Genomic DNA, 57,221 nt, shown 5'->3' on the forward strand with positions numbered 1-57,221 from the left:
GTACGACATCGACATCGCGCGGGCGGCGGGTGAACGGATCACGCATCTGACGTTCGACGGTGCTCCGCTGGACGATGCGCAGCAGTTCGTGTTCGCGGTGAACAACTACCGGGCCAACGGCGGGGGTGCCTTCCCGTTCGTGGCGTCGGCGAAGGAGCTGTGGTCGGAGTCGACGGAGATCCGGACGCGGATCGCGGAGTGGGTGACGGCGAAGGGTGTGCTGGATCCGCGGGACTTCGCGTCGGTGGACTGGAGGCTGACGCGGGACGGTACACCGGTGTTCTAGGCGTCGGGGGGTCGGTGCGGCGCAGCGTGTCGTGGGGCGGGTCGGCTGGTGCCGGCCCGCCCTCGGCGTGTCAGCGGCCGTCGGCGAGGGGGGTGAGGGTGGCGGCGGCAGGGGCCCGCCGGGCCGGAGGGATGTGGGGGTGCCCGTCCAGGCCGAAGGTGGTGAAGGCGGTGCGGCCGGGGAGGGGGTAGATCTCCTTGCCGGTGAGGGTGTTGAGGATGGTTGCGCTGCGCCAGGCGGCGAGGCCGAGGTCGGGGGTGCCGACGCCGTGGGTGTGGCGTTCGGCGTTCTGGACGTAGACCGTTCCGGTGACGGAGGGGGCGAGGGCGAGGCGGAAGTGTTCGTCGATGCGGGGGCGTTGGCCCGCGTCGCGGCGCAGGTACGGGTCGAGCCCGGCGAGGAGGGTGGTGAGGGGGCGTTCGCGGTAGCCGGTGGCGAGGACGACGGCATCGGTGGCGAGGCGGGAGCGGGTGCCCTGTTCGATGTGTTCGAGGTGGAGTTCCACCTTGGTGGTGGCGAGGCGGCCGGCGGTGCGGACGCGGACGCCGGGGGTGAGGACGGTGTCGGGCCAGCCTCCGTGCAGGGTACGGCGGTAGAGCTCGTCGTGGATGGCGGTGAGCGTGTCGGCGTCGATGCCTTTGTGGAGCTGCCATTGGGCGGTGACGAGTTGGTCGCGGACGGGTTCGGTGAGGCCGTGGAAGTAGCGGGTGTAGTCGGGGGTGAAGTGTTCGAGGCCGAGTTTGGAGTACTCCATGGGGGCGAAGGCGGGGGTGCGGCCGATCCAGTGGAGGCCTTCGTGTCCGGTCGGGCGGTGGCGGAGGAGGTCCAGGAAGATCTCGGCTCCGGTCTGTCCGGAGCCGACGACGGTGACGTGGTCGGCGGTGCGCAGCGCGTCGCGGTGGTCGAGGTAGTCGGCGGCGTGGAGGACGGGGACGCCGGGTGCGTCGACGAGGGGCCGTAGTGGTTCGGGGACGTGGGGTTCGGTGCCGATGCCGAGGACGACGTTCCTGGCGTAGGTGCGGCCCAGTGCCTCGGCTTCGCCTTCGGTGTCGAGTTGGGTGAAGTCGACTTCGAAGAGGTCGCGTTCGGGGTTCCAGCGGACGGCGTCGACCTGGTGGCGGAAGTGCAGGGCGGGCAGGTGTTCGGCGACCCAGCGGCAGTAGGCGTCGTACTCGGCGCGGTGGATGTGGAAGCGTTCGGCGAAGTAGAAGGGGAAGAGGCGGTCGCGGGCCTTGAGGTAGTTGAGGAAACTCCATCGGCTGGCGGGGTCGGTGAGGGTGACGAGGTCGGCGAGGAAGGGCACCTGGATGCGGGCGCCGTCGATGAGCAGGCCGGGGTGCCAGTGGAAGCCGGGGTGCTGTTCGTAGAAGACGGTGTCGAGTTCGGTGAGGGGGTGGGCGAGGGCGGCCAGGGAGAGATTGAACGGGCCGATACCGATGCCGACGAGGTCGCGGGGGGCGTCGGGTTCGGGGCGTGGGGGCGTGCTCATGCGGGGGTGGGTCCTTCGGTGCGTTCGAGGATGTGGTCGAGGAGGAGGGCGAGGTCGGCGGGCCGGGTGTGGGGGTTGAGGAGGGTGGCCTTGAGCCAGAGCCGGCCGTCGAGGTGGGCCCGTCCGAGGACGGCGCGGCCGTCGGTGATCAGGCGGCGGCGCAGCTCGGCGACGGTGGTGTCGGGGGCGTGGGCGGGGCGGAAGAGGACGGTGCCGAGGGTGGGCCGGTCGTAGAGGTCGAGGCGGGGTTCGGCGGTGATGAGGTCGGCGAGGGTCTGGGCGTGGGTGAGGACCTGCTCGACGAGGGCGGCGAGGCCGCGGCGGCCGAGGGTCTTGAGGGTGGCGGCGATCTTGAGGACGTCGGGGCGGCGGCTGGTGCGCAGGGAGCGGCCGAGGAGGTCGGGGATGCCTGCCGCGGTGTCGTCGGGGGCGTTGAGGTAGTCGGCGTCGAGGTGGAGGGGGGTGAGGTCGGTGGGGTCGCGGACGGCGAGGAACCCGGCGGCGATGGGCTGCCAGCCGAGTTTGTGCAGGTCGAGGGTGACGGTGTGGGCTGCGTCGAGGCCGTCGAGCCGGGGGCGGTGGGCGGGGCTGAACAGGAGGGGGCCGGCGTAGGCGGCGTCGATGTGCAGGCGGGCGGCGTGGGCGGTGCACACGGCGGCGATGTCGGGGAGGGGGTCGATGAGGCCGGCGTCGGTGGTTCCCGCGGTGGCGGCGACGAGATGGGGGCCGGGCAGGTGGGTGAGGGCGGCGTCGAGGGCGGCGGGGTCGAGGGTGCCTGCGGGGGCGGGGACGGCGACGGGGTCGGGCAGGCCGAGGAGCCAGGCGGCGCGGGGGAGGGAGTGGTGGGCGTTCGCGCCGTGGACGAGGCGGAGGCCTGCGCCGTGCTTCTCACGGGCGAGGAGGAGGGCGAGTTGGTTGGACTCGGTGCCGCCGGTGGTGACGAGGGCGTCGGTCAGGCCTGCGTGCCGGGCGAGGGTGCGGGTGAGGAGGGTCTCCAGCGCAGAGGCCGCGGGGGCCTGGTCCCAGGAGTCGAGGGAGGGGTTGAGGGCGGAGGCGGCGAGGTCGGCGGCGGTGGCGACGGCGAGCGGCGGGCAGTGCAGGTGGGCGGCGCACAGCGGGTCGGCGGGGTCGGCGGAGCCTTCGGCGACCGCGGAGACGAGGGTACGGAGGGCGTCGGGGTCGCCGTTCTCGGGGAGGAGGTCGCCGACGGCGTCGCGCAGGCGCGCGGCGGTCTTGTCGGGGCCGCCGGCGGGCAGGGGGCCTCCACGGGCCCGGGTGCCGTCCTGGAGGGCGTCGAGGACGGTGTGGAGCAGGGGCCGCAGGGCGCCGGGGCCGTGGGGTCCTGAGGCGAGGGGCGGCGTGCTCATGGGTCCTCCGGGCGGGCGCGGGGCGGGAGTCCAGCTTGTCCGCGGTGGGGGCGGCGCGCCCGGAAAGCGCCTCGAAGCGACCCGAAAGTGGGTACTGCCCTGCGGGGCTGGCGGGTTGGGGTGGCGGAGTGAGGTGCCCCGGGGGTGGCCGGGAAGCCGGCGGGTGTCGGTGCGTGGCCCGGTAGCCCTGGCTCGGACACCGGGGGCGAGTAACCCATCGGCAGGCCCTGAGGGCCGTTTCTCCTGGTACGCGGGATCGGTCGAACATCGACCCCTACGGAACCTTCCGGCTCGCGGTGGACGCGCGGCGCGATCCCGGGGTGCCGGTTGCCGTGCCCGTCCTCGCACAGGGGCGGCGTCCGGGAAGCGCTCCGTGCCGGAGAGCGAAGGAAGTCGGTAGAGGGCGTGTGGCCTGCTCTGTTACGGTCCTGAGGCCGGCCGCGGGACTCCGGTGCGACTTCCGGAACCTGCCTGTGAAGCAACGATTCGCAGTTCGTGCCCCCATTCCCCGGCCGGCATCCACAACAACGGGGAACCAATCTGATGGATTCGTACGGGGACCTCATCGCAGCCGACGATGTGCTGCTCTTCGTCAACGCGGCGATCACCTCCACCGGCCAGCGCGAATTCCACGGCGATGCGGGCGAACAGCGGCTGTCCCTGGACTTCCTCCATGCATACATGCTGGGTAACTACCGCGACCTGTACGCCAGGGTCCTTGCGCTCGACATCAACGACCACAACGCAGTCCTGATCATCCGGCGCTTGCTGGAGACCACCGGTGAGGCCACTGCGGACCAGCGTCGCAGCGAGGGCCGGCTGATCGCGTGCCGTCTGGCGACGCTGCCGACACAGCGCGTGTACGGTCTGTTCGATGCCCTGCGCCGGGCCAGGGTGAACAACCGTCGCAGCCGCGCGATCATGCGCGACTGGCTGTCCGCCCGTCCTGACCTGGCGTTCGATGCCGTGAAGTACCGCGTCGGCCTCAAGCGGGCTCTTCGCCACGCGCACCTGGCCCCCGCCACCGAGGAGTTGGGGGCGTTCGTGTTCGCGCCGCTGACCCGCAAGCGCTACGCGGCACCTCTCCTGGAGACGTGGCGTCGGCGATCTCCGTCTGAGCTCGCAGCTCTACGGTGACGGGGCCGGTCTGGTCGAGGTCGGCCCGCGCCATGCCTACCTCTCCTGCATCCCGCACGGATTCGTCGCCACGTGGACGGGTGACGGCACGCCGGCAGCCGCCTACGGCACCCAGCTTTCCACCGACGGCAACGCGCCTCCCACCGCCACGATGGGCATGCACCTCCACCGCGGGATGGCCCGCCGTCAGGCCAAGGACCGGCTGCGGTTCCTCCCCATGCACCTGGCGCTGGAGGGCTACTGGCACTGCACTTCGGCGGCCCCTCGCTCGCCTGGGAGGAGTGGTCGCAGCGTGCGATCCGCCAAGGGCTCTCCCCGCGCGTCGAGGAAGCCCACGCGGGTGCCGACATACGCGGACTCTCCGACGCGCTGCGCATCTTCGAGATCCACCCCGACCAGTGCGGCGTGCTGGTCTACGTCGCCGACGCACTCGCGGCCGCGTTCGCGGTCCCGCATCCCGACGACTTGCCGCCAACGACTGGCACCTGGCCGACACCGCAGCCGACCTCGGCGTCGATGAGGCCCAGCTGGGGCTGCGGCTGGAGTCTGCCGGCTTCGGTTTCCTGCTCCGCCAGGACGTCCTGGACGGATACCGCAAGCAAGAACGAACCCGGACCGGATGAGAGTGGCGCGATCAGCTGTTCTGCCGCGGTGGATGCCGGATTCACCGCGGCGGGGCCGGAAGGGGCGGGGCGGGCACGGCGACCGGACCGGTGACCCCGCCCGCCGGGGCGGAAGGCCTCCCGTCGTCCCGTCGCCTCGGCCGGCGACCCGGTGTCCGAGGAAAGCACGGGGCCCGCGTGGGGCGGGGAGCCGGAGGGAGGCCCCGCAGCCTCCCGTCGGCGCCGGGTGCCCCCGGGACGGGGCCCGGTCGTCACGGGTTCGCAGGTGACGGCCGGGCCCCCTCCCGCAGGTGCGGGAGGCGGTGGCGTGGCCCGGCACCCGGGTGGTCCTAGGCCTGCCTGACGCGCAGCGCCCGGGCCAGGTCGTCGAGCTGGTCGGTGAGCTTGCGGCGCAGGGCGGGGATGGGGTCGGCGTCGCGCAGGCACTCCTCACCGAGGCGGAGGGTGTCGGCGTCGACGGCGTGGGCGGGGAAGGCCCAGCGGCCCGCGGCCTCGGCGATGGCGGCGCCACGGCGGGCGGCGACGGCGACGGCGTCCTGGAAGTAGCGGGGGACGTAGCCGCTGAGGAGGTCGGCCTGCTCGGGCTGCCAGAACCCCTGGGCGGTGGCGGTGAAGAGGTAGTTGGACAGGTCGTCGCGCTCGAACATCGCGGCCCAGGCACGGGCCTTGGCGTCCGGGTCGGGCAGTGCTGCCCGGCAGCGGGCGGCGCCTTCCTGGCCGGTGGCGCTGGGGTCTCGGTCGAGTTCGGCGGCGATGAGGGCGTCGTCGGTGGCCCCGAGGACGGCAAGCCGGGCCAGGATGCGCCAGCGCAGTTCGGGGTCGAGTTCGGGGCCGCCGGGGACGATGCCCTCGGCGAGCCAGGCGGCGAGGGCCCCGGGCTGGGCTGCGGTGTCGATGTAGTGGCGTACCGCGATCAGCCGCAGGCCGGGGTGGTCGCCGTCCTCGGTGCGGCGGATGAGGTCGCGGCACAGGGAACTGAGGGTGGCGAGGGCGGCGGGGCGCTGGTCGGGGCCGACGTAGCGGTCGGCGATGTGCGCGCGGGCGAAGGACAGGACGCCCTCGACGAGGGCGAGGTCGGTCTCCCGGGGCAGGTGGGCGCCGGCGGTGGCCAGGTAGTCGGCGGCGGCGAGGTCGCCGTCGCGGACCATGTCGCGCAGGGTGTTCCAGACGACGGCGCGGGTGAGCGCGTCGGGGATGCCGGAGATGCCGTGCAGGACGGTTTCCAGGGAGGTGTCGTCCAGGCGGACCTTGGCGTAGGTGAGGTCGAGGTCGTTGGGGACGACCAGGGCCGGCCGGGTGCCGGGGCGGGTGCCGGGCCGGGGCTCGGCGCCGTCCTGCGGCAGATCGGTCTCGTATCGCTCGCGCAGGACGAGTGTCCGGCCGTCGTTGAGGTCGCGGTCGTAGACGCCGACGGTGACGCGGTGGGGGCGGCTGCCGTCGTGGGTGAGGGCGAGGCTCCACCGGCCGGCGGCGGCGTCGACGGATGCGGTGACGGTGTCGACGCCGGTGGTGCGCAGCCAGGCGTCGGCCCATGCGTGGACGTCGCGTTCGGTCTGGGCGGCGAGGGAGTCGATGAAGTCGGCGAGGGTGGCGTTGGCGAACCGGTGGCGGGTGAAGTGGGTGTTGATGCCGGCGAGGAAGTCCTTCTCGCCTAGCCAGGCCACGAGTTGGCGCAGTGCGGAGGCGCCCTTGGCGTAGGAGATGCCGTCGAAGTTGAGCATGGCGGCGGCCGTGTCGCCGACGTGCTCGGGGGCGACGGGATGGGTGGAGGGGCGCTGGTCGGCGTCGTAGCCCCAGGCCTTGCGGACGACGCCGAAGTCGGTCCAGGTGTCGGTGAAGCGGGTGGCTTCGGTGAGGGTCTGGTAGCCCATGTACTCGGCGAAGGACTCGTTGAGCCAGATGTCGTCCCACCAGGTGAGGGTGACGAGGTCGCCGAACCACATGTGGGCCATCTCGTGGGCGATGACCATGGCACGGGTCTGGCGCTCGGTGTCGGTGACGGCCGAGCGGTAGACGAACTCGTCGCGGAAGGTGACCAGTCCGGGGTTCTCCATGGCGCCCGCGTTGAACTCGGGGACGAAGGCCTGGTCGTAGGAGTCGAAGGGGTAGGGCTCCTCGAACTTCTCGTGGTAGCGGTCGAAGCACGCGCGCGTGATGTCGAGGATCTCCTCGGCGTCGGCGTCGAGGTGGGCGGCGAGGGAGCGGCGGCAGTGGATGCCGAAGGGCAGGCCGCGGTGCTCGGTGCGCACGGAATGCCAGGGTCCGGCGGCGACGGCGACGAGGTAGGTGGAGATCAGAGGGGTGGGCGCGGCTTTCCAGCGGCCGTCGCCGAGGTGTTCGGTGAGGCCGTTGGCGAGGACGGTCCAGCCTTCGGGGGCGGTGACGGTGAGGTCGAAGACGGCCTTGAGGTCGGGCTGGTCGAAGGCGCCGAAGACGCGCTGGACGTCTTCCATGAACAGCTGGGTGTAGGTGTAGCTCTCGCCGTCGGTGGGGTCGGTGAAGCGGTGCATGCCCTCGCCGGTGCGGGAGTAGCGCATGGTGGCGTGCAGGTGCAGTTCGTGGGGGCCGGCGGTGAGGTTCTTCAGCGGGAGCCGGTTGCCGTCGAGGGCCTCGGGATCCAGGGGCTGTCCGTCGAGTGTGGCGGAGCGCAGCTCGGTGGGCTTGATTTCGACGAACGTGTCAGCGTCGGCCCGTGCGGTGAACCGGATGGCGGTGCGGGAGTCGAAGGTGTCGTCCCCGGTGGTCAGGTCGAGTTCGACCGTGTAGCGGTGGACGTCGAGGAGTCGGGCACGGGAGTGCGCTTCGTCGCGCGTCAGTACGGACATGCAGGACATGCTGCCTGATCACGTCGGCGACGCACAGGGGCGGATCGGTACGCGCGCTATGTCGCCTCGTGCGCGGGCGCCGGCGTCTGGGCGTCCCGCTGGACCGGAACACGGGCGTCCGGGTGGGGCGGGGCGACACGGGTCACGGGCGGCGGGCAGGAACCGGCGCCTTTGACGAGAGCGCGCAGCTCGCGGATCTCCGCTTCGAGGGTGAGGCGGCGCTGGTGGGTGTCGTAGAGGTAGCGGATCTTGGTGCGCAGGGCCCAGGGGTCGATGGGCTTGGAGACCAGGTCGGCGACGCCGAGGGCGAAGGCGGCGGCGGTCAGGTCCGGGTCGCGGCCGAAGCCGGTGAGCAGGACGACGGGGATGTGCCGGCTCTGGTCCAGGCGCCGCAGGTAGCGGACGACCTCCAGGCCGCTCATGCCGGGCATCTGCACGTCCAGCACGAGGAGACCGACCCGGCCGCGCAGCACCTGCTTGAGCGCCTCGTCGCCGCTGGTGGCGCGGCTGAGTGGGCGGCCGAGCGGGATGAGGGCGCTCTCCAGTGCGAACAGCGCGCCCGGGTGGTCGTCGACGATCAGGATCTCGGCATCCGACGGCATGGCCCGACGTCCCTTTCGCGGTGGGACCACCAGCTTACGTCCGCGACGCTGACGCCGCGTGCCCGTGGACTCACCTGCTGTGCGGATGCCGGGCGGCGGGGGGCGTGTCCCGCGGGATCTGCTCCGGGTCTGCCGAAGGGGCGGGCGGGTGGCCGCCGCGGTGGGGCGGGGGCGGACCGGCGCCGGAGGCGGTGAGGACCTGCGGGCGCCGGACGCCGTGGGGCGGACGGGCGGCGGATTCAGCCTGCGGCGCGGGTCGGGGCGGCGGCGGTGTTCCCGGCGGCGTCGGCGCTGCTCCCGGCGGTCTCGGCGATTCCCTCATGGTGTCTGATGACTTCAGCGATGATGAAGTTCAGGAACTTCTCGGCGAACGCCGGGTCCAGCTTGGCGCTCTCGGCCAGGGAGCGCAGCCGGGCGATCTGGCGGGCCTCGCGGTCGGGGTCGGCGGGCGGCAGCTGGTGGGCGGCCTTGAGGTGACCGACCTGCTGGGTGCACTTGAAGCGCTCGGCGAGCATGTGGACGACGGCCGCGTCGATGTTGTCGATGCTGTCGCGGAGCCGGGCGAGTTCGGCGCGCACGGCGGGCTCGACCTCACCGGTACCGGTGTTGCTGGTGGTCATGGCGGTCCACCCTAGTGCGTCGACGTGCGGCATGGTGATCTGCGGGTGCCGGGTGGAACCTGCGTAGAGTGGAATCGGGTTCAGGGCGTCTTGGGGGTTCGGGCGTGGCGAACGGCGGACCGGTCGAGCATGGCTACCCGCATCTGGAGACGGTGCGGGCCGCGATCACGGCGTTGTACCGGCGCCTGTCCAACGACACGGTCCGGACGTTCGCGACGAGCGTGGCGCCGGCGGACGTGGCGTTCTGCGACACCGACGATCTGCATCTGGGCGCCCAGCGGGTGGCGCGGGAGCTGGTGCGGCACTTCCGGCTGCCGGATGCGCGGGTGATCGTGTCCTTCCGCGAGATGACGCACGCCGCGAACGTCGAACTCACGGCGGGCCCGGAGTACTTCGTGGAGCTGAACGACCGGTTCCGTACGCATCGGCGGGACATCGGCGCGGCGTTGGCGCACGAGATCATGCACGTGTACCTGCACCGGCTGGATCTGGCGTTCCCGGGGACGCGGGACAACGAGATCCTCACGGACACCGCGACGACGTATCTGGGCGCGGGCTGGCTGCTGCTGGACGCCTTCCGGGAGGACGCGGTGTCGTCGCAGAAGCTGGGCTACCTCACGCCGGAGGAGTTCGGGTACGTGCTGGCGAAGCGGTCGCTGGTGTTCGGCGAGGACCCCTCGACGTGGTTCACCAGTCCGCAGGCGTACACGGCGTACGTGCGGGGCATGGAGCGGGCCCGGCGGGACGGGCAGCAGCCGCCGCTGACCGCGGCGGGGTGGGCGGGGCGCCGCCGCTACGCGCGCGACCGGCGGCAGGCCCAGGGCCACGCGCCCGGGCCGGCGGTGGACGGCGCCGGGTACTCCTTCGCGGAGGAGGGCCCCGGCCCGCTGCGGGTGACGTTCCCGTGCCCGACCTGCCACCAGCGGATCAGGGTGCCGGTGCAGGGCCGGGTGCGGGCCCGGTGCGGGCTGTGCCGGACGGTTCTGGAGTGCGACACCTGACGTCCCGGAGGTCGGCCACCAGGCGGCCGGGCCCCGCCCCTGCGCCCTGGGCGGGGTCAGGCGGGCCGCACGACGCCCCGCGCGCGGGCGGCCGCCAGCCACCTCGGGAACTCGCCGACCAGCCGGTCGTACAGGACGGCGTCGGAGACGCTCCGCGGGTTTGTGCCCGCGGGGAAGAAGCCGGCGTTGTCGACGACCCGCATATCCGGTACGGGCAGTTCATCCAGCTTGCGCAGGAAGTCGAACTGCTTGCCGCCGGGGTCCCCGAAGCCGATGAACTGCCAGAACAGCGGCAGCAACGCCGCCTTGCACAGGAACCGCTGCGCGGCGAGCTTGTTGATCGGGCCGCCGTCGGTCTGGAAGACGACCAGCGCGGGCTCCTCGGTGCCGCTGTCGAGGTAGTGGTCGATGACGGCGTCCATGGCGAGGTGGTAGCTGGTCCTGCCCATGTGCCCGAGCCCGGCCGCGATCCGCTCGACGCGGCCCCGGTGGTCGGTGAGGGCGATCTCGGTGACGGCGTCGACGTCGGTGGAGAAGAAGACCACCGGCACGCGCCCGTCGTCGTCGAGGTGCGCCGACAGGCCCAGTACCCGGTCGGCGAGCGCCTGCACACTGCCGTCCTGGTAGTACGGCTTCATCGAGCCCGAGTAGTCGAGCACGAGGTAGACGGCGGCCCTGAGGTCGCGCAGTCCGTGCTTCCTGAGTGACGCGCCCGCGGTCTTGTACAGGCTGACCAGCGCGGGCGCGGTCTCCTCCACCTCGGTCGCACTGATCGCGGCCATGCGACCCTCCCCCTTCGCACACGGAACCGGCAGCCGAGAGTACGGCACCCGGACCCCCGCCTCCGGCCGTTCACCGGTATTCGCTATTTTGTTCGCCGCCGTCCCCACCGGCTCACCGTCCCCGCCCCGTCCGCCAAGGAGCCGGCTCCGTGGAACCCGAGCACCGTCACCACCTGCTTCCGCCGTTCCAGGATCGAGTCGCGCGTCCGCTGCACCCGCCACCCCGCCTGGCCGGTGCGCTCCGCCGGCCTCGCCTCCTGGCGGGGCCACCTCGGCGGTCTGCTGGCCGGCGCGGCGGTGACCGCAGCGTACGCGTACGCTCCCAGGAACGGCGGTCGGGCACTGGTCCGGGCCGCGGCGTGTGTGACGCTGCCGGCGCTGCTCGCGCTGTGCACATGGGCGAAGGTTGTGGAGCTGACAGGAGGGGCGGCCTGACCGGGCCGCGGTGACTGCGATGAGACGTATCGGATTGCTGCTGCTGGCGGTCGTGCCCGTCGTGGCCGGAACGCTGTTCTACCTGTTCGGGCCCGGCGGGTCCGACGCGGCACCCGTCGCCGCCCAGACCGCCTCCCCTCGGAACGCCAAGGACGCCAAGGCGCGGGCCGAGCAGTCGGCCCCCACGCAGAAGTCGGAGGACGACCAGGTCATCGCCGACGCCCCGCCGGGCCTGGCCGCACCCGCCAAGAAGGAGCTGGCCCAGAAGATCGTCTCCACCGCCGAGAACTCCACGCTCCGCTGGCGCACCGCCTACGACCGCGTCGAGGACATCGGCGACGGCTGCGGCTACACCGCCGGCATCATCGGCTTCTGCACCGGCACCCACGACCTGCTGTCCCTGGTCGAGCACTACACCGAGGACCACCCCGGCAACGGCCTGGAGCCGTACCTGCCCGCCCTGCGCAAGGTCGACGGCACCGACTCCCACCAGGGCCTGGACCCCGGTTTCCGGGCCGCCTGGAAGGCCGAGGCGCAGCTCCCCGTCTTCCGCGCGGCCCAGGACCACGAGCGCGACCACGTCTACTTCGCCCCCTCCGTCCGCCTCGCCAAGCTCGACGGCCTCGGCACGCTCGGCCAGTTCATCTACTACGACGCGATGGTCTTCCACGGCCCCGGCATCGACAGGGACGGCTTCTACGTGCTGCGCGACCGCGCCATGGAGAAGGTGAAGACCCCGGCCGAGGGCGGCGACGAGAAGACCTACCTCAGCACCTTCCTCGGCATCCGCCGCGCCGCCATGAAGGAGCGCCGCGCCACCCTGGACACCTCCCGCATCGACACCGCCCAGCGCCGCTTCCTCGCCAACGGCAACATGGACCTGACCACCCCGCTGGTGTGGTCGGTGTACGGGGAGCGGTACCGGTTGCCGTGACATCCCCGCCGCCCTGAGGAACGGCGGTGCGCCGCCCGGCCCACCGCCGCGGGCCGCGATGCCGGGGCCCCTTCACCGCGCGCCGGGACGGCCCCGGTCCCGCCCTCGCTCCACGGGGCCGGCACGGCCCGTGGAGCCGCCGCCACGGGGCCGGCAGCCCGGCCGGGCCCCCCGACCCGCCGCTGTCCCGGGCCTTCTCCGCGGAGACGAGGACACGGGCACGACGGGAGGGCGATCGGCAGGGCGCTCCGTCAGGTGCCGGGGCGCCGTGCGGTGAGGCCGGCCTCGGCCCCCGACGTCGTGGCGGCTCGCCGGCCGGGCCTGTTCGGCGTGCTCACCGTCGCCGCCCGGGCCGCGCCCGGGGGTGGCCGGGAAAGGCGGCGGCGCCTGCCAGGTAGTCCGGTCGGGGACAGGTGGCAGGCGCCGTCTGTGTTCCGTACGCCGTTGTACGGGACGTGTGGGGGGTGACCCAGCGGGTCACCCGGGGTGTCAGACCATCAGTGCGCGGTCCGTCGGGCGGATCGGGGCCGGCAGGTCGCTGACGCCGGTCAGGGCCCGGTCGACCCCGCGGGCGGCCGAGCGGCCCTCGGCGATCGCCCAGACGATCAGCGACTGGCCGCGACCGGCGTCGCCGGCGACGTACACGCCCGGCACGTTGGTCCGGAAGTCGGCGTCCCGGGCGATGTTACCGCGTTCGTCGAGTTCCAGGCCGAACTGGTCGACGAGGCCGTTGTCGCGGTCGGTGCCCGTGAAGCCCATGGCCAGGGTGACCAGCTGGGCGGGGATCTTGCGCTCGGTGCCCGGCTTCCGGGTCAGCCTGCCGTCGACGAACTCGACCTCGACCAGGTGCAGCCACTGCACGTTGCCGTCCTCGTCGCCCTCGAAGTGGGTGGTGGAGACGGAGTAGACCCGCTCGCCGCCCTCCTCGTGCGCGGAGGTGACCTTGTAGAGCATCGGGAAGGTCGGCCAGGGCTGGCTGACCGGGTTCCGCTCCTCTCCCGGCCGCGGCATGATCTCCAGCTGCGTCACCGAGGCCGCGCCCTGGCGGTGGGCGGTGCCCACGCAGTCGGCGCCGGTGTCGCCGCCGCCGATGACGACGACGTGCTTGCCCTCGGCCGAGATCGGGGCGGTGACGTAGTCGCCCTCCTGGACCTTGTTGGCCAGCGGCAGGTACTCCATGGCCTGGTGGATGCCCTGGAGCTCGCGACCCGGGACCGGCAGGTCGCGGGCGGTCGTCGCGCCGACGGCCAGCACGACGGCGTCGTAGCGCTTCTTCAGGTCCGTGGCCTTCAGGTCGCGGCCGATCTCGATGCCGGTGCGGAAGCGGGTGCCCTCCGCGCGCATCTGCTCGATACGGCGGTTGATGTGCCGCTTCTCCATCTTGAACTCGGGGATGCCGTAGCGCAGGAGGCCGCCGACGCGGTCCGCACGCTCGTAGACGGCGACCGTGTGCCCGGCCCGGGTCAGCTGCTGGGCCGCGGCCAGGCCCGCGGGGCCGGAACCGACGACCGCGACCGTCTTGCCGGACAGGCGCTCGGGGATCTGCGGGGCGACGCCCCCGGTCTCCCACGCCTTGTCGATGATGGAGACCTCGACGTTCTTGATGGTGACCGCCGGCTGGTTGATGCCGAGCACGCACGCGGACTCGCACGGCGCCGGGCACAGGCGGCCGGTGAACTCCGGGAAGTTGTTGGTGGCGTGCAGGCGCTCCTGCGCGGCCGACCAGTCCTCGCGGTAGGCGTAGTCGTTCCACTCGGGGATCAGGTTCCCCAGCGGGCAGCCGTTGTGGCAGAACGGGATGCCGCAGTCCATGCAGCGGCTGGCCTGCTTGCTGATGATGGGCAGCAGGGAGCCGGGGACGTAGACCTCGTTCCAGTCCTTGACACGCTCGGAGACCGGGCGGGACCTGGCGACCTCGCGGCCGTGGTTGAGAAAGCCCTTCGGGTCAGCCATTGATCGCCGCCTCCATCATCTTCTCGTGGGTCTCGGTCTCGGAGAGACCGGCTCGCTCGGCGGCGTCCTTGGCGGCGAGCACTGCCTTGTACGTGCTGGGGATGATCTTGCTGAAGCGTTCGACGGCGCTGTCCCAGTCGGCCAGGAGCTTCTCGGCGACGGTGGAGCCGGTCTCCTCCCGGTGGCGGCGGACGACGTCGTGCAGCCACTGCCGGTCGGCCTCGTCCAGCGCCGTGACGGCACCCAGGTTCCCGGCGTTGACGTTGTCGCGGTCCAGGTCGACGACGTAGGCGACACCGCCGGACATGCCGGCCGCGAAGTTGCGGCCGGTCTCGCCGAGCACCACCGCGTGGCCGCCGGTCATGTACTCGCAGCCGTGGTCGCCCACGCCCTCGGCGACGACCAGTGCGCCGGAGTTGCGGACGCAGAAGCGCTCGCCGGTCCTGCCACGCAGGAACATCTCGCCGCCGGTCGCACCGTAGGCGAGGGTGTTGCCCGCGATGACGCTGTACTCGGCGAGGTGGTCGGCGGCCCGGTCCGGGCGGACCACGATCCGGCCGCCGGACAGGCCCTTGCCGACGTAGTCGTTGGCGTCGCCCTCCAGGCGCAGCGTGACGCCGCGCGGGACGAAGGCGCCGAACGACTGGCCGGCGGAGCCGGTGAAGGTGATGTCGATGGTGTCGTCGGGCAGGCCCGCGCCACCGAACCTCCGGGTCACCTCGTGGCCGAGCATGGTGCCGACCGTGCGGTTGATGTTGCGGATGGCGACCTGGGCGCGCACCGGCTGCGCCTCCGTGGCACCGGAGGCGGACAGGGCGTCGGAGGCGAGCTTGATCAGCTCGTTGTCGAGCGCCTTCTCCAGGCCGTGGTCCTGGCCGACCATCTGGTGGCGCGCCGCGCCCTCGGGCAGCTCGGGCACGTGGAACAGCGGCTCCAGCTCCAGGCCCTGCGCCTTCCAGTGGGTGACCGCGCGGGTGACGTCGAGGACCTCGGCGTGGCCGACGGCTTCGTCGATCGAGCGGAAGCCCAGTTCGGCCAGGAGTTCGCGGACCTCCTGCGCGATGAACTCGAAGAAGTTGACCACGTACTCGGCCTTGCCGGCGAAGCGCTCGCGCAGGGTCGGGTTCTGGGTGGCGATGCCGACCGGGCAGGTGTCCAGGTGGCAGACGCGCATCATGACGCAACCGGAGACGACGAGCGGAGCGGTGGCGAAACCGAACTCCTCGGCGCCGAGCAGCGCGGCGATGACCACGTCGCGGCCGGTCTTGAGCTGGCCGTCGGTCTGGACGACGATCCGGTCGCGCAGACCGTTCAGCAGCAGCGTCTGCTGGGTCTCGGCCAGACCCAGCTCCCAGGGGCCGCCGGCGTGCTTGAGCGAGGTGAGCGGCGAGGCGCCGGTGCCGCCGTCGTGGCCGGAGATGAGGACCACGTCCGCGTGCGCCTTCGACACACCCGCGGCGACCGTGCCGACGCCGACCTCGGAGACCAGCTTGACGTGGATCCGCGCCCGCGGGTTCGCGTTCTTCAGGTCGTGGATCAGCTGGGCCAGATCCTCGATGGAGTAGATGTCGTGGTGCGGCGGCGGCGAGATCAGGCCGACACCCGGCGTCGAGTGACGGGTCCTGGCCACCCACGGGTAGACCTTGTGGCCGGGCAGCTGGCCGCCCTCGCCGGGCTTGGCGCCCTGGGCCATCTTGATCTGGATGTCGTCGGAGTTGACCAGGTACTCGGAGGTCACGCCGAAGCGGCCGGAGGCCACCTGCTTGATCGCCGAGCGGCGCGCCGGGTCGTACAGGCGCTCCGGGTCCTCGCCGCCCTCACCGGTGTTGGACTTGGCGCCCAGCTGGTTCATGGCGATGGCGAGGGTCTCGTGCGCCTCCTGGGAGATGGAGCCGTACGACATGGCACCGGTGGAGAAGCGCCTGACGATCGCGGAGACCGGCTCGACCTCCTCGACGGGGATCGAGGGGCGGTCCGACGCGAAGCCGAACAGGCCGCGCAGCGTCATCAGGCGCTCGGACTGCTCGTTGACGCGGTCGGTGTACTTCTTGAAGACGTCGTACCGGCCGGTGCGCGTGGAGTGCTGGAGGCGGAAGACCGCCTCCGGGTCGAACAGGTGCGGTTCGCCCTCACGGCGCCACTGGTACTCGCCGCCGATCTCCAGCGCGCGGTGCGCCGGGGCGATGCCGGAGGCCGGGTAGGCCTTGGCGTGGCGGGCGGCGACCTCCTGGGCGATGACGTCGAGGCCGACGCCGCCGATCTTGGTGGTGGTGCCGTCGAAGTACTTCTCGACGAAGGCGTGGTCCAGGCCGACGGCCTCGAAGACCTGGGCGCCGCGGTAGGAGGCGACGGTGGAGATGCCCATCTTGGACATGACCTTCAGCACGCCCTTGCCGAGGGCGTGGATGAGGTTCCTGAGGCCCTTCTCCGGCTCCGCGCCGTCGAGGAAGGTGCCCGCGCGCAGGAGGTCCTCGACGGACTCCATCGCCAGGTAGGGGTTGACGGCGGCGGCACCGTAGCCGATGAGCAGGGCGACGTGGTGGACCTCGCGGACGTCGCCGGCCTCGACCAGCAGGCCCACGTGGGTGCGCTGCTTGGTACGGATGAGGTGGTGGTGGACGGCCGCGGTGAGCAGCAGCGACGGGATCGGCGCGTGCTCGGCGTCGGAGTGCCGGTCGGAGAGGACGATGAGGCGGGCGCCGTTGTCGATGGCGGCGTCGGCCTCGGCGCAGATCTCGTCGATGCGGGCGGCCAGCGCGTCGCCGCCGCCGTGCACCCGGTACAGGCCGGAGAGGGTCGCGGCCTTGAAGCCGGGCATGTCGCCGTCGGCGTTGACGTGGATGAGCTTGGCCAGCTCGTCGTTGTCGATGACCGGGAAGGGCAGCACGACGGACCGGCAGGAGGCGGCGGTCGGGTCGAGCAGGTTGCCCTGCGGGCCGAGCGAGCTGCGCAGGGAGGTGACCAGTTCCTCGCGGATGGCGTCCAGCGGCGGGTTGGTGACCTGGGCGAACAGCTGGGTGAAGTAGTCGAAGAGCAGACGCGGGCGCTCGGAGAGGGCGGCGATCGGCGAGTCGGTGCCCATGGAGCCGATCGGCTCGGCGCCGGTGCGGGCCATCGGGGCGAGGATGACGCGCAGTTCCTCCTCGGTGTACCCGAAGGTCTGCTGGCGGCGGGTGACCGAGGCGTGGGTGTGGACGATGTGCTCGCGCTCGGGCAGGTCGCCGAGCTCGATCTCGCCGGCCTCCAGCCACTCTGCGTACGGCTGCTCGGCGGCGAGCTGGGCCTTGATCTCGTCGTCCTCGATGATGCGGTGCTCGGCGGTGTCGACGAGGAACATCCGGCCGGGCTGGAGGCGGCCCTTGCGGACGACCCTGGCGGGGTCGATGTCGAGGACACCGACCTCGGAGCCGAGGACGACGAGGCCGTCGTCGGTGACCCAGTAGCGGCCGGGGCGCAGGCCGTTGCGGTCGAGCACGGCACCGACCTGGGTGCCGTCGGTGAAGGTGACGCAGGCGGGTCCGTCCCAGGGCTCCATCATCGTGGAGTGGTACTGGTAGAAGGCGCGCCGGGCCGGGTCCATGGAGTCGTGGTTCTCCCACGCCTCCGGGATCATCATCAGCACGGAGTGCGGCAGCGAACGACCGCCGAGGTGCAGCAGTTCCAGCACCTCGTCGAAGGAGGCGGAGTCGGAGGCGTCCGGCGTGCAGACCGGGAAGACGCGCTCCAGGTTCCTGCCGCTGCCGAACAGGTCGGAGACCAGCTGCGACTCGCGGGCGCGCATCCAGTTGCGGTTGCCCTTGACGGTGTTGATCTCACCGTTGTGCGCGACGAAGCGGTACGGGTGGGCGAGCGGCCACGACGGGAAGGTGTTCGTGGAGAACCGGGAGTGCACGAGCGCGATCGCGGAGGCGAAGCGGCGGTCGGACAGGTCCGGGAAGAAGGGCTCCAGCTGGCCGGTGGTCAGCATGCCCTTGTAGACGATGGTGCGGGCCGACAGCGACGGGAAGTAGACGCCCGCCTCGCGCTCGGCGCGCTTGCGCAGGACGAAGGCCTTGCGGTCAAGGGCGATGCCCTGGCTGGAACCGTCCCCCACGAAGACCTGGCGGAAGGCCGGCATCGTCGAACGGGCGGTGGCGCCGAGGAGTTCGGGGGCGACCGGGACTTCGCGCCAGCCAAGGACCGTCAGGTCCTCTTCGGCGGCGATCGACTCGATCTGCGCGACGGCCTCGGCGGTGCCCTGCTCGGGCAGGAAGGCGATGCCGACGGCGTAGGCACCGGCCGCGGGGAGCTCGAATCCGGCCACCTCGCGGAAGAAGGCGTCCGGCACCTGGGACAGGAGGCCGGCGCCGTCGCCCGAGTCGGGCTCGGAGCCGGTGGCACCGCGGTGCTCCAGGTTGCGCAGGACCGTCAGGGCCTGCTCGACCAGGGTGTGGGACGCCTCGCCGGTGAGGGTGGCGACGAAGCCGACGCCGCAGGCGTCGTGCTCGTTGCGGGGGTCGTACATACCCTGCGCAGCAGGGCGAGCATCCATGAACGACCAGTTCTGGCCATTCGCGGAGTGCTGGGACGGCTGGCGCGGCGTACGCATCGGCTCTCCCGTCGTCGTCAATTGGCATATGCAGGTGCCGAGGGACGACGTTGGCCCTCTGCGGAGAATGCACACAGGTGCAAAATTTCGTGCAGGTTACATGATGGAGCGCTTCTCGGGAACCGGATACCGCGTTCCAGCATGCGGACGCCCGGGTGTGCGGCGGGGGTGTGCACACCGCGGCGGGAAGTATGGGGTGGCCGCTGCGAACAGATCGGTGTCCGGCGACCCGAGGGCGAGGCGGGCATCGTCGCCCGTCCCTGAGTACGCCGCAGGCGTCATTGCCCACAGCGCTTACGGCTCATGCCCCGTGGTCACGCAGTCGAAACCAACGAGTAATGGGCTACTTATGCGGCCCGTCGCATAAGTAGCAGCCGGGTCATCCTACGGCGGTTCCGAACAGACTGCCCAGGGCGTACGTCACAGCGGCCGCGGCACCACCCAGGGCCAGCTGCCGCACACCGCTGAACCACCAGGAACGCGCGGTCACCTTGGCCACCACCGCACCGCACAGGAAGAGCCCGAGCAGCGCGAGCAGCACGGCCGGCCAGAGCGCAGCCGCGCCCAGCAGGTAGGGCAGGACGGGCAGCAGGGCACCGACCGCGAAGGACCCGAAGGACGACACCGCCGCGGTGAGCGGCGAGGGCAGGTCACCGGGGTCGATGCCCAACTCCTCGCGGGCGTGGATCTCCAGGGCCTGCTCGGGATCGTGCGAGAGCTGACGGGCGACCTCGCGGGCCAGCGCCGGCTCCACCCCCCGCGCCTCGTACAGGGCCGCGAGCTCGGCTTCCTCGTCCTGGGGGTGCCGCCTCAGCTCGCGCCGCTCGACGGCCAGTTCCGCCTCGACCAGTTCGCGTTGCGAGGCGACGGAGGTGTACTCGCCGGCCGCCATCGAGAAGGCGCCGGCGGCCAGGCCCGCGAGGCCGGTCAGCACGATGGCGTGCGGACCGACCGCGCCACCCGCGACGCCGGTCATCAGGGCGAGGTTGGAGACCAGACCGTCCATCGCACCGAACACGGCGGGTCGCAGCCAGCCCCCGTTGACGTCGCGGTGCGTGTGGTTGTCGCGGTGCGCGACATGCAGCGCGGCTTCGGTTTCGATGATGGCCATACGAGCCCCCAGGAAGCTAAGGCAAAGCTAAGTTTGGACGTGTTCTACTTTTCGACCATGAAGAACCTACGTCCTCGCCCGCCCCCGCGCCAGCAAGGAGAGGCTGGGCTAACCTGCGGGTTTACCCCTCGGTGCCCACCTGAAGGGCATCATCCGCACAGACGCGATCGGGCAGGCGCGGCCCGCGGCCATCTTCCCCGGGCACCGGCCGGCGCCCCCGTCGCGCACTGTCGCGCACTCCCCCACAGCCGCCCGCCGCGGCGCCTGATCCGGTCCGCCCCGGCGGGGGCGCGCAGGCGGGGCCACCACCGCACCGCGGCCGCCCCCGGACCTTCCCCGACAATCCCCGGCCACCGCGGACACGCCCGAGGGCGCCCGGAAGGATCCGGGCGCCCTCGTCGCCGTGCAGCGGGTCGTCAGGCCTTCTTGGTGGCCGACCGGGCCGCGTCCTTCTTCCCGCCGGAGGCCTCCGCCTCGGTATCCACCGCACCGGGGCCGGCGTCGCCGGCTCCGCCGTCCCGCTCGGCTCCGCCGTCCGTGTCGTCCTTCTCGTCCCTTTCAGACTTTTCGGCCTTCTCGGCCTCCCGGTCCGCGGGTCCGGGCTCAGCGTCGGCGGCGGAGTCGCCTTCCGTCTCGGAGGAGGCCTCGGTCCCGGAATCCGCGTCGGCGTCGCCGTCCGCGGTCTGCGCGCCCGGTTCGACCACGGCCTCACGGCCCGGCCGCTTCTTCGCCGACACCACCAGGTACAGCACCGCCAGCAGGAACACGCCCAACGCGGTCCAGTTGTTCAGGCGCAGACCCAGGATGTGGTGCGCGTCGTCGACGCGCATGTACTCGATCCAGAAGCGGCCGGCGCAGTACGAGGCGACGTACAGCGCGAAGGCCCGGCCGTGGCCCAGGCGGAAGCGGCGGTCGGCCCAGATCACGAGCAGGGCGACGCCGACGCACCACAGCGACTCGTACAGGAAGGTCGGGTGGTAGTAGCCGGGCACCCGGCCGTCCGCGGAGGACGTGATGTGCAGCGCCCAGGGAACGTCGGTCTCGCGCCCGTACAGCTCCTGGTTGAACCAGTTGCCCCAGCGGCCGATCGCCTGCGCGAAGGCGATACCGGGCGCCACGGCGTCGGCGTAGGCGGGCATCGGGATGCCTCGGCGCCGGCAGCCGATCCAGGCGCCCAGCGCGCCGAGGGCGACCGCGCCCCAGATGCCGAGGCCGCCCTCCCACACCTTGAAGGCGTCCACCCAGTCACGGCCCTCACTGAAGTACAGCTCGTAGTCCGTGATCACGTGGTAGAGCCGGCCGCCGAGGAGGCCGAAGGGGACGGCCCAGACCGCGATGTCGGCCACCGTGCCGGCCCGCCCGCCCCGGGCGATCCAGCGCTTGTTGCCGAGCCAGACGGCAACGAAGACGCCGATGATGATGCAGAAGGCATAGCCGCGCAGCGGAACGGGGCCGAGGTAGAGGACCCCGCGCGACGGGCTGGGAATGTAGGCAAGTTCCATGGCAAGGTCGACGCTACCGTGCCGGGCCGGACCCACGACGGGCAGCCCGGCTACGGGTGCATAACGGGGCGGTGAGAAACACCGCCGGGCGCCTTACCCCCCGTTCCGTTCGTCCGCGCTCGCCACCGCTTTCACCCCTTCGCGGCTTCCTGCACCATCTGCTTCAGCTTCGCCGGGGTCATCGACTGGTCCTCGTAGATGTTCTTGCCGTTGAGCAGGACCGTCGGCGTGCCCTGGAAGCCACTCTTCTGGAAGGCCTGGTTGGACTTGGCTACCCAGCTGTTGTGGCGGCCGTCCTCCACGCAGGTCCGGAAGACGGGCGTGTCCAGGCCGTCGACCTTGCGGGCCAGTTCCAGCAGCGTGCTGTTCTTGGCGAAGGCGTCGTCGGTCTCCGGCGGCTGGTTCTCGTAGAGCACGTCGTGGTACGGGGTGAACTTGCCGGCGTCCTGGGCGCAGGCCGCGGCGTTGGCCGCGTTGCGGGAGCCCGTGCCGCCCATGTTGCCGTCGATGATCGTGGCCAGGTGGTACCGCACCTTCAGCAGGCCGGAGTCGGTCAGCTCGTGAACGGTCGGGCGGTACGCCGTCTCGAAGGCCTTGCAGGCCGGACAGCGGAAGTCCTCCCAGACCGTGAGCGTGGACGGGGCGGTCTCCTTGCCCACCGGGATGGCCAGGTCGTCCTCGCCGGTCGCCCCGGAAGGCGCCACGACCGGGCTCGCGGAGTCGCTGCCGCCGTCCTTGCCGGAGTTCGCGGCGAGCACGCCGATCACCGCCGCCAGACCGAGGACGCAGACCACGGCGCCGCCCACGATCAGGCCCCGTCGTCGCTTCTCCGCGGCCTTCTGCCTCGCACGCTCCGCGGCCAGCCGCTCACGCGCGGTCCGCTTTCCCTCACGGTTCTTCTCACTCACACCCCGCAGAACGAACCGGGGAGGCGCAGCGCGCCTCCCCGGCCCCAGGTCCACCCGTACGAGTGACCGACGGTCGGGGTCCGCGTCCGGGGGCGCGACACGGACCCTGCGCGGCGTCACACCAGTCCGCGCACGCCCTTCGCCAGCTCGCCCGCGAGGGCGCGGACGGCGTCGAGGCCGGCCGCGTGGTCGGGGGCGTCCAGCATCCGCTTGACGAAGGCGGACCCGACGATCACGCCGTCGGCGAAGTCGGCGACCTCGGCGGCCTGGGCGCCGTCGGAGACGCCCAGGCCGACGCAGACGGGCAGGCCGGTGCCGGTGGCACGGGTGCGCCCCACCAGGTCCCGGGCCTGCGTGCCGACGGACTCCCGGGTGCCGGTGACGCCCATCAGGGAGGCCGCGTAGACGAAGCCGCTGCCCGCCGCGGTGATCTCGGCGAGCCGCTCGTCCCTGCTGCTGGGCGCCACGACGAAGACGGTCGCGAGACCGTGCTTCTCGGCGTGCTCGCGCCACAGGGCGGACTCCTGCACCGGCAGGTCGGGCAGGATGCAGCCGGCCCCGCCGGCCTCGGCCAGCTCGGCGGTGAAACGCTCCACGCCGTAGCGGTCGATGGGGTTCCAGTACGTCATGACGAGGACCGGCTTGCCGGTGGCCGCATGGGCCTCCGCGACCGTCCGCATGACGTCGGCGATCCGCACGCCGCCGCGCAGGGCGATGTCGTCGGCGGTCTGGATGACGGGGCCGTCGAGGACGGGGTCGCTGTGCGGCAGACCCACCTCGACGATGTCGGCACCGCCGTCGAAGACCGCCTTGACGGCCTCGATACCGCCGTCGACGGTCGGGAAGCCGGCCGGAAGGTAGGCGATGAGCGCGGAGCGGCCCTCGGCGCGGGCCGCCGCGAGGGTGTCGGTCAGCAGCTGGATCTTCCCGCTCACTTGGCGTCCCCCTCGATCTCCGCGGTGTCGGCCGCGTCGGCCGCGACCTCGGCGTCGGTGTCGTACAGGCCGAAGTAGCGCGCGGCGGTGTCCATGTCCTTGTCGCCGCGTCCGGACAGGTTGACGACGATCAGCCCGTCGGGACCCAGCTCCCGGCCCACCTCCAGGGCGCCGGCCAGCGCGTGGGCGCTCTCGATGGCCGGGATGATGCCCTCGGTCCGCGACAGCAGGCGCAGCGCCCGCATCGCGGCGTCGTCGGTGACCGCGCGGTACTCGCCGCGCCCGGAGTCCTTGAGGTAGGAGTGCTCCGGCCCGATGCCCGGGTAGTCCAGACCCGCCGAGATCGAGTACGGCTCGGTGATCTGGCCCTCGTCGTCCTGGAGGACGTACGACCGCGAGCCGTGCAGGATGCCGGGCTCGCCCGCGGTGAGGGTGGCCGCGTGCTCGCCGGTCTCGATGCCGTGGCCCGCCGGCTCGCAGCCGACGAGCCGCACGCCCTCGTCCGGGATGAAGGCGTGGAAGAGGCCGATCGCGTTGGAGCCGCCGCCGACACAGGCGACGGCCGCGTCGGGCAGGCGCCCGGCACGCTCCAGGATCTCGCGGCGGGCCTCCACTCCGATCACCCGGTGGAAGTCGCGGACCATGGCCGGGAACGGGTGGGGGCCGGCAACGGTACCGAAGAGGTAGTGGGTGTGGTCGACGTTGGCGACCCAGTCGCGGAAGGCCTCGTTGATAGCGTCCTTCAGGGTGCGGCTGCCCGACTTCACCGCGACGACCTCGGCGCCGAGCATGCGCATGCGGGCCACGTTGAGGGCCTGCCGCCTGGTGTCGACCTCGCCCATGTAGATCGTGCAGTCCAGGCCGAACAGGGCGCAGGCGGTGGCGGTGGCGACACCGTGCTGACCGGCGCCGGTCTCGGCGATGACCCGGGTCTTGCCCATGCGCCGGGTCAGCAGGGCCTGGCCGAGCACGTTGTTGATCTTGTGCGAGCCGGTGTGGTTGAGGTCCTCACGCTTGAGGAACACCCGGGCACCACCGGCCTGCTCGGCGAAGCGCGGCACCTCGGTGAGCGCGCTCGGGCGCCCGGTGTAGTGGACGAGCAGGTCGTCGAGTTCGCGGGCGAACTCGGGGTCGTGCTTGGCCTTGTCGTAGGCGACGGCCACCTCGTCCACGGCGGCCACGAGGGCCTCCGGGATGAACTTGCCGCCGAACGCGCCGAAGTAGCCCTCGGCACTGGGCACCCGACCCTCCGGGTCGGGGACGAAGAAGTCGCTGGGCATGCGGAACCTCACGGTGAGTACGGAAGAGACACCTGTCGCCGTGGGGGCGGGCTACGGCTCCGGCGGCTCGGGCCGTCTGCGGCCCGCCGCGCTCGCGCGGTTCCCCGTTCCCCCCGGGGTCTGTCGCGGAAGTCCCGTCACCGGACGGGACGTTCACGAGACACCCCCTAGTGGGCGCCCTGCCATCGGCGCCCGTTCACCTGTCCCGGCTCGTCACCGATCACGTACCGCACCCTGCGACCGTGGACCCGTCGCGCGGGCGCACGGCAGCCACGGGGCCGGCAGCCGCGCGCGAGGCGGGCGTACGGGTCCCGGGTCACCAGGGTGATCGGACGGTTCATCGGCGCCCAGCCTACCGGGGGCTCAGCCCCGGCCCTGGCGCAGCGCCGGATGCGCACCCGCCGCCACCAGGTCGGCCACCGCCGCCTTGGGCTCCTTGCCGGTGACGAGGGACTCGCCCACCAGGACGGCGTCGGCACCGGCGTTGGCATAGGCGATGAGGTCGTGGGGGCCGCGGACACCGGACTCGGCGACCTTGACGATGCCGCCGGGGATCTCGGGCGCGATGCGCTCGAATGTCCCGCGGTCGACCTCCAGCGTCTTCAGGTTGCGCGCGTTGACGCCGATCACCTTGGCGCCGGCGTCGACGGCGCGGTCGGCCTCCTCCTCGTCGTGGACCTCGACGAGGGGGGTGAGCCCGATGGACACCGCGCGTTCGATCAGCGACTCCAGGGCCGGCTGGTCCAGCGCCGCCACGATCAGCAGGGCGAGGTCGGCGCCGTACGCACGCGCCTCCCACAGCTGGTACGAGGTGACGATGAAGTCCTTGCGCAGCACCGGGATGTCGACCCGGGCCCGGACGGCCTCCAGGTCGGCGAGGGAACCGCCGAAGCGGCGCTGCTCCGTCAGGACGGAGATGACCGCGGCGCCACCGGCCTCGTAGTCGGCGGCGAGGCCCGCCGGGTCGGCGATCGCGGCCAGCGCGCCCTTGGACGGGCTGGAGCGCTTGACCTCGCAGATCACGCGCACGCCGTCACCGCGCAGCGCGGCCACCCCGTCCTTGGCGGCAGGGGCCTGGGCCGCGCGCTCCTTGAGCTCGTCGAGGCTGACGCGCGCCTGCCGCTCCGCGAGGTCGGCACGGACTCCGTCGATGATCTCGTCGAGCACACTCACGCGAGCGGCCCCCTTCCGGACGGTGGGAAACCCAATGGTCACTGCGATGGTATCCGGAGGAGGGCCCAGTCCTCGCATCCGGTTGACACCGGTCCCATTGGCTGGACATTCCGCAGGTCATCAGGGGTGGAGCCAGGTGCCGAACGGCAGGTTGCGGACCACGGTGAAGACCAGCAGCAACGCCCCCAGCGTCCAGAGCTGCACCGGGGTGAGATCGATCCGCATCGGGCGCCCGCGCGCCACGCGGACCACCCAGACGGCCCACAGCACCGCGAAGAGCAGGTAGCCGGCGACGGCCGGGGCGTTGTCGTGCAGGGCGGCCGAAAGGTCCCCGTGCACGACCGCGTGGGCGCTGCGCAGCCCGCCGCAGCCGGGGCAGTAGATGCCGGTGGAGCGCAGCAGCGGGCAGGCCGGGTAGTGGCCGGGCTCGTTGGGGTCGACCGCGCCCACGTAGGCGAAGGCCGCGGCGATGCCCGCGAGGACGGACACCGGTGCGGCGAACCGCCGCAGCACGGTCCCGGACGCGTGGGCTGCTGTGGAGCTGCTGTCGGCGTTCACGTCTCGCATTGTGCCCCGCGCCGGCCGCACACGCGCGCGAGGGGCGGTCCCGGCACGTGAGCGTGCCCGGACCGCCCCTCGCGGGGTACCGGTCAGCTCTGCGGAACGGCCGCCTCGCGGACGGCGGCGCGGTCGGAGGTGACCAGCGGCTGGGCCTTGGGCGCGCCGAGTCCCATCGTCCGCATGACGGCGCCGACCACACCGCCGAGGAGGACGACGGCCGTGCCGGCCCAGAAGCCGGCCGGTTCGGCCATCACCACGAAGGCGCCCGCGACGCAGAAACCGATGAAGGAGATGATGACACCGGTCCAGGCGGCCGGGGTGTTTCCGTGGCTGGTGCCCGCCATTGCTTGCTCCTCATTGCCGTGTGATTGCCGTGTACGCGTGTCACGCGTCTACGTGTCGTACGGGTCCGAGCCCTGCGCTCGGTCCGCTTCCATTCTCCCGCACGCGCGCGCATGCGGTGAGCGGGGGTGTGCCGCAGCGTGCGGGGCGGCCCCGCGGCCTGGCTCCCGCCCGCTCCGGGCCGGAGCGGGCGGGAGCCCGTGACCGCTACGGACGGCCCTGGACGGGGTCGGAGCCGGTCGGGTCCTCGCCCCGGTCGAGGGCCTTCCACAGCTCCTCGGGCCGGTCGGGGTCGGTGGGCCGGGCGCTGCGACGCGGGCGGGGGGCACCACTGCGTTCGTAGCGTCCGGACATGCCGGGCCACTGACGGCCGTAGCGCAGGGCGAGCAGACCGGCCAGGAGGATGAGCAGGCCGCCCACGGCGGCGACGTAGGGCCAGGCCGTATGGGTGAGGGCGCCGACGGTGGCCGAGGTGTCGCCGGCCGCCTGGGCGGCTTTGTCGTCGAGGGCGGCGCTGTCGGCGGCGCCGGTCAGCGCCGCCGCGGCGATGCCGGCCCCGGACAGGGCGAGGAGGGCGGCGACGAGCACGCGGCCCGCGCGGCGGACGGCGAAGACGGCGACGAGTGCGGCGAGTCCCACGACGGCGAGCGCCGCGGGGACGCCCGTGACGTCGCTGCCCCTGGCGGTGAGGGGAAAGGCGCCGCCGGCCACCGTCGCGGTGCCCTGCGCCCACTGCTGCCGGGTCGCGAGCAGGGCCACGGCCGCGCCGAGGGCACCGCAGAGCAGGGCCAGGGCGAGGCTGCGGCGGCCGGACCGGCTGGGGGTGGCGGCTTCGGATCGGGGGTGGGGTACGGCAGTCACGTACTCCACTATCACCCGAACCCCGGGGCGTACGTCACCCGGGGTTCGGGTGACGTACGCCCCATTGCCGCTCGGGGCGCCTATCCTCCCAGCCGGTTGGCGGTGTGCACGGCACGCAGGACCGCCGCCGCCTTGTTGCGGCACTCGGTGTCCTCGGCGACCGGGTCGGAGTCGGCGACGATGCCGGCGCCCGCCTGGACGTAGGCGGTGCCGTCGCGCAGCAGCGCCGTACGGATGGCGATGGCGGTGTCGGAGTCGCCGGCGAAGTCGAGGTAGCCGACACAGCCGCCGTACAGGCCGCGCCGGGAGGGTTCCAGTTCGTCGATGATCTGCATGGCGCGCGGCTTCGGTGCCCCGGAGAGGGTGCCCGCGGGGAAGCACGCCGTCAGGACGTCGAAGGCGGTGCGGCCCTCGGCCACGGTGCCGGTGACCGTGGAGACGATGTGCATGACGTGCGAGTACCGCTCGATCGACATGAAGTCGACGACCTCGACGGAACCGGGTTCGCAGACCCGGCCCAGGTCGTTGCGGCCGAGGTCGACCAGCATGAGGTGCTCGGCGCGTTCCTTGGGGTCGGCGAGGAGTTCGTCCGCGAGGGCGTTGTCCTCCTGCGGGGTGGCGCCACGCCACCGGGTGCCGGCGATGGGGTGGACCATGGCCCGTCCGTCCTCGACCTTGACCAGTGCCTCCGGCGAGGAGCCGACGACGTCGAACGCCCCGTCCTCCCCGTCCGGGAAGCGGAACAGGTACATGTACGGCGAGGGGTTGGTGGTCCGCAGCACCCGGTAGACGTCCAGCGCGCTCGCCCCGCACGGCATTTCGAACCGCTGCGAGGGGACGACCTGGAAGGCCTCGCCGGCGCGGATGCGCTCCTTGACGTCCTCCACGGCCTGCTGGAAGTCGGGGCCGCCCCAGCGGGCGGTGTACTCGGGCAGCTCGGAGGGCGGCAGGACGGCCGGCGGCTGCGCGACCGGGCGGGAGAGGTCGGCCTGCATCGCGTCGAGACGGGCGACGGCGTCCGCGTACGCCTCGTCGACGCCGGTGGTGAGGTCGTTGTGGTTGATCGCGTTGGCGATCAGCAGGACCGAGCCCTCCCAGTGGTCCATGACGGCGAGGTCGCTGGTGAGCAGCATGGTCAGCTCGGGCAGCCCGAGGTCGTCGCGTTCGCCGGGGCCGATCTTCTCCAGACGGCGCACGATGTCGTAGCCGAGGTAGCCGACCATGCCGCCGGTGAACGGGGGCATGCCCTGCTGGTGGGGGGTGTGCAGGGCCTGGAGGGTGGCCCGCAGGGCGGCGAGCGGATCGCCGTCGGTGGGGACGCCGACGGGCGGGATGCCCAGCCAGTGCGCCCGGCCGTCACGCACGGTGAGGGTGGCGGCCGACCGCACGCCGACGAAGGAGTAGCGGGACCAGGAGCGGCCGTTCTCCGCCGACTCCAGCAGGAAGGTGCCTGGGCGCTCGGCGGCGAGCTTGCGGTAGAGCGCGACCGGGGTGTCGCCGTCGGCGAGGAGTTTGCGGGTGACCGGAATGACGCGGCGGTCGACGGCCAGCTTGCGGAACGTCTCGAGGTCCATGGCGGCAGACCTTACTGACCGGAGTCGGTCGAACCCGAATCGCCGCCGTCCCGGTGGAGCACGTCGGTGTCGAAGCAGGTGCGCGCGCCGGTGTGGCAGGCGGCGCCCACCTGGTCGACCCTGACCAGCACGGTGTCGGCGTCGCAGTCGAGGGCGACGGACTTCACCCACTGGTAGTGACCGGAGGTGTCGCCCTTGACCCAGTACTCCTGCCGGCTGCGGGACCAGTACGTGCACCGGCCGGTGGTCAGGGTGCGGTGCAGCGCCTCGTCGTCCATCCAGCCCAGCATCAGCACCTCTCCGGTGTCGTACTGCTGGGCGATGGCGGGGAGGAGCCCGTCGGTGCTGCGCTTGAGGCGGGCGGCGATCGTGGGGTCCAGCCGGCTGGGCGGAGAGGGCACGCTGGTCATGGGGTCATTGTGCCGTGCGGCACGGGTGGGAGGGCCCTGTGTCCACTGGGCGGACCTGCCGGGCGGTCGTAGGCTGACTGCATGTCGACCTTCGCCCAGCGTGAACGTCTCCTCTTCGCCGACCTCTTGGAGACCGCGGGTCCAGACGCGCCGACCCTCTGCGAGGGATGGCTGACCCGCGATCTCGCCGCGCACGTGGTGGTGCGCGAGCGCCGCCCCGACGCCGCCGGCGGCATCCTGATCAAGCAGCTCGCCTCCCGCCTGGACAAGGTGATGCAGGAGTTCGCCGCCAAGCCGTACGAGGAGCTGCTCCAGCTGATCCGCACCGGCCCGCCGCGTTTCTCGCCGTTCCAGCTCAAGCAGATCGACGAGGCGTCGAACACGGTCGAGTTCTACGTCCACACCGAGGACGTGCGCCGGGCCCAGCCCGAATGGACGCCCCGTGCGCTGGACCCGGTCTTCCAGGACGCCCTGTGGTCGCGGCTGGAGCGCACCGCCCGCCTGATGGGACGCGGTGTCCCGACCGGCCTGGTCCTGCGCCGCCCGGACGGCCAGACCGCGGTCGCCCACCGCGGCACGCCGGTCGTCACGGTGACCGGCGAGCCGTCGGAGCTGCTGCTGTTCGCCTACGGCCGGCAGAGCGCCGCCAAGGTGGTGCAGGAGGGCGACGAGGACGCCGTCGCCAAGCTGCACGAGGCCAAGGCGCTCGGCATCTGACGCGTGCGGGACGGTGCTCCCCGGCAGGACGGGTCACCTCACCGGGTGACCCGCCTTCCGCAGCGTCTGCTTCACCTGCCCGATGCGGAGGTCGCCGAAGTGGAACACGGACGCGGCGAGCACCGCGTCCGCGCCCGCCGCGACGGCGGGCGGGAAGTCGGCGAGTGTCCCGGCGCCGCCGGAGGCGATCACCGGGACGGTGACGTGCTTGCGGACGGCTGCGATCATCTCCAGGTCGTAGCCGTCCTTGGTGCCGTCGGCGTCCATCGAGTTCAGCAGGATCTCGCCGGCGCCCAGCTCCGCCGCCCGGTGCGCCCACTCGACGGCGTCGATGCCGGTACCGCGCCGGCCGCCGTGGGTGGTCACCTCGAAGGTGCCCTCCCGGGTGCGGCGCGCGTCGACCGACAGGACCAGCACCTGACGCCCGAACCGCTCGGCGATCTCGCGGATGAGGTCGGGCCGGGCGATCGCGGCCGTGTTGACGCCCACCTTGTCGGCACCCGCCCGCAGCAGCCTGTCGACGTCCTCGGCGGTGCGGACGCCGCCGCCGACCGTCAGCGGGATGAACACCTGCTCGGCGGTGCGGCGCACCACGTCGTAGGTGGTCTCGCGGTTGCCCGACGAGGCGGTGATGTCCAGGAACGTCAGCTCGTCGGCGCCTTCGGCGTCGTACACCTTCGCCATCTCGACGGGGTCGCCCGCGTCGCGCAGGTTCTGGAAGTTGACGCCCTTGACCACCCTGCCGTTGTCCACATCCAGGCAGGGGATGACTCGGACCGCCAGGGTCATGAATCCACGGCTCCTCTATACGCTTCGAGTTCCACCGAGACCAGGATGCGCGGGTCGACGAAGCCCTCCACGACCAGCACGGTGGCGGCCGGCCGGACGGCGTCGAAGAACTCCTTGTGGGCCCGGCCCACCGCGTCGACGTCCCGCAGATGGGACAGATGGATCCTGGTCCTGACCACCGACTCGGGCCCCAGCCCGAACTCGGCGATCGCGTCCAGCGCACTGGTGAGGGACACCTTGGCCTGCTCGTACGGGTCGCCCTCGCCGTAGAGCACGTCGCCCTTGAAGGCGGTGGTGCCCGCCACCAGCACGCGATCACCCGCCGCGACGGCACGTGCGAATCCGAAGGTGTCCTCCCAGGGAGTTCCGCTCTGCACCCGCCGTACGGCTTCGGACGTCATGACGACACAGCCTCCAAGGCTTCTTCCAGGGTGAACGCCTTCGCGTAGAGGGCCTTCCCGACGATGGCGCCCTCGACACCGAGGGGCACCAGTTCGGCGATGGCCCTCAGGTCCGCCAGCGACGACACACCGCCGGACGCCACGACCGGTCGGTCCGTCGCCGCGCACACGTTCCTCAGCAGCTCCAGGTTGGGGCCCTGGAGCGTACCGTCCTTGGCGATGTCGGTGACGACGTAGCGGGCGCAGCCCTCCTTGTCGAGGCGCTCCAGCGTCTCGTACAGGTCGCCGCCGTCCCGGGTCCAGCCGCGCCCGCGCAGGGTGGTGCCGCGGACGTCGAGGCCGACCGCGATCTTGTCGCCGTGCTCGGCGATGACGCCGGCGACCCACTCGGGGGCCTCCAGGGCGGCCGTGCCGAGGTTGACGCGGGTGCAGCCGGTGGCCAGGGCGGCGGCCAGGGACGCGTCGTCGCGGATGCCGCCGGACAGCTCCACCTTCAGTTGCAGGTCCGCCATGCGCTCGGCGACCTCGGCGATCAGCTGCCGGTTGTCGCCGGTGCCGAAGGCGGCGTCCAGGTCGACCAGGTGCAGCCACTCGGCGCCCGCCCGCTGCCAGGCGAGGGCCGCCTCCAGAGGCGGGCCGTACGAGGTCTCCGTGCCGGACTCGCCGTGCACCAGCCGGACCGCCTGGCCGTCACGGACGTCCACGGCGGGGAGGAGTTCGAGCTTCGAAGCCATCAAAGGGTTCCGATCCAGTTGTTCAGCAGCTGCGCTCCGGCGTCGCCGGACTTCTCGGGGTGGAACTGCGTGGCCCACAGGGCGCCGTTCTCCACGGCGGCCACGAAGGGCTCGCCGTGCGTGGCCCAGGTGACCCGGGGAGCGGTCATCAACGGGTTCTCGGTCTGCAGGGTCCAGTCGTGGACGGCGTAGGAGTGCACGAAGTAGAAGCGGGCGTCGGCGTCGAGACCGGCGAACAGCTCAGAGCCGGCCGGGGCCTCGACGGTGTTCCAGCCCATGTGCGGCACGACGTCGGCCCGGAGCGGCCCGACCACGCCGGGCCACTCGTCCAGGCCCTCGGTCTCCACGCCGTGCTCGATCCCGCGGGCGAAGAGGATCTGCATGCCGACGCAGATGCCCATCACCGGCCGGCCGCCGGCGAGCCGGCGGTCGACGATCCAGTCGCCGCGGGCCTCCTTCAGGCCCTTCATGCAGGCGGCGAAGGCGCCCACGCCCGGTACGAGCAGGCCGTCGGCGTTCATGGCCGTGTCGAAGTCGCGGGTGATCTCGACCTCGGCGCCGGCACGGGCGAGGGCGCGCTCGGCGGACCTCACGTTGCCGAAGCCGTAGTCGAAGACGACGGCCTTCTTCGGGCTGCTCAATTCCACACCTCCAGCCGCATCACTCCCGCGACGAGGCACATGGCCGCGCCGATGGACAGCAGCACGATCAGGCTCCTGGGCATCTGCTGCTTGACGAAGGAGATGATGCCGCCGACGAGGAAGAGGCCGACGACGATCAGCAGGGTCGACAGTCCGTTCATGGGGTTACAGCGCGCCCTTCGTGGAGGGAAGGATGCCGGCCGCGCGCGGGTCGCGTTCGCTGGCGTAGCGCAGGGCCCGGGCCAGCGCCTTGAACTGGCACTCCACGATGTGGTGCGCGTTGCGCCCGTAGGGCACGTGCACGTGCAGCGCGATCTGCGCCTGGGCGACGAAGGACTCCAGGATGTGCCGGGTCATGGTGGTGTCGTACTCGCCGATCATCGGCGCCATGTTCTCGGGCTCGGTGTGCACGAGGTAGGGGCGGCCGGACAGGTCGACGGTGACCTGGGCGAGGGACTCGTCCAGCGGGACCGTGCAGTTGCCGAAGCGGTAGACGCCCACCTTGTCGCCGAGGGCCTGCTTGAAGGCGGCGCCCAGCGCGAGGGCGGTGTCCTCGATGGTGTGGTGGGAGTCGATGTGCAGGTCGCCCTCGGTCTTCACGGTCAGGTCGAACAGACCGTGCCGGCCGAGCTGGTCGAGCATGTGGTCGTAGAAGCCGACGCCGGTGGAGACGTCCGTCCGCCCGGTGCCGTCGAGGTCGATCTCGACGAGGACGGACGTCTCCTTGGTCGTCCGCTCGATTCTTCCGAGGCGTCCCTCGCGAGTCATGCGTTCTGCTCCTTCTTCAGTTCACGTACCGCGTCGAGGAACGCGTCGTTCTCCTCCGGGGTGCCGGCGGTGACCCTGAGCCATCCCGGCACGCCGTTGTCCCGGACCAGGACGCCCCGGTCGAGGATCCTCTGCCAGGCCTCGTGGGCGTCGCCGAACCGCCCGAACTGCACGAAGTTGGCGTCGGACGGCGTGACCTCGTAGCCGATCGCCCGCAGTTCGCCGACCAGCCGGTCCCGCTCGGCCTTCAGCTGCTCGACGTAGCCCAGCAGTGTGTCCGTGTGCTCCAGCGCGGCCAGCGCGGTCGCCTGGGTGACGGCCGACAGGTGGTACGGGAGCCTCACGAGCTGGACGGCGTCGACGACGGCGGGGTGGGCCGCGAGGTAGCCCAGGCGCAGGCCCGCGGCGCCGAAGGCCTTGGACATGGTGCGGGAGATGACCAGGTGCGGCCGTCCCCGCAGCAGGGGCAGCAGCGAGTCGCCGTGACTGAACTCGACGTACGCCTCGTCGACGACCACGATCGACGGCTTCGCCGCCTGGGCCGCCTCGTACAGCGCGAGGACCGTCTGCGGTGGCACCGCGTTGCCGGTGGGGTTGTTGGGGGTGGTGATGAAGACGACGTCGGGTCTGTTCTCGGCGATCGCCTTCTCCGCGGCTTCCAGGTCGATGGAGAAGTCCTCGCCGCGGGGGCCGGAGATCCAGCCCGTACCGGTGCCGCGCGCGATGAGCGCGTGCATCGAGTACGACGGCTCGAAGCCGATGGCCGTGCGGCCGGGCCCGCCGAAGGTCTGCAGCAACTGCTGGATGACCTCGTTGGAGCCGTTGGCCGCCCAGACCTCGGCCGGGCCGACCGGGTGGCCGGAGGTGTCCGTCAGGTACCCGGCCAGCCGCGTGCGCAGTTCCACGGCGTCCCGGTCCGGGTAGCGGTTGAGGTGGCGGGCCGCTTCCCGGACGCGTTCGGCGATCCGGTCGACCAGGGGTTCGGGCAGCGGGTAGGGGTTCTCGTTGGTGTTCAGCCGGACCGGGACGTCCAGCTGGGGCGCGCCGTAGGGCGTCTTGCCGCGCAGTTCGTCCCGGACCGGGAGGTCGTCGATCCTCACGTCGCTCACTTGCCCGTCGGCACCTTCCACCCGAACCGTGCCTTGATCGCGGCGCCGTGCGCCGGCAGGTCCTCCGCCTCCGCCAGCGTCACCACGTGGTGGGCGACCCCGGCGAGCGCCTCCTGCGTGTAGTCGACGATGTGGACGCCGCGCAGGAAGGACTGGACGGACAGGCCCGAGGAGTGGCAGGCGCAGCCGCCGGTGGGCAGGACGTGGTTGGAGCCGGCGGCGTAGTCGCCCAGGGAGACCGGTGACCACGGCCCGACGAAGACCGCGCCGGCGTTCCTGACCCGGTCGGCGACGGCGGCGGCGTCCGCGGTCTGGATCTCCAGGTGCTCGGCGCCGTAGGCGTCGACCACGCGCAGGCCCTCGTCGATGCCGTCGACCAGGACGATCGCGGACTGCGTGCCCTTGAGGGCGGGGACGATCCGGTCGTCGACGTGCTTGGTCGCCTCGACCTGCGGCTGGAGTTCACGCTCCACCGCGTCGGCGAGTTCGACGGAGTCGGTGACGAGGACGGCGGCGGCGAGCGGGTCGTGCTCGGCCTGGCTGATCAGGTCGGCCGCGACGTGGACGGGGTCGGCCGTGGCGTCCGCGAGGATCGCGATCTCGGTCGGACCGGCCTCGGCGTCGATGCCGATCTTGCCGGTGAAGTAGCGCTTGGCGGCGGCGACCCAGATGTTGCCGGGGCCGGTGACCATGGTGGCGGGCGGGCAGGACTCCGTGCCGTGGGCGAACATGGCGACCGCGGTGGCGCCGCCGGCGGCGTACACCTCCTCGACACCGAGCAGGGCGCACGCGGCGAGGATGGTCGGGTGCGGCAGTCCGCCGAACCCGGCCTGGGCGGGTGAGGCGAGCGCGATCGACTCGACACCGGCCTCCTGCGCCGGGACGGCGTTCATCACCACGGAGGACGGGTAGACCGACCGGCCGCCCGGCGCGTACAGGCCGACCCGGTCGACCGGGATCCACTTCTCGGTCACCGTGCCGCCGGGCACGACCTGGGTGGTGTGGGTGGTACGGCGCTGCTCCCGGTGGACCAGGCGGGCGCGGCGGATGCACTCCTCCAGGGCCGCGCGCACGGCCGGGTCGAGTTCCTCCAGGGCGCGCGCGAGGGCCTCGGCGGGCACCCGCACCCGTTCGAGCCGGACACCGTCGAACTTCTCGGCGAAGTCGATCAGCGCCGCGTCGCCCCGATGATGGACGGCCTCGCAGATCGGACGCACCTTCTCCAGGGCGGCCTGAACGTCGAAGTCGGCTCGGGGCAGCAGGTCACGCAGGGCGGGGCCCTCAGGAAGGGCGTCGCCGCGCAGATCGATTCGGGAGATCACGGTCTCAATTCTCTCAGACCCGCGACGGCGCCTGTTCCGCCGTATCAGTGGCTGATACGCGCCCGGGCTCCCCCGGCGGGGGTGGGGCACCGCCCCCGCCCGGCACGGAGCCGTACGGCGATCGGGAACGGGACCGGCCGGGGCTCGGGCGGGAGCCGGGCCCCGGGCCGGACGCTGGCGGGAGGGGCGGCCCGTGCCGGACCGGAAGATCTCCTTCACGTCGGGTGTTCGGCACGTCACCCAGCGGGCATGAACGCCTGTACGAAGGTGTACCCGGGAGTAGCAGGGGAGGAAGGGACCCATCGTGACCGAGGGGGCCGGCCCGCGCGCCGGGGACCTGCCGGACGACCTGACGGCGGCGGAGGCCGGCATGTGGCAGGCCTTCCGCAACGGCAGCCTGTACGACCTCCGCACCGGCGACCTGGTCGTGGACGATCCGCACGGCGGGCACCCCTGGGGACCCGAGCGGACGGTGCGGGCGCGCATCGTCGCCTGGCTGTTGCTGGACGGCCCGCCCGCCCTGGACGGCCGGGTCTCCTCCCTCAAGCTCACCGGCGTGCAGATCGGCGGCACCCTGGACCTGGCCGGTGGGACGATCGCGCCGTACGTCGAGATGCGCGGCTGCCGCTTCGAGCGGGAGGTCCGGCTGCCGGAGGCGCATTTCACGACCGTACGGCTGGTCGACTGCTCGGTGCCGCGCCTGGAGGGCGCCCGGCTGAGCACCGAGGGGGACCTGCATCTGCCGCGGTGCCGCTTCCACAACGGCGTCCGCCTCACCGACGCGCGCATAGGCACCGATCTGCTGCTCAACCAGGCGGTCGTGCACCGGGACCGCAACGGCCGCTCGATCTCCGGCGACGGAATGACCGTCGGGCAGGACCTCCAGGCGGAGATGCTGGAGGCGCACGGCGAGCTGAGCCTGCGCAGCGCCACCGTCGGGGTCTCCCTGAGCCTGCGCGGGGCGCGGCTGGCCAACCCGCACGCGCGGCTCGCGCTCAACGCCCCCCAGCTGACCGTCGAGCGCACCCTGTACCTGACCCCGGCCGGCGTCGGCGGCCAGGCGCTGAGCGGGACCACACCGGCCCACGGCACGCGCGTCCAGCACTTCGAGTGCCGGGGCGGGGTGCGGCTGGACGACGGGCGGTTCGGGGACGCGGTCGACCTCGAAGGGGCCCGGTTCACCCTCACCGACGAGCAGGAACTGTCCCTGCGCCGGGTGCAGACACCCGAGCTGCGCTTCCTCGGGGACCGGCCGACGCGCGGCACGGTCGTGCTCTCCGGGGCACGCATCGTCAACCTGGTGGACCGGGCGGGCGCCTGGCCCGGTCCCGGCAGCCTGCACATGGGCGGCTTCGGCTACGAGAGCCTGGTGCCCCAGGGGCCGTTCCCGCTGGAGACACGGCTGGGGTGGATCGCCGCGGCGACCGCCGAGTACAACCCCGAGCCGTACGAGCGGCTGGCCGCCGTGCTGCGGGCGGCCGGGGAGGACGAGGACGCGCGCCAGGTGCTGCTCGCCAAGCAGCGGCGCCGCCGCGAGACCCTGCCGCTCGCCGCCAAACTGTGGGGGTACGCCCAGGACTGGACGGTCGCCTACGGCTACCGGCCGGGCCGGGCCGCGGTCTGGATGGCGGTGCTGTGGGCGGCCGGGACCCTGGCCTTCGCGCACGCCCACCGTCCGCCGGCCCGGGGCGACCAGCCGCCCGAGTGGAACCCGGCGTTGCTCGCCCTCGATCTGCTGCTTCCGGTCATCGACCTCGGCCAGGCCGGACGGTGGCAGCTCGGCGGCGGCTGGCAGTGGCTGGCGGCGGCGATGATCCTCCTCGGCTGGATCCTGGCGACGACGGTGGCGGCGGGGGCGACACGGGCACTGCAGCGCAGCTGAGGCGCCCTCCCCCAGCCACACGGCGCGGACAGCTCCTCGTCTGCTTCTCCCCGGCCCGGACCCGTACACCCCTCTGACCGGGCCGCTTCCCGAAGGTGCGCGAGGGGCTGCGGACGCCGTCGGGACGAGCGCCGGACCCCGCCCAGGGTGGGGACGGCGGACGTGCGCGCTCCGTCGGCCATTAGGCTCTTGCGTCGTGACCACCGTCCGGCTGCCGCTCTTCCCCCTGAACTCGGTGCTCTTCCCGGGTCTTGTGCTTCCTCTGAACATCTTCGAGGAGCGATACCGCGCCATGATGCGCGCGCTGCTGAAGACCCCCGAGGACGAACCGCGCCGATTCGCCGTCGTGGCGATCCGCGACGGTCACGAGGTCGCGCCCAGCGAGCCGGGCATGCCCGATCCGACAGCGGTGCCCGAGCGCGGTCCGGCGGCCGGTTTCGGCCCGGACCCCGTACGGTCGTTCCACGGTGTCGGGTGCATCGCCGACGCGGCGACGATCCGGGAGCGGCCCGACGGCACGTTCGAGGTGCTGGCGACGGGGACGACCCGGGTGCGGGTGAAGTCCGTGGACTCCGGCGGCCCGTTCCTCACCGCGGAGCTGGAGCCGCTGGAGGAGGAGGCCGGCGACGGGGCGGGGGCACTGGCCGAGGGGGTGCTGCGGGCGTTCCGCCAGTACCAGAAGCGACTGGCGGGGGCGCGCGAGCGGTCGCTGTCGACCGGCGCGGACCTGCCGGACGAGCCGTCGGTGGTGTCGTACCTGGTCGCCGCGGCCATGATGCTGGACACACCCACCAGGCAGCGGCTCCTGCAGGCCCCGGACACCGCCTCCCGGCTGCGCGACGAGCTGGAGCTCCTGCGCACCGAGACGGCGATCATCCGCAATCTGCCCTCGTTGCCCGCGTCGGAACTGACCCGCGGACCGACGAACCTGAACTGAGGCCCGGGCCGGGCCGGCACGTACGGCGGCCCGTCCGCCGCCCGGGCCGGCCGGCGGGGCCGCGCGCCTGTCCCCGCCGACGTCCCTCCGGCCCGGAGCCCTCGCGAGGGGGTGGCCGAATCGCGGTACGCACGTGGGACCGCCCCACCGAAGTCCGTCCGAACCGATCTCTGGAACCCCGATGGCGAAGAAGTCGAAGAAGCAGCAGGCCGGCGGAACCCCGGCGACGGTGGCCCTCACGACGGCGGCCGTGGCGTACACGGTCCACGCCTACGACCACGACCCCGCCCACCCCTCCTACGGCGAGGAGGCGGCCGAGGCGATGGGCGTCTCGCCCGACCGGGTCTTCAAGACCCTGGTCGCGGACGTCGACGGCACCCTGACCGTGGCGGTGGTCCCGGTGGCGGGCCAGCTGGACCTGAAGGCACTGGCGGTGGCGGTGGGCGGCAAGCGGGCCGCGATGGCCGACCCGGTGCTGGCGGAGCGCACCACGGGGTACGTCCGCGGCGGCATCTCCCCGCTGGGCCAGCGCAGGAAGCTCCCCACGGTCCTGGACGACTCGGCCGCCGGCCACGCCACGATCTGCGTCTCGGCGGGCCGCCGCGGCCTGGAGGTCGAGCTGGCCCCCGGGGACCTGACCTCTCTCACGGACGCGACCCTCGCGCCGATCGGACGCGCGTGACCCGTCCGGCCCCCGTCCCGGAAACGGTCGTGGCGCGGCGCCGGGCCCCACGGTCTGCGGTGCGTGCGGTCACAGGACGGAGGGCCGCGCTCGTGCCGGACGCGCGGGTGCGGGCCTCCCGCAACGCAGCGAGTGTGCGTGCCGGGGGCGGGCGGGGCTTGCGCGACCCGTCCTGGAAACCAGGAGACTGCTGAAAAACTTGCTTGGGGTGCCCGAGTCACCCCGGTTCGCCGATAAATGCCGATCGGGGCAATCTGCTGCAAGGTGGGCGCGTTTTCAAGATCTTCAGGACGCTCTAGGCGGGCGGCGCGGGCGGCAGGGTGCAGGGCGGCTCGGGATCGCGGGGTCCGAACAGCGAGGTCAGCCCCAGGTGAACGAGCAGTGCCGCGAGCGGCCAGGCCAGGAGCGCCCCCTTCGCCGACAGCTTGAGCGGCGCCGGGAACGTGACCCCCTTGCCCACCGCCCTGGCCTGGGCGAGCACGTCGTCGGTGGGGCCGAGCCACACGCCGACCCGCCATGCCAGCAGCGCGCCGAGGAGTCCGCCGAGGCCCAGGCCCACCACCAGCGGGACGCCCCCGCGCCGCCGCCAGGCGAACACGGCGAGCGCGCTGACGAGGCCGAAGGCCAGAGCGAGCAGGGTGAACGTGCCGTCCACCCCGATCGCCTGCTCGCCCTCGCTGTCCTTGAGGTAGACCACCCAGCTGCCGTCGGTCTCCTCCCCGACGAGCGGCACGTGGGGCGCCAGCCACCACCACAGCACACCCAGCAGTGCCCCGGTGACGGCCACCGCCACCATGACCACGGCGCCTTCCCGAAGTTCGGTCTTCATGCCGGGCCCGTCCTGTCCGTACGCGACGTCGTGCGGCGCGGGACGCCCGTACCCGTACCCACCGGGTGACGGCGGCCAGTGCTTCGGGGATCCCTGCGCGGAGGGTTCGTGCGGCGGCGGCGGAGTCAGCGGTGCGGTCACCCCCACATCGTGCCAGGTACGCCGCGCCCGCGCGTCACCGGACGGCCGCCCGGCGGTACGCCCACGTGGCGACGGCCAGCGAGGCCACGCCGACCCCGGCGCACACGGCCAGGTCGCCGGCCACGAAGGCCCAGTCGGGATGCGCGCCGAAGGTGCGGGCGAGGGCCTCCACGCCGTAGGTGGAGGGCAGCAGGTCCCGCGCCAGCCGCACGGCCTCCGGCATCCGGTCGGCCGGCAGGACCCCGAGCAGCAGCGCCGCCGACATGCCCAGCTGGCCCAGGAGCGTGGCCAGTTCGGGCCGTGGCGCGAGCAGGCCGCAGGCCGCGCCCAGCCCCGAGAGCGCGGCGCCCGCCAGCGGGATCACCACCGCCAGCACCCACAGGTGGGTCATCGGCAGTCCGAACAGCAGGCAGCCGAACACCGCGGTGACGACCGTGCCCGGCACGGTGAAGGAGGCGTAGGCCGCCGCCGCGCCCAGCACCACCGACGCGGGCGGCACGGGCAGCGTGGCGTAGTGGTCGAGCCCCCCGCTGGCGCGCAGCTGGCCGAAGTACTGGGCCAGCAGGTTCAGCGCGACGAAGGCGACGACGAGGACCGCCGACCCCGCGACCACGGACTCGGCCTCGCTGCCGCCGTCCACCACCCCGCGCATCATGACCAGGATGCCGACGGACTGGAACGTCGCCACGAACAGCAACGGGATCCGGGCCACCCGGGCCCGGGACAGCTGCGCCCGGTAGACGGCCGCCAGCGACGGCCACAGCCGCGCACGAGGCCCGAGCTCGGCCCGGCCCGGGGCCGTCTCGCCCGCACCCCGGGCCCTGCCCGGCATCACCTCGGCGGGTACGACACTCACGTGGAGCTGCTCCTCTTCGCTACGGCTGTCCTGCCGTCCTCTACGGATCCGGCGCCGGCTGCGCTCATACCTTCACCAGCCCCTGCCGTGCGGCGCCGCCGAGCGACAGGTACACGTCCTCCAGGCTGGGCGTGGCGAGCGTGAAGTCGTCGAGAGCGGCGAACGCGGCTCCGCCGGTGACGGTGGCGACCACCGCACGGGCCTCCTCGGGGGCGAGCCGGAGCGTCCAGCGGCGCCCGGACCCGGCGGCGCGGTCGCGCAGCGCGGCGACCTCCGGCACCTCCAGGGGGGCCCGCTCGCGCCACACCAGCTCCACCCGTACCTCGTCGGCGACCTGCTCCTTGAGGCCGGCGGGCGTGTCGCAGGCGATGATCCGGCCCTGGTCGAGCACGGCGACCCGGTCGAGTACGGTCTCGGCCTCGATGACGTTGTGGGTGACCAGCAGGACGGTCGTGCCGTTCTCCGCACGCCGCCGGTCCACGGCCGACCACACGGCCCGGCGCGCCACCGGGTCCATGCCCGTGGTGGGCTCGTCCAGCACCAGCAGGGGCCGCTCCCCCACCAGGGCGGCGGCGAAGCAGGCCAGCCGCCGCTGCCCGCCGGACAGCTTCTTCAGCGGGCGCCCGGCGAGCGCCGCGAGACCGAGTTCGTCGAGCACGGCGTCCCGCTCGGCGCGTGCCCGGCGGACGTCCAGGCCGCGGAGCCGGCCGGTGGTCTCGGCGGCGAGGGAGACGGTCAGCTCGTCGAGGGCGGTGGAGTCCTGGCCGAGGTAGGCGAGGATGCGGGCGGCACGCTCGGGGTGGCGCACGATGTCGTGGCCGAGGATCTCCACACTGCCGCCGTCCGGCCGCATGAGGCCGGTCAGCTGGCGGACCAGGGTGGACTTGCCGGCCCCGTTCGGCCCGAGCAGACCGAAGATCTCACCCCGGCGGACATCCAGCCGTACGTCGTCGGTGGCCCGCACGGCGGGGGTGCCGGGGGCGTTGCGGCGGGCGCGCACCGCCGGATAGGTCTTGGTCAGGCCGCGCACGGCGCACACGACATCGACTCTGTCCCCGATGACCGGTGTCGCGCGCGTACTCACAAGGGACGAGCCTACGGGGTCGGGCGCCTCCGCACGTGTCCGGGGCGGTCCGCCGCGGCGGCTCACTCGCCCGCGGGCGCATGCTCCGCGGCGGTCCGCACATCGATCTCGCGCCAGAATCCGGCCCGGATGGCGTAGCGGTCGTGCTCGTCGATCTGGTCGTCCTTGTGGGTGAGCAGACCGAAGCGGGCGGCATAGCGCAGCAGCTCGCCGTCGATGCGATGCGGGACGCGCGGATACATGCCGGACAGTCTCTGCAGCTGGCCCTGGTCGCCCAGGCGGGAGATCCAGCGGCGGGCGAAGACCTGCCCGACTTCGTAGGGGTCCCCGCCGACGGTGGTGATGTCCTCCTCGCGGTCCGCCCACCGCTGCTCGGCCGTGGTCAGCTGGGCGAGCGTCGGCATGGCGGCCACCTCGGGCGGCTCGGCGGCGCCGCCGGGCCGGTCGACCCAGCCCTTGTCGGAGGACCAGCGCAGGGTGGCGGTCGCGGCGGGCGGTGGCGCGGGGTGCGCGCCGGCCCGCAGCTCGGCGAGGTCCTTGGGCGTGGGGACGCCCTTCGACGCCGGGAGGCGCTCCTGGGAGCCGTTCTGGGCGGCGGCCGGCGCCGGATGCCGGGGCTCCTCGGCGGCCCGCTCAGGCGCGGTCGCGGGGATCGCGGACTCCGGCAGCGGCGCGGAGAGGATCGCGGCGATCTCGGGGCGGGGCGCGGGCGGCGGAGCGCACACGCCGCCGAGTTCCCTGGCGCGAACGGCCCTGATGATCCAGGTACGGTCCAGCACGCGCCGTTCGTCGGCCTCGGCGACGAGGTCCTCGGACTGGTTGTAGTCGCCGTCGGCGGCCTGGACGGCCCACAGGTGGACGGCGACGCCGTGCTCCTTCGCGGCCATCATGCCGGGCAGCAGGTCGCCGTCGCCGGTGACGAGGACGATGTCGGAGCAGGCCCGGTTGCGGGCGAGCTCGGTCAGCTCGGCGTGCATGGCGGCGTCGACGCCCTTCTGGGCCCAGCGGCCGTCGCTGCGGGTCAGGGCGCCCAGCCGGACGGTGACCCGGGGCATCACGCGCAGCCTGCGGTGCTCGGGCTGCGGGACGCGGTCGGGGGCTCCGTCGAACCAGTAGATCCGCAGCAGGGGCTGCTGGGTGTCGGCCTCGGCGCGGTCCCTCAGGCCCTGGATGAGGGCGGAGTGGTCGACGGTGATGCGGGAGCGCGACGGCTCCCCGGCGAGGAGACTGGCGGCGGCCCCCAGCAGATACCCGGCGTCCACCAGGACGATGCAGCGGTCCACGCGATCCACCCTCTTTCCGGGAGGTTTGCTTCGGGCTTGCTTCGAGTCTGCCCGACCGCGCGGAGCTTAACGGCCGGAACTCGATCTTCGGCGTGGCGTTTCGATTCAGCTACCGCCGATCACCCCTGTCACACACGGTAATTATCCGACATGCACTCTTTGTCAGCCTATGTGAATCTGGTCGCGGCCCTGGCCCCGAGTCCCCCGCAGGAGGCAGATCCCCATGGCCAAGAACAAGAACCGTGACCGCAAGCAGCCGCAGTCCACGCGTGGGCAGCACGCAGCCGAGCAGGCGGCGATGGAGCCGTCCGCCGAGCACGGCGCCGCCCCGGTGACGCCCGGCGACGTGGCACGCAAGGGCCGGCAGAAGCGCTTCGGCCACAACTGACGACCGCGTAACGGGCCGTTGCGGCCCAGGCACGCGCGAGGGGCGCACCCGCATGCGGGTGCGCCCCTCGCGCGTCCACCGTCTGCCTTCTCGCCCCCCTGCCGAACCCCCGCACTTCCTGCGCCTTTCGCGCCTTTTCGCGCCTTTCACCGCCCGGCGGTTCCGGCGCCCCGGCGTCCGGGTCAGCCCGCCAGGCAGGACGGGCCGAGCAGCACCTTCAGGTCGCCGAAGAGAGCCGGGTCCGGCTTGACCCGGTGCCGGTCCAGGCGCAGGACGGTGGTCCTGGTCGGGCCCTGGAGCCTGATCCGGACCTCGCTGTCGCCCTTGTGATGACTGAGGATCTCGCCGAGGCGGCTGACCATCGGCGGGGTCACCTTCACCGCCGGGATGGTGAGCACGACGGGCGCGTTGGTGCCCGCGGCGGACAGGTCCGGGACCGCCAGCTCCATGGCGACCAGCCGGGGCACGTCCTCGCGCTTGTCGAGGCGCCCCTTGACGAACACCACGGCGTCCTCGACGAGTTGGGTGGAGACAAGCTGGTAGGTCGCGGGGAAGAACATGCACTCGATGGAACCGGCCAGGTCCTCCACGGTGGCGATCGCCCAGGCGTTGCCCTGCTTGGTCATCTTGCGCTGCAGACCGGAGATGATGCCACCGATGGTCACCACCGCGCCGTCGGCGTGCTCGCCCCCGGTGAGCTGGGCGATGCCCGCGTCGGCCTTGTCGGACAGCACGTGCTCCAGACCGAACAGCGGGTGGTCCGAGACGTACAGGCCGAGCATCTCGCGCTCCTGGGCGAGCAGATAGGTCTTGTCCCACTCCTCGTCGGTGAACTGCACGTCGAGCCCGAAGCCCGGCTCGTCACCGCTGTCCTCGCCCATACCGCCGAAGAGATCGAACTGCCCCTCGGCCTCCTTGCGCTTGACCGCGACCACGTTGTCGATCATCGGCTCGTACTGCGCCGTGAGGCCCTTGCGGGTGTGGCCCATGGTGTCGAAGGCGCCGGCCTTGATCAGCGACTCGGTGGTGCGCTTGTTGCAGACCACCGCCTCGACCTTGTCGAGGTAGTCGGGGAAGGAGGCGTACCTGCCCTTGGCCTTGCGGCCCTTGATGATCGCCTCGACGACGTTGGTGCCGACGTTGCGCACGGCGGACAGCCCGAAGAGGATCACGTCGTCGCCCTGGGCGGCGAAGTTCGCCTCGGACTCGTTGACGTTGGGCGGGAGGACCCGGATGCCCATGCGCCGGCACTCGTTGAGGTAGACCGCCGACTTGTCCTTGTCGTCCTTGACGGACGTCAGCAGTGCGGCCATGTACTCGGCGGGGTGGTTCGCCTTGAGGTAGGCGGTCCAGTACGACACCAGGCCGTACGCGGCGGAGTGCGCCTTGTTGAAGGCGTAGCCGGCGAAGGGGACCAGTACGTCCCACAGGGCCTGGATGGCCTCGTCGCTGAAGTCCTTCTTCCGGGCGCCCTCCTGGAAGAGGACGAAGTTCTTCGCCAGTTCGTCCGGCTTCTTCTTGCCCATCACGCGGCGGAGGATGTCGGCCTCGCCGAGCGAGTAGCCCGCGATGATCTGGGCGGCCTTCTGCACCTGCTCCTGGTAGACGATCAGGCCGTAGGTGACGTCCAGGACCTCCTTGAGCGGAGCCTCCAGCTCGGGGTGGATCGGCGTGATCTCCTGCTGCCCGTTCTTGCGCAGGGCGTAGTTGGTGTGGGAGTTCATGCCCATCGGGCCCGGGCGGTACAGGGCCGAGACGGCGGAGATGTCCTCGAAGTTGTCGGGCTTCATCAGCCGGAGCAGCGAGCGCATGGGGCCGCCGTCGAACTGGAAGACGCCGAGGGTGTCGCCGCGCTGGAGCAGGTCGAAGGTCGTGGGGTCGTCCAGCGGGAGGGCCAGGAGGTCGATGTCGATCCCCTTGTTGGCCTTCACCATCTTGACGGCGTCGTCCATGATCGTGAGGTTGCGCAGGCCCAGGAAGTCCATCTTCAGCAGGCCGAGCGACTCACAGCTCGGGTAGTCCCACTGGGTGATGGTCACACCGTCGGTGTGCCTGACCCAGACCGGGACGTGATCGGTGATGGTCTCGCTGGACATGATCACGCCGGCGGCGTGCACGCCCATCTGCCGCACCAGGCCCTCCACACCGCGCGCGGTGTCGATGACCTTCTTCACGTCCGGCTCGTTCTCGTACATCCCGCGGACCTCGCCCGCCTCCGAGTAGCGGGGGTGCTGGGGGTCGGTGATGCCGGACAGCGGGATGCCCTTGCCGAGGACGTCGGCGGGCATGGCCTTGGTGATGCGGTCGCCCATCGCGTACGGGTAGCCCAGGACGCGCGCGGAGTCCTTGATCGCGTTCTTGGCCTTGATGGTGCCGTAGGTGCCGATCATGGCGACCTTGTCGGCGCCGTACTTCTCCGTCACGTACCGGATCACCTCGACACGCCGGCGCTCGTCGAAGTCGATGTCGACGTCGGGCATCGAGATGCGCTCGGGGTTGAGGAACCGCTCGAAGATCAGGCCGTGCGGGATCGGGTCGAGGTCGGTGATCCCCATGGCGTAGGCGACGATCGAGCCCGCCGCGGAGCCCCGGCCCGGACCGACGGCGATGCCCTGCTTCTTGGCCCACATGATGAAGTCGGCGACGACGAGGAAGTAGCCGGGGAAGCCCATCGAGATGATGACGTCCATCTCGTACTCGGCCTGCTTCATACGGTCCTCGGGGACGCCGCCCGGGAAGCGGCGCTCCATGCCGCGGCGGACCTCCTCCTGGAACCAGGTGACCTCGGTGAAGCCCTCCGGGATGTCGAACTTCGGCATGAGGTCGCGCTTCTCGAACATGCCGGCGGTGTCGGCCATCTCGGCCACCAGGAGCGTGTTGGCGCAGCCCTCCTGCCAGGCGTCCGAGGAGTCGACGGCGTACATCTCGTCGGTGGACTTCAGGTAGTAGCCGGTGCCGTCGAACCTGAAGCGGTCGGGGTCGGAGAGGTTCTTGCCGGTCTGGATGCACAGCAGGGCGTCGTGGGCGGTCGCCTCGTGCGCGTAGGTGTAGTGCGAGTCGTTGGTGACCAGGGGCGGGATGCCGAGCTTCCTGCCGATCTCCAGAAGGCCGTCGCGGACCCGGCGCTCGATCTCGATGCCGTGGTCCATCAGCTCCAGGAAGTAGCGGTCCCTGCCGAAGATGTCCTGGTAGTCGGCGGCGGCCTTGAGGGCCTCGTCGTACTGGCCGAGCCGCAGCCGGGTCTGGAGCTCACCCGAGGGACAGCCGGTGGAGGCGACGATGCCCTCGGACCACTGGGAGATGGTCTCCTTGTCCATCCGGGGCCACTTCTGCAGCCAGCCCTCGGCGTAGGCGTCCGAGGAGAGGCGGAAGAGGTTGTGCAGGCCGGTCCTGTTCACGGCCCACATCGTCTTGTGGGTGTAACCGCCGGAACCGGAGACGTCGTCCCGCTTCTGGTGCGGCTGCCCCCACTGGATCTTGCGTTTGTTGCGCCGGGACTCGGGGGCGACATAGGCCTCGATCCCGATGATCGGGGTGATCCCGGCCTTCTGCGCGGTGTGGAAGAAGTCGTACGCCCCGTGCAGGTTGCCGTGGTCGGACATGGCGATGTGCGTCATGCCCATCTCGTTGCAGGCGTTGAACATGTCCTTCAGCCGCGCGGCACCGTCCAGCAGCGAGTACTGGGTGTGGACGTGCAGGTGCGTGAACGGCGGCTTTGACACGGTGAGTCCTCCAGGGGAAACACTCGGCGACGGGAAGGCGGACAGTTCCGGGGTCAGCGTCGAAGTCTATGCCCGGGGACTGACACCGGACGGGCACTCGCGCGTACCTTCGTGCGTTGGAGACGGCAGAGAGGCCGTCGTACACGGATCGCACCACCTGCACCAGGAGGCACCCCGGGATGTCGCTTCCCCAGCTCAACGGCGAGCAGCGCGGCGAGGAGATCCTCGCCGTCTTCGACACCGCCTTCGGCGAGCTCCTGGCCGCCGACCCGGCCGCGTTCCGGGTGAAGTTCCGCAAGATGGCGGCCTCGGCCTTCGCGTTCTACCGGGGGACGGCGTGCCTCTTCTACCACGACGTCGAGGCGGAGTCCGCCGCGCGCGGCGAGGGCGGGACGAGCCGCGGGCCGTACCTGGACGAACGCACCTGCCGGGTGTGGATCCACGGCGACCTGCACGCGGAGAACTTCGGCACGTACATGGACTCCAACGGCCGCCTGGTCTTCAACGTCAACGACTTCGACGAGGCCTACATCGGCCCCTTCACCTGGGACCTGAAGCGCCTCGCCGCCTCGCTCGCCCTGATCGGGTACGCCAAGGCCCTCAGTGACGACCAGATCACCGAGCTGGTGCGCATCTGCGCGGGCGCGTACCGCGAGCGGATCCACGCGCTGGCCACCGGCGCGAAGAGCGACGAGGTGCCCCCCTTCACCCTGGACACCGCCCAGGGCCCCCTGCTGGACGCGCTGCGGGACGCCCGCTCGCTGACCCGGTTCGGACTGCTGGACTCGATGACCGAGATCCGGGACTTCGAACGCCGCTTCGCGCCGGGCGGCGGCGCCGTGGAGCTGGACGCGGCCACGCGCTACAAGGTGCTCGACGCCTTCGACGGCTATCTGGAGACCCTGCCGGAGGCCTCCCTGGCGCGCCCCGACTCCTACCGCGTGAAGGACGTCGTCGGCCGCCGCGGCGTCGGCATCGGATCGGCCGGGCTGCCGTCGTACAACATCCTGCTGGAGGGCAACAGCGACGCCCTGGAGAACGACGTCGTGATCTACATCAAGCAGGCCCAGACCCCGTCCGTCTCCCGCCACATCACCGACCGCGCGATCCGCGACTACTTCGTACACGAGGGCCACCGCACGGTCATCTCCCAGCGCGCCCTGCAGGCGCACGCCGACCCGTGGCTGGGCTGGACCGAGCTGGACGGCGCGGGCCAGCTGGTCGCCGAGGTCTCCCCGTACGCGGTGGACCTGGGCTGGGACGACATCGACGACCTGGAGGAGATCGCCCAGGTCGTCGCCGACCTGGGCCGGGCCGCGGCGACGATGCACGCCGCCGCGGACGACACCTCGGGCGAGTCGCTGGTGCCGTTCTCCACCGAGCGGGCCATCGACGCGGCGATAGCGGCCGACGAGGAGGGCTTCGCCCCCCTGCTGGTGGACTTCGCACACGCCTACGGCACCCGCGCGCGCACCGACCACCAGATCTTCGTGGACCTGTTCCGCAACGGACGGATCCCGGGTCTGCAGTGAGGCACCCCTTGAGTATCCGCTGCTGGGGAGCGCCGGCCGGATAGCCCGTCGGCAGCCGCGTGCCCGTCGGCCCGCACAGCCCGCCACCCTGCACGGTGGCGGGCTGTGCCATGCGGTGGCGCCCGCTGGGCGAGCACCGATCCGTACACCCACACCCGGCTTCGGAGGGCGGGGAACGCCCGCACCCGGAGGCCGTACCTCCCAGGCACCGCCGGCAGAGGCGAACAGGGGGAGAGCGAGACCGTCACAACCGGTTCCCGGCAGTTGTCGCGCCATCCCCCACGTCCGCCGCGAATCGCGCCTTCCGCCGCCTTGAGCCAGACTCCGCGGCCAATTCATCGGCCGGACGGATGCGCCGGCACGCGAACACGAAAAGGGAACACATCCCCACAAAGAAGGACAGCACCCTTTGTTCACCCCAGAAAAATACCGGCCAACCTGAATACATAGTTTCTGAATACATCATCCCCCTTTGCATCCGCCACCAAAAGGACACCCGATTCACCCGTTCCGGTAAACAAAAGAGCGGAGAGGGACGATGAACTTCAGGAAAGCCTTCGCGTCGATCGCCGCCACAACCGCACTGGCCGGCGGTATCACCATGGGCGGGGCCACGTCGGCCAGCGCCGCCTCCCACGGATGCGGCAGTGTCGGACACACCAATTCCAGCGGTGTCCACAAGGTCCTGCTGGGGCATCTGCGCAACGGCCCCTCCAGCTCACGCACACAGACCCTGTCCGTAGCGCCCGGCACGACGTTCTGCGCATGGTGCGGCGTCTACAGCAAGTACGGGAACTTCTGGCTGTACGGGCGCCTGGCCGGCGGCCAGACCAAGGGCTGGATCCACTCCAAGAACTTGACCCCGGAATCCGGGTCAGTAAAGATTTGCCGACTTCGCCGCTTTGATAGCGGCCCGCCATGAGCTTGGCGGGTCGCTGCATTAACGCCCAGCGTCCGACTCGCCCCCGCCGCCGCCTCGATCGACCCACCACGCCCGCCCAGACCTATGGGACCTGAATCACACACAGCGCCTTTATTCCCACCGACTCAAGGCGTTTTCAGTGTTTTTGGCCATGATCTGGACAGCTCAATCCTCAAAGCACCCTGCGGTAGGGACCTCCCCCTCTCCGGCGTGGCAGAATTGCGGCGATGAACACGCAGGCGATCGGCATCCGGACGGCACGGGCAGCGCTCTTCACGGCGCTGTGCATGACGCTGTCCGCGGGTGCCCACGTCCTGCTCTCCTCACTGCCGCTACCGCTGCCGGCACTGATGCTGATCAGCGGGGTCGTCTTCACTCTGGCCTTCACCCTCGCGGGTACCCGTGAGCGGGGGTACCGGTCCATAGCCGCACTGCTCATACCGCTGGAACTCACGGCGGACACCGTGTTCACCACCGGTCAACACACCTGCTACGGGCCGGCGGGCGGTCCCGTAGCCGGGCCATTGCGGTCCATGGGCCTGGACCTGATCTGCGGAGGCGGCACCCTCGGCACTCCACTGGCACGTGCCGCAGCATCCGGCGACGGCTCCGCGCTGATGGCGGCCGACACAGCCACCCCCTGGCTGCTGCTCGCCGCACACGTCACGGTGGGGCTCGCCGCGGCCGCATGGTTGTGGCGCGGCGAGGTCGCCCTGGCCCAACTGCTGCGTGCGGTGGCTGCGCTCACGTTCCGGCCTCTGCTCAACGCGTGCGCCTCAGTCGGCGTCCGCCGGGAACCCCCCTTCGCCCCGTCGCACGCGGCCGAGTACACGCCGGCTGTGCGCACCCGCCTGCTGACGCACTCCGTAGGGCGGCGCGGACCACCGTGCCGGGCCTCCTAGCCCGAGCACGGACACATCCGCCCACCCCCTTTCCACAGACCTACGGAGACACAGCAGCCATGAGCAAGCGCAACAGCCATCAGGCAAAGACCGCGGCCCGCGTGCGGCTGCGCGCCGAACGCGAGCGCCAGGCCAAGCGGGACAAGCTGAAGCGGCAGAGCATCGTCGCCGGCTCCATCGTCGCCGTCCTGGCGATAGCCGGCGGCGTCGGCTACCTCGTGATGCAGGGCACCAAGCCCACCCACTGGGAAGCCGCGAAGGACGCGCCGCTGGTGGCGCCCAAGAACACGACCGGCAAGAACCACACGACCGTCACCCTGGGCAAGGACTCCGCCAAGAAGACGATCATTTCCTTCGAGGACCCGCGCTGCCCCATCTGCGCCACGTTCGAGCAGACGGTCGGCCCGACGGTCGACAAGGATCTGAAGGACGGCAAGTACAAGCTCCAGTACGTGGGTGCCACCTTCCTCGACACCAACCTCCGGGGTGAGGGATCGAGGAACGCCGTCAGCGCACTCGGTGCCGCTCTCGACGTCTCCAAGGACGCCTTCCTCCACTACAAGGCGGCCATGTACTCGGCCAAGTGGCATCCGGAGGAGACCGACGACAAGTTCAAGGACGACGCGTACCTCATCGAGATCGCGAACACCGTCCCCGAGCTGAAGAACAACACGGCCTTCCAGAAGGACGTCAAGGACGGGACCTTCGACCGCTGGGCAATCGAGATGTCGAAGAACTTCGACACCAACACGTACGACGTCAAGGGCACCCCGTCCTTCGTCATGGACGGCAAGAAGATCACCGGTTCGGACGGCGAGAACGCACCGATGACGGTCGACGAGTGGAACACCGCCGTCGGCAAGGCCCTCTCCTCCTGAGCTGGCCTTCGGTTGAAGAGTGGGCGAACTTTCAATAGTTCGCCCACTCTCGTTCATACCGATCAGTAACCTGATCGGTCGTGACCAGTCGACACAGAGCCTCACAAGGCATCAACTCGCATGCTCCGCGCCGCCGTACGGTCGTCAAGGCCGCGGCGGCCACTGCCGTTCTCGCCGCCCCGCTCGCCACGGCGCTGCCCGCACGGGCCGCGGAAGGCGGGCCGGCGTTCCTGCACGGCGTCGCCTCCGGCGACCCGCTGCCCGACGGCATCCTGCTGTGGACCCGGGTGACACCGACGCCGGAGGCCACCCCCGGCTCGGGTACCGGCCCGGACACCGGCGTCGAGTGGACCGTCGCCCGGGACCGGGCCATGACGCACGTCGTCGCCCGGGGCTCCGTCACCGCGACCGCAGCCTCCGACCACACCGTCAAGGCGGACGTGCGCGGCCTCGCGCCGGCCACCGACTACTGGTTCCGCTTCTCGGCCGGCGGGACCGACTCCCCGGTGGCGCGCACCCGCACCGCGCCGGCGGCGGATGCCTCGGTGTCCAACCTCCGCTTCGGCGTGGTCTCCTGCTCCAACTGGGAGGCCGGCTACTTCGCGCCGTACCGCCATCTCGCCGCCCGCGGCGACCTGGACGCCTGGCTGCACCTCGGCGACTACATCTACGAGTACGCGTCGGGCGACTACGCGGCCGGCAAGACCGTCGTACGCCCGCACGCCCCCACCCACGAGATCCTCACCCTCGCCGACTACCGGATCCGGCACGGCAGGTACAAGACCGACACCGACCTGCAGACGCTGCACGCCACGGCGCCGGTCGTGGCGATCTGGGACGACCACGAGTTCGCCGACAACGCCTGGTCGGGCGGCGCGGTCAACCACACCGAAGGCGCCGAGGGCACCTGGGCGGCGCGTCAGGCCGCCGCCAAGCAGGCCTACTTCGAGTGGATGCCGGTGCGTCCGGCGACCGCGGGCACCACCTACCGCCGGCTGCGCTTCGGCAGGCTCGCCGACCTCTCGCTGCTGGACCTGCGCTCCTTCCGCTCCCAGCAGGCCTCCACCGGCAGCGGTTCGGTCGACGACCCGGACCGGACGATCACCGGGCGGGCCCAGCTCGACTGGCTGAAGGCCGGGCTGGCGACGTCGGACACCACCTGGCGGCTGGTCGGCAACTCCGTCATGATCTCCCCGTTCGCGATCGGCTCGCTCTCCGCCGACCTGTTCAGGCCGCTCGCCGAGCTGCTCGGGCTGCCCAAGGAGGGCATCGCGCTCAACACCGACCAGTGGGACGGCTACACCGACGACCGCCGCGAGCTGCTGGCGCATCTGCGTACCCACGCCATCCGCAACACCGTCTTCCTCACCGGCGACATTCACATGTCCTGGGCGAACGACGTGCCGGTGGACGCCGGGACGTACCCGCTGTCGCCCTCGGCGGCCACGGAGTTCGTGATCACCTCGGTGACCTCCGACAACCTCAACGACAACGTCAACGCCCACGAGGGCACCATCTCGGCACTCGTCTCGCCGCTGATACGGGCCGCCAACCGGCACGTCCACTGGGTCGACACCGACCGCCACGGCTACGGCGTCCTCGACATCACGGCCGACCGGGCGCAGATGGACTACTACGTCGTCTCCGACCGTACGGACCCCCGCGCCACCTCGTCCTGGGAGCGCTCGTACCGCACCCGCAGCGGCACGCAGAAGATGGAGCGGACCTGGCGTCGGGTGTGACGCCTGTGAACGGAAGTTCCTTTTCGGCCAATGAGCGCGCCCTACGGCTCTGTTAACCGAAAATCACGCACTCGACGGCGGGTGGTGCGGGCCGCATCCCGAATGCGGACACACCACCCGCCCGCGTCACCGCACCCGTTACGGCGAGATCTCACGCTCCGTACGGCCGGACCGTCGCACTCCCCGATCACCCCTGTTTGGCGGGAATTCGAATGGGCCAGATCGCCCCTCTTCCCGGCTGGGCATGTACACGTAATTTTTTGGCTCCGGCGGCCAGGAAGACCCCTGCGCCGCTCTCCCCACCGCCTCCACCAGGAGCCAGCATGCGTGCGCTTGCCCTGATATCCCCCCTGATGCGCAGACGCCTCCTCGGCACCGCCGTCGTGGCCGGAACTCTGATGCTCACTCCGCTGTCGGCGCCCATGGGCGCCGCCGCGGCCGGCGGCCCCGACACCACCTGCGGGAACGGCGCCCCCACCGCCGCCCGCGAGATGCGCCCCACCCCCGGCGGGCACATCACCGAGCCCAACGAGATCAGCGACGCCCGCGCCCAGGCGATGGACGCGGACCTGCACGAGAGGGTGGACAGCCTGCGCGCCGGCGGCCGGAGCATCGCCGCGCTGGCGGCCTCGACCAGCATCCCGGTCTACTTCCACGTCATCCACGACGGCTCGACGGGCCGGCTCGGCTCCTCCGACGTCAACGCCCAGATGAACGTGCTGAACGCCGCCTACGCCGGCCAGGGCAGCGGCAACAACGACTCCGGCTTCCAGTTCACTCTGGCCGGGACCGACTACACGGACAACGCGTCCTGGTACAACGTCGGTTACGGCTCGCAGGAGGAGAAGGCGATGAAGACCGCCCTGCGCAGGGGCGGCGCCAACGCGCTCAACGTCTACACCGCCAACCTCGGCGACGGCCTCCTCGGCTGGGCCACCTTCCCCAGCTCCTACAAGTCCAGCCCCTCCATGGACGGCGTCGTCATCCTGGACGCCTCGCTGCCCGGCGGCTCGGCCACCCACTACGACGAGGGTGACACCGCGACCCACGAGGTCGGCCACTGGATGGGCCTCTACCACACCTTCCAGGGCGGCTGTCACGGCAAGGGCGACTACGTCGACGACACCCCGGCCGAGAAGAGCGCCGCGTACCAGTGCCCCGAGGACCGCGACACCTGCACCCGCGACTCCGGCGCCGACCCGGTCCACAACTTCATGGACTACACGTACGACTCCTGCATGTACCAGTTCACCGCTGGTCAGGTGACGCGCATGCAGCAGAGCTGGGCGGCCTACCGGGCGGCCGGCTGACGCTACCCGAGCGATCCGAGGAAGCCGAGCGCCACCCGCCAGGTGGCCTCGGCGGCCTCCGCGTCGTAGTCGGGCAGGTCGGGGTCGGTGTAGAGGTGGCCGGCCCCGGCATAGCGGTACACCTCCACGTCGGCGCCCGCGCGGCCCATCTGCAGGTACCAGGCGCTCAGCCAGTCGTCCGTCTCGAACGGGTCCGGCTCGGCCACGTGCAGCTGCACCGGCAGCTCGTCCGCCCGCGCGTCCGGCGCGAGGTCCGAGGTGCCGTGAAACAGCAGCAGCCCGCGTGCCCGCTCGTCGCCGAGGGCGAGGGTCTGCGCGATCGAGGCACCGAGCGAGAACCCGGCGTACACCAGACCCCGCTCCGAGCAGGGCGCGGCGGCCAGCACGGCGCGCTTGAGCAGCTCGTCCTTGCCGACCTCCTCCCTGTACGCCGAGCCCTCCTCGACCGTGCCGAACGTCCGCCCCTCGAAGAGGTCCGGCGTCCACACCTCGTGCCCGGCCTCCCGCAGCCGGTCGGCGGCAGCGCGCACCGCGGGGCGCAGGCCGTAGGTCGAGTGAAAGAGCATGATGTTCATGAGCCCATGGTGCCAGCCGGGACCGGCGGCGCCCGCAGCACCGCCCGAGGGGGGCCGGTGTTCACGCCCTGCCGGATGCGGTTACGTTCTCAGGCATGGAGAACGTACTCCGCCCGTTGATCGTGATAGGCGGCTCGGTCTTCCTCACCCTGGCCATCGGCTGGGCCACCGACCGGCTGCTGCAGAATGCCGACCGCCGGCACAGCGAGACCCCGCTGTGGGGACTGCTGCGCCGCGGACGCCTCCCCTACCAGCTGGTGCTGTGCGCGGCCGTGCTCAGAGGCTCCTACGACCTGGCACGGCTGCTCCCCGAGCACCGGGCGGGTGTGGGGCGGACCCTGACACTGGTGCTGATCGGGGCGACGGCCTGGCTGGTGATCCGGATCGCCTCCGCCGTCGTCGAAACGTCGTACAGCCGGTACGCCAGTGCCCACCGGGACCGCGACCCGGCCCGGGTCCGGCGGGTGCGCACCCAGGTGACGCTGATCATGCGGGTGGTGTCGGCGACCGTCGCCGTCCTCGCGATCGCCTCGATGCTGCTGACCTTCCCCGAGATGCGGGCGGCCGGCGCCTCGCTGCTGGCCTCGGCCGGCATCGTCGGCATCGTCGCCGGCGTGGCCGCCCAGTCCACCCTGGGCAACCTGTTCGCCGGGCTGCAGATCGCCTTCGGGGACATGGTGCGCATCGGGGACACGGTGGTGGTGGACGGCGAGTGGGGCACCGTCGAGGAGATCACGCTGACCTTCCTGACCGTGCGGACCTGGGACGAACGCCGGTTCACCATGCCGGTGTCGTACTTCACGTCCAAGCCGTTCGAGAACTGGTCGCGCGGCAGCCCGCAGATGACCGGCACGGTCTTCTGGCACCTCGACCACTCGGCTCCGATCGAGGAGATGCGCGACAGGCTCCGCGACATCCTGCGTGAGTGCCCGGCCTGGGACGGCCGCAACCACGGGGTCGCGGTCACCGACTCCACGCCGAACACCCTTGAGGTGCGGGCCCTGGTGACCGCGAAGGACGCCGACGACATCTGGACGGTGCGGGTCACCGTGCGCGAGCAGATGATCCGCTGGCTGTCCGAGAAGCACCCGTACGCGCTGCCCCGGGTCAACACCGCGGACGCGGTGCTGCCGCCCGGCGCGCCCACCGGGCCGCCGACCGTCCACAAGCCCCGGGACGGCGTGGTGCGCCGCCCCCACGAGGCGCCGCGCACCGGCCGGGGGTAGCGCCCGGCCCCGTCAGTGGCCACGCTCGGCACCGCCGTTGACCTGGATGATCTGGGAGGTGATGTGCCCGGCGGCCGGGGAGGCCAGCCAGTGCAGCGTGGCGGCCACGTCCCCGGGCGTGCCCGCGCGGCCGGTGGAGGTCTCGGCGATGCGCTGCGCACGCCGCTCCTCGGTCATGCCCCCGCCGAAGAAATCGGTGTCCTCGATGTACCCGGGCGCGACCACGTTGACGGTGACGCCGCGCGGTCCCAGCTGCCGGGCCAGATCGTGGGTGTACGGGTGCAGCGCGGCCTTGGCCGCGGCGTACGCCCCGCTGCCCGACCCCCGGTAGGCGGCGATGGAGCCGATGAACAGCACGCGCCCGCCGGGCTCGGCGAGCCGGTCCTTCAGGGCCTCGGTGAGCAGCACCGCGGTGAGGGTGTTGAGGCGGAAGTTGAGGGTCCAGTCGTAGGCGACCGTGTCCAGCGGATCGTCGCTGCCGCTCGGCGGCTCCAGATAGCCGGCTCCCCCGGCACTGTGGATCAGGACGTCCACCGCACCGAACTCCTCG

49 protein-coding genes and 3 pseudogenes (2 of these 52 running past the window's edge) are annotated in these 57,221 nt (G+C 71.8%); 17 read left to right on the forward strand and 35 right to left on the reverse strand.

Features of this window, described 5'->3' with window-relative positions; all coding sequences use genetic code 11:
• Positions 1–286, forward strand: partial view of a bifunctional UDP-sugar hydrolase/5'-nucleotidase gene (locus I3F54_RS06025; protein ID WP_240117554.1) — the final stretch only. 1,538 nt of this gene lie to the left of the window's left edge; the window shows 286 of its 1,824 coding nt (coding positions 1,539–1,824); its start codon lies off the left edge, out of view; it ends in the stop codon at positions 284–286.
• Positions 287–356: 70 nt separating this feature from the next.
• Here the strand turns inward: I3F54_RS06025 and I3F54_RS06030 are convergent, their stop codons facing one another.
• Together I3F54_RS06030 and I3F54_RS06035 are read right to left on the reverse strand one after the other, a co-directional pair.
• Complete coding sequence (locus I3F54_RS06030; RefSeq protein ID WP_240117555.1) at positions 357–1,775, reverse strand: lysine N(6)-hydroxylase/L-ornithine N(5)-oxygenase family protein; 1,419 nt, start codon at positions 1,773–1,775, stop codon at positions 357–359.
• On the reverse strand, positions 1,772–3,142 hold the full coding sequence (locus I3F54_RS06035) for an aminotransferase class V-fold PLP-dependent enzyme (RefSeq protein WP_240117556.1): 1,371 nt from the start codon (positions 3,140–3,142) through the stop codon (positions 1,772–1,774). Before I3F54_RS06035 ends, I3F54_RS06030 begins: the two co-directional genes overlap by 4 nt.
• A gap of 543 nt (positions 3,143–3,685) precedes the next feature.
• Here I3F54_RS06035 and I3F54_RS06040 point away from each other — a divergent pair.
• Both I3F54_RS06040 and I3F54_RS06045 read left to right on the forward strand, forming a co-directional pair.
• Positions 3,686–4,246 (forward strand): annotated as a pseudogene (locus I3F54_RS06040) (hypothetical protein); the annotation flags it as partial.
• A pseudogene (locus I3F54_RS06045) lies at positions 4,242–4,744 on the forward strand (hypothetical protein); the annotation flags it as partial. The pseudogenes I3F54_RS06040 and I3F54_RS06045, both read left to right, overlap by 5 nt.
• 487 nt (positions 4,745–5,231) lie before the next feature.
• Here I3F54_RS06045 and pepN read toward each other — a convergent pair.
• The 3 genes from pepN to I3F54_RS06060 form a co-directional block, all read right to left on the reverse strand.
• Entirely contained in the window at positions 5,232–7,736 is a 2,505-nt protein-coding gene (pepN, locus tag I3F54_RS06050; RefSeq protein WP_240117557.1) for an aminopeptidase N, read from the reverse strand.
• Positions 7,737–7,783: 47 nt separating this feature from the next.
• Positions 7,784–8,329 carry a two-component system response regulator gene (locus tag I3F54_RS06055; RefSeq protein ID WP_240117558.1) on the reverse strand — a complete coding sequence of 182 codons (546 nt, stop codon included), beginning with the start codon at positions 8,327–8,329 and terminating at the stop codon, positions 7,784–7,786.
• A gap of 239 nt (positions 8,330–8,568) precedes the next feature.
• Positions 8,569–8,949: a chorismate mutase gene (locus tag I3F54_RS06060; protein WP_240117559.1), complete on the reverse strand. Its 381-nt coding sequence runs from the start codon at positions 8,947–8,949 to the stop codon at positions 8,569–8,571.
• Positions 8,950–9,053: 104 nt separating this feature from the next.
• On the opposite strand from I3F54_RS06060, the gene I3F54_RS06065 reads away from it, so the two are divergent.
• Positions 9,054–9,950 (forward strand): hypothetical protein, encoded by an 897-nt coding sequence (locus tag I3F54_RS06065; protein ID WP_240117560.1) that lies wholly within the window; start codon positions 9,054–9,056, stop codon positions 9,948–9,950.
• A gap of 56 nt (positions 9,951–10,006) precedes the next feature.
• Here the strand turns inward: I3F54_RS06065 and I3F54_RS06070 are convergent, their stop codons facing one another.
• The gene (locus I3F54_RS06070; protein ID WP_240117561.1) at positions 10,007–10,732 is read right to left on the reverse strand and encodes a VWA domain-containing protein; all 726 of its coding nucleotides are present in this window, start codon (positions 10,730–10,732) and stop codon (positions 10,007–10,009) included.
• A 454-nt stretch (positions 10,733–11,186) separates the two neighbouring features.
• Here I3F54_RS06070 and I3F54_RS06080 point away from each other — a divergent pair, with 454 nt between their 5' ends.
• Complete coding sequence (locus I3F54_RS06080) at positions 11,187–12,101, forward strand: chitosanase (RefSeq protein WP_240117562.1); 915 nt, start codon at positions 11,187–11,189, stop codon at positions 12,099–12,101.
• A 489-nt stretch (positions 12,102–12,590) separates the two neighbouring features.
• Here the strand turns inward: I3F54_RS06080 and I3F54_RS06085 are convergent, their stop codons facing one another.
• The 14 genes from I3F54_RS06085 to hisI form a co-directional block, all read right to left on the reverse strand.
• Complete coding sequence (locus tag I3F54_RS06085; protein WP_240117563.1) at positions 12,591–14,054, reverse strand: glutamate synthase subunit beta; 1,464 nt, start codon at positions 14,052–14,054, stop codon at positions 12,591–12,593.
• On the reverse strand, positions 14,047–18,642 hold the full coding sequence (gene gltB, locus I3F54_RS06090; protein WP_240117564.1) for a glutamate synthase large subunit: 4,596 nt from the start codon (positions 18,640–18,642) through the stop codon (positions 14,047–14,049). Before gltB ends, I3F54_RS06085 begins: the two co-directional genes overlap by 8 nt.
• A 379-nt stretch (positions 18,643–19,021) precedes the next feature.
• A complete protein-coding gene (locus tag I3F54_RS06095) occupies positions 19,022–19,753 on the reverse strand; it encodes a VIT1/CCC1 transporter family protein (RefSeq protein WP_240117565.1) in 732 nt (243 codons plus the stop codon).
• Between the two features lie 416 nt (positions 19,754–20,169).
• A complete protein-coding gene (lgt, locus tag I3F54_RS06100) occupies positions 20,170–21,255 on the reverse strand; it encodes a prolipoprotein diacylglyceryl transferase (RefSeq protein WP_240117566.1) in 1,086 nt (361 codons plus the stop codon).
• A gap of 131 nt (positions 21,256–21,386) precedes the next feature.
• Complete coding sequence (locus tag I3F54_RS06105; RefSeq protein ID WP_240117567.1) at positions 21,387–22,163, reverse strand: thioredoxin domain-containing protein; 777 nt, start codon at positions 22,161–22,163, stop codon at positions 21,387–21,389.
• A 116-nt stretch (positions 22,164–22,279) separates the two neighbouring features.
• Positions 22,280–23,098 (reverse strand): tryptophan synthase subunit alpha, encoded by an 819-nt coding sequence (gene trpA, locus I3F54_RS06110; RefSeq protein ID WP_240117568.1) that lies wholly within the window; start codon positions 23,096–23,098, stop codon positions 22,280–22,282.
• Positions 23,095–24,378, reverse strand: coding sequence for a tryptophan synthase subunit beta (gene trpB / locus I3F54_RS06115; protein WP_240117569.1), 1,284 nt, complete (start codon positions 24,376–24,378; stop codon positions 23,095–23,097). Before trpB ends, trpA begins: the two co-directional genes overlap by 4 nt.
• Before the next feature lie 167 nt (positions 24,379–24,545).
• Positions 24,546–24,719: a tryptophan biosynthesis modulator TrpM gene (gene trpM / locus I3F54_RS06120; RefSeq protein ID WP_240117570.1), complete on the reverse strand. Its 174-nt coding sequence runs from the start codon at positions 24,717–24,719 to the stop codon at positions 24,546–24,548.
• Between the two features lie 22 nt (positions 24,720–24,741).
• Positions 24,742–25,551 carry an indole-3-glycerol phosphate synthase TrpC gene (trpC, locus tag I3F54_RS06125; RefSeq protein ID WP_205382187.1) on the reverse strand — a complete coding sequence of 270 codons (810 nt, stop codon included), beginning with the start codon at positions 25,549–25,551 and terminating at the stop codon, positions 24,742–24,744.
• A 120-nt stretch (positions 25,552–25,671) separates the two neighbouring features.
• Positions 25,672–26,118 carry a DUF2752 domain-containing protein gene (locus I3F54_RS06130; RefSeq protein WP_240117571.1) on the reverse strand — a complete coding sequence of 149 codons (447 nt, stop codon included), beginning with the start codon at positions 26,116–26,118 and terminating at the stop codon, positions 25,672–25,674.
• Between the two features lie 83 nt (positions 26,119–26,201).
• Positions 26,202–26,456 carry an HGxxPAAW family protein gene (locus I3F54_RS06135; protein ID WP_240117572.1) on the reverse strand — a complete coding sequence of 85 codons (255 nt, stop codon included), beginning with the start codon at positions 26,454–26,456 and terminating at the stop codon, positions 26,202–26,204.
• A 205-nt stretch (positions 26,457–26,661) separates the two neighbouring features.
• Entirely contained in the window at positions 26,662–27,324 is a 663-nt protein-coding gene (locus I3F54_RS06140) for a TIGR02234 family membrane protein (protein ID WP_240117573.1), read from the reverse strand.
• Positions 27,325–27,395: 71 nt separating this feature from the next.
• On the reverse strand, positions 27,396–28,889 hold the full coding sequence (locus I3F54_RS06145) for an anthranilate synthase component I (RefSeq protein ID WP_240117574.1): 1,494 nt from the start codon (positions 28,887–28,889) through the stop codon (positions 27,396–27,398).
• Positions 28,890–28,900: 11 nt separating this feature from the next.
• Positions 28,901–29,299: a phosphoribosyl-AMP cyclohydrolase gene (gene hisI, locus I3F54_RS06150; RefSeq protein WP_240117575.1), complete on the reverse strand. Its 399-nt coding sequence runs from the start codon at positions 29,297–29,299 to the stop codon at positions 28,901–28,903.
• Between the two features lie 81 nt (positions 29,300–29,380).
• Here hisI and I3F54_RS06155 point away from each other — a divergent pair, with 81 nt between their 5' ends.
• Positions 29,381–30,016: a TIGR03085 family metal-binding protein gene (locus I3F54_RS06155; RefSeq protein ID WP_240117576.1), complete on the forward strand. Its 636-nt coding sequence runs from the start codon at positions 29,381–29,383 to the stop codon at positions 30,014–30,016.
• 33 nt (positions 30,017–30,049) lie between these two features.
• Here I3F54_RS06155 and hisF read toward each other — a convergent pair whose 3' ends face one another.
• The 8 genes from hisF to hisD are packed head-to-tail and all read right to left on the reverse strand — an operon-like array spanning position 30,050 to position 35,780.
• Entirely contained in the window at positions 30,050–30,805 is a 756-nt protein-coding gene (hisF, locus tag I3F54_RS06160; RefSeq protein ID WP_240117577.1) for an imidazole glycerol phosphate synthase subunit HisF, read from the reverse strand.
• Positions 30,802–31,206, reverse strand: a complete 405-nt coding sequence (locus tag I3F54_RS06165) for a RidA family protein (protein ID WP_240117578.1) — start codon at positions 31,204–31,206, stop codon at positions 30,802–30,804. Before I3F54_RS06165 ends, hisF begins: the two co-directional genes overlap by 4 nt.
• Positions 31,203–31,940, reverse strand: a complete 738-nt coding sequence (gene priA / locus I3F54_RS06170; RefSeq protein ID WP_240117579.1) for a bifunctional 1-(5-phosphoribosyl)-5-((5-phosphoribosylamino)methylideneamino)imidazole-4-carboxamide isomerase/phosphoribosylanthranilate isomerase PriA — start codon at positions 31,938–31,940, stop codon at positions 31,203–31,205. The genes I3F54_RS06165 and priA overlap by 4 nt, the downstream gene beginning before the upstream one ends.
• On the reverse strand, positions 31,940–32,587 hold the full coding sequence (hisH, locus tag I3F54_RS06175; RefSeq protein WP_240117580.1) for an imidazole glycerol phosphate synthase subunit HisH: 648 nt from the start codon (positions 32,585–32,587) through the stop codon (positions 31,940–31,942). Before hisH ends, priA begins: the two co-directional genes overlap by 1 nt.
• Positions 32,578–32,742, reverse strand: a complete 165-nt coding sequence (locus I3F54_RS06180) for a hypothetical protein (protein WP_205382175.1) — start codon at positions 32,740–32,742, stop codon at positions 32,578–32,580. Before I3F54_RS06180 ends, hisH begins: the two co-directional genes overlap by 10 nt.
• Positions 32,743–32,746: 4 nt before the next feature.
• Positions 32,747–33,349, reverse strand: a complete 603-nt coding sequence (gene hisB, locus I3F54_RS06185) for an imidazoleglycerol-phosphate dehydratase HisB (RefSeq protein WP_240117581.1) — start codon at positions 33,347–33,349, stop codon at positions 32,747–32,749.
• On the reverse strand, positions 33,346–34,458 hold the full coding sequence (locus tag I3F54_RS06190) for a histidinol-phosphate transaminase (protein WP_240117582.1): 1,113 nt from the start codon (positions 34,456–34,458) through the stop codon (positions 33,346–33,348). The genes hisB and I3F54_RS06190 overlap by 4 nt, the downstream gene beginning before the upstream one ends.
• Entirely contained in the window at positions 34,455–35,780 is a 1,326-nt protein-coding gene (hisD, locus tag I3F54_RS06195; protein ID WP_240117583.1) for a histidinol dehydrogenase, read from the reverse strand. The genes I3F54_RS06190 and hisD overlap by 4 nt, the downstream gene beginning before the upstream one ends.
• A 304-nt stretch (positions 35,781–36,084) precedes the next feature.
• Here hisD and I3F54_RS06200 point away from each other — a divergent pair, with 304 nt between their 5' ends.
• From I3F54_RS06200 to ybaK, 3 genes are all read left to right on the forward strand, one after another.
• Positions 36,085–37,662, forward strand: a complete 1,578-nt coding sequence (locus I3F54_RS06200; RefSeq protein ID WP_240117584.1) for an oxidoreductase — start codon at positions 36,085–36,087, stop codon at positions 37,660–37,662.
• 196 nt (positions 37,663–37,858) lie between these two features.
• Positions 37,859–38,599 carry an LON peptidase substrate-binding domain-containing protein gene (locus tag I3F54_RS06205; RefSeq protein WP_240117585.1) on the forward strand — a complete coding sequence of 247 codons (741 nt, stop codon included), beginning with the start codon at positions 37,859–37,861 and terminating at the stop codon, positions 38,597–38,599.
• A 181-nt stretch (positions 38,600–38,780) separates the two neighbouring features.
• Positions 38,781–39,281: a Cys-tRNA(Pro) deacylase gene (gene ybaK / locus I3F54_RS06210; protein WP_240117586.1), complete on the forward strand. Its 501-nt coding sequence runs from the start codon at positions 38,781–38,783 to the stop codon at positions 39,279–39,281.
• 295 nt (positions 39,282–39,576) lie between these two features.
• On the opposite strand, the gene I3F54_RS06215 is transcribed toward ybaK, so the two are convergent.
• From I3F54_RS06215 to I3F54_RS06230, 4 genes are all read right to left on the reverse strand, one after another.
• On the reverse strand, positions 39,577–40,251 hold the full coding sequence (locus I3F54_RS06215) for an AAA family ATPase (RefSeq protein WP_240117587.1): 675 nt from the start codon (positions 40,249–40,251) through the stop codon (positions 39,577–39,579).
• A 34-nt stretch (positions 40,252–40,285) separates the two neighbouring features.
• A complete protein-coding gene (locus I3F54_RS06220) occupies positions 40,286–41,107 on the reverse strand; it encodes an ABC transporter permease (RefSeq protein ID WP_240117588.1) in 822 nt (273 codons plus the stop codon).
• Positions 41,108–41,171: 64 nt separating this feature from the next.
• A complete protein-coding gene (locus I3F54_RS06225) occupies positions 41,172–42,146 on the reverse strand; it encodes an ABC transporter ATP-binding protein (RefSeq protein WP_240117624.1) in 975 nt (324 codons plus the stop codon).
• A 107-nt stretch (positions 42,147–42,253) separates the two neighbouring features.
• Positions 42,254–43,474 carry an NYN domain-containing protein gene (locus I3F54_RS06230; RefSeq protein WP_240117589.1) on the reverse strand — a complete coding sequence of 407 codons (1,221 nt, stop codon included), beginning with the start codon at positions 43,472–43,474 and terminating at the stop codon, positions 42,254–42,256.
• A 223-nt stretch (positions 43,475–43,697) separates the two neighbouring features.
• Between I3F54_RS06230 and I3F54_RS06235 the strand changes: the two genes are divergently transcribed.
• Positions 43,698–43,862 (forward strand): hypothetical protein, encoded by a 165-nt coding sequence (locus tag I3F54_RS06235; protein ID WP_240117590.1) that lies wholly within the window; start codon positions 43,698–43,700, stop codon positions 43,860–43,862.
• Between the two features lie 182 nt (positions 43,863–44,044).
• Here the strand turns inward: I3F54_RS06235 and dnaE are convergent, their stop codons facing one another.
• On the reverse strand, positions 44,045–47,584 hold the full coding sequence (gene dnaE / locus I3F54_RS06240; protein ID WP_240117591.1) for a DNA polymerase III subunit alpha: 3,540 nt from the start codon (positions 47,582–47,584) through the stop codon (positions 44,045–44,047).
• A gap of 179 nt (positions 47,585–47,763) precedes the next feature.
• Here dnaE and I3F54_RS06245 point away from each other — a divergent pair, with 179 nt between their 5' ends.
• The 6 genes from I3F54_RS06245 to I3F54_RS06270 all read left to right on the forward strand — a co-directional run bounded on the left by I3F54_RS06245 (position 47,764) and on the right by I3F54_RS06270 (position 54,870).
• A complete protein-coding gene (locus I3F54_RS06245) occupies positions 47,764–49,116 on the forward strand; it encodes a DUF2252 domain-containing protein (RefSeq protein WP_240117592.1) in 1,353 nt (450 codons plus the stop codon).
• A gap of 538 nt (positions 49,117–49,654) precedes the next feature.
• Positions 49,655–50,038, forward strand: a complete 384-nt coding sequence (locus tag I3F54_RS06250; protein WP_240117593.1) for a hypothetical protein — start codon at positions 49,655–49,657, stop codon at positions 50,036–50,038.
• A gap of 227 nt (positions 50,039–50,265) precedes the next feature.
• Positions 50,266–50,940, forward strand: coding sequence for a hypothetical protein (locus I3F54_RS06255; RefSeq protein ID WP_240117594.1), 675 nt, complete (start codon positions 50,266–50,268; stop codon positions 50,938–50,940).
• A gap of 59 nt (positions 50,941–50,999) precedes the next feature.
• Positions 51,000–51,818, forward strand: a complete 819-nt coding sequence (locus I3F54_RS06260; RefSeq protein ID WP_240117595.1) for a thioredoxin domain-containing protein — start codon at positions 51,000–51,002, stop codon at positions 51,816–51,818.
• Positions 51,819–51,898: 80 nt separating this feature from the next.
• The gene (locus I3F54_RS06265) at positions 51,899–53,560 is read left to right on the forward strand and encodes an alkaline phosphatase (protein ID WP_240117596.1); all 1,662 of its coding nucleotides are present in this window, start codon (positions 51,899–51,901) and stop codon (positions 53,558–53,560) included.
• A gap of 323 nt (positions 53,561–53,883) precedes the next feature.
• Positions 53,884–54,870, forward strand: a complete 987-nt coding sequence (locus I3F54_RS06270; protein ID WP_240117597.1) for a zinc metalloprotease — start codon at positions 53,884–53,886, stop codon at positions 54,868–54,870.
• Between the two features lie 2 nt (positions 54,871–54,872).
• Here the strand turns inward: I3F54_RS06270 and I3F54_RS06275 are convergent.
• Positions 54,873–55,451, reverse strand: a pseudogene (locus I3F54_RS06275) (dienelactone hydrolase family protein); the annotation flags it as partial.
• An 89-nt stretch (positions 55,452–55,540) separates the two neighbouring features.
• Between I3F54_RS06275 and I3F54_RS06280 the strand changes: the two are divergent.
• On the forward strand, positions 55,541–56,671 hold the full coding sequence (locus tag I3F54_RS06280) for a mechanosensitive ion channel family protein (RefSeq protein WP_240117599.1): 1,131 nt from the start codon (positions 55,541–55,543) through the stop codon (positions 56,669–56,671).
• Positions 56,672–56,683: 12 nt separating this feature from the next.
• On the opposite strand, the gene I3F54_RS06285 is transcribed toward I3F54_RS06280, so the two are convergent.
• Positions 56,684–57,221 carry the 3' portion of an SDR family NAD(P)-dependent oxidoreductase gene (locus I3F54_RS06285; protein ID WP_240117600.1) on the reverse strand. The gene runs 203 nt beyond the window's last position, so the window shows 538 of its 741 coding nt (coding positions 204–741); the start codon falls outside the window, past its right edge — the gene reads right to left on this strand; its stop codon occupies positions 56,684–56,686.

The organism is Streptomyces sp. MUM 2J, assembly GCF_022414535.1.
GTDB lineage: Bacteria > Actinomycetota > Actinomycetes > Streptomycetales > Streptomycetaceae > Streptomyces.

What these genes read in the sequence shown, in the direction of transcription:
- I3F54_RS06030 (WP_240117555.1), bottom strand. Translation starts at nt 1,775, where the DNA reads ATGAGCACGCCCCCACGCCCCGAACCCGACGCCCCCCGCGACCTCGTC.
- I3F54_RS06035 (WP_240117556.1), bottom strand. Translation starts at nt 3,142, where the DNA reads ATGAGCACGCCGCCCCTCGCCTCAGGACCCCACGGCCCCGGCGCCCTG.
- pepN (WP_240117557.1), bottom strand. Translation starts at nt 7,736, where the DNA reads ATGTCCTGCATGTCCGTACTGACGCGCGACGAAGCGCACTCCCGTGCC.
- I3F54_RS06055 (WP_240117558.1), bottom strand. Translation starts at nt 8,329, where the DNA reads ATGCCGTCGGATGCCGAGATCCTGATCGTCGACGACCACCCGGGCGCG.
- I3F54_RS06060 (WP_240117559.1), bottom strand. Translation starts at nt 8,949, where the DNA reads ATGACCACCAGCAACACCGGTACCGGTGAGGTCGAGCCCGCCGTGCGC.
- I3F54_RS06070 (WP_240117561.1), bottom strand. Translation starts at nt 10,732, where the DNA reads ATGGCCGCGATCAGTGCGACCGAGGTGGAGGAGACCGCGCCCGCGCTG.
- I3F54_RS06080 (WP_240117562.1), top strand. Translation starts at nt 11,187, where the DNA reads ATGAGACGTATCGGATTGCTGCTGCTGGCGGTCGTGCCCGTCGTGGCC.
- I3F54_RS06085 (WP_240117563.1), bottom strand. Translation starts at nt 14,054, where the DNA reads ATGGCTGACCCGAAGGGCTTTCTCAACCACGGCCGCGAGGTCGCCAGG.
- gltB (WP_240117564.1), bottom strand. Translation starts at nt 18,642, where the DNA reads ATGCGTACGCCGCGCCAGCCGTCCCAGCACTCCGCGAATGGCCAGAAC.
- I3F54_RS06095 (WP_240117565.1), bottom strand. Translation starts at nt 19,753, where the DNA reads ATGGCCATCATCGAAACCGAAGCCGCGCTGCATGTCGCGCACCGCGAC.
- lgt (WP_240117566.1), bottom strand. Translation starts at nt 21,255, where the DNA reads ATGGAACTTGCCTACATTCCCAGCCCGTCGCGCGGGGTCCTCTACCTC.
- trpB (WP_240117569.1), bottom strand. Translation starts at nt 24,378, where the DNA reads ATGCCCAGCGACTTCTTCGTCCCCGACCCGGAGGGTCGGGTGCCCAGT.
- trpM (WP_240117570.1), bottom strand. Translation starts at nt 24,719, where the DNA reads ATGAACCGTCCGATCACCCTGGTGACCCGGGACCCGTACGCCCGCCTC.
- I3F54_RS06130 (WP_240117571.1), bottom strand. Translation starts at nt 26,118, where the DNA reads ATGCGAGACGTGAACGCCGACAGCAGCTCCACAGCAGCCCACGCGTCC.
- I3F54_RS06135 (WP_240117572.1), bottom strand. Translation starts at nt 26,456, where the DNA reads ATGGCGGGCACCAGCCACGGAAACACCCCGGCCGCCTGGACCGGTGTC.
- I3F54_RS06145 (WP_240117574.1), bottom strand. Translation starts at nt 28,889, where the DNA reads ATGGACCTCGAGACGTTCCGCAAGCTGGCCGTCGACCGCCGCGTCATT.
- hisI (WP_240117575.1), bottom strand. Translation starts at nt 29,299, where the DNA reads ATGACCAGCGTGCCCTCTCCGCCCAGCCGGCTGGACCCCACGATCGCC.
- I3F54_RS06155 (WP_240117576.1), top strand. Translation starts at nt 29,381, where the DNA reads ATGTCGACCTTCGCCCAGCGTGAACGTCTCCTCTTCGCCGACCTCTTG.
- hisF (WP_240117577.1), bottom strand. Translation starts at nt 30,805, where the DNA reads ATGACCCTGGCGGTCCGAGTCATCCCCTGCCTGGATGTGGACAACGGC.
- I3F54_RS06165 (WP_240117578.1), bottom strand. Translation starts at nt 31,206, where the DNA reads ATGACGTCCGAAGCCGTACGGCGGGTGCAGAGCGGAACTCCCTGGGAG.
- priA (WP_240117579.1), bottom strand. Translation starts at nt 31,940, where the DNA reads ATGGCTTCGAAGCTCGAACTCCTCCCCGCCGTGGACGTCCGTGACGGC.
- I3F54_RS06180 (WP_205382175.1), bottom strand. Translation starts at nt 32,742, where the DNA reads ATGAACGGACTGTCGACCCTGCTGATCGTCGTCGGCCTCTTCCTCGTC.
- hisB (WP_240117581.1), bottom strand. Translation starts at nt 33,349, where the DNA reads ATGACTCGCGAGGGACGCCTCGGAAGAATCGAGCGGACGACCAAGGAG.
- ybaK (WP_240117586.1), top strand. Translation starts at nt 38,781, where the DNA reads ATGGCGAAGAAGTCGAAGAAGCAGCAGGCCGGCGGAACCCCGGCGACG.
- I3F54_RS06235 (WP_240117590.1), top strand. Translation starts at nt 43,698, where the DNA reads ATGGCCAAGAACAAGAACCGTGACCGCAAGCAGCCGCAGTCCACGCGT.
- I3F54_RS06245 (WP_240117592.1), top strand. Translation starts at nt 47,764, where the DNA reads ATGTCGCTTCCCCAGCTCAACGGCGAGCAGCGCGGCGAGGAGATCCTC.
- I3F54_RS06250 (WP_240117593.1), top strand. Translation starts at nt 49,655, where the DNA reads ATGAACTTCAGGAAAGCCTTCGCGTCGATCGCCGCCACAACCGCACTG.
- I3F54_RS06255 (WP_240117594.1), top strand. Translation starts at nt 50,266, where the DNA reads ATGAACACGCAGGCGATCGGCATCCGGACGGCACGGGCAGCGCTCTTC.
- I3F54_RS06260 (WP_240117595.1), top strand. Translation starts at nt 51,000, where the DNA reads ATGAGCAAGCGCAACAGCCATCAGGCAAAGACCGCGGCCCGCGTGCGG.
- I3F54_RS06270 (WP_240117597.1), top strand. Translation starts at nt 53,884, where the DNA reads ATGCGTGCGCTTGCCCTGATATCCCCCCTGATGCGCAGACGCCTCCTC.
- I3F54_RS06280 (WP_240117599.1), top strand. Translation starts at nt 55,541, where the DNA reads ATGGAGAACGTACTCCGCCCGTTGATCGTGATAGGCGGCTCGGTCTTC.